The 55,142-nt window shown below is 68.7% G+C and carries 52 protein-coding genes and 1 pseudogene (1 of these 53 running past the window's edge); 27 read left to right on the plus strand and 26 right to left on the minus strand.

Features of this window, described 5'->3' with window-relative positions; genetic code table 11:
- Positions 1–133: 133 nt before the first annotated feature.
- The 3 genes from EJP67_RS23145 to EJP67_RS23155 all read right to left on the minus strand — a co-directional run bounded on the left by EJP67_RS23145 (position 134) and on the right by EJP67_RS23155 (position 3,722).
- On the minus strand, positions 134–517 hold the full coding sequence (locus tag EJP67_RS23145) for a helicase SNF2 (protein WP_126024067.1): 384 nt from the start codon (positions 515–517) through the stop codon (positions 134–136).
- A gap of 195 nt (positions 518–712) precedes the next feature.
- Positions 713–1,312: a cytochrome P460 family protein gene (locus tag EJP67_RS23150; RefSeq protein WP_165909681.1), complete on the minus strand. Its 600-nt coding sequence runs from the start codon at positions 1,310–1,312 to the stop codon at positions 713–715.
- Between the two features lie 265 nt (positions 1,313–1,577).
- Positions 1,578–3,722 (minus strand): glycoside hydrolase family 3 N-terminal domain-containing protein, encoded by a 2,145-nt coding sequence (locus EJP67_RS23155; RefSeq protein WP_126024068.1) that lies wholly within the window; start codon positions 3,720–3,722, stop codon positions 1,578–1,580.
- A 135-nt stretch (positions 3,723–3,857) separates the two neighbouring features.
- Between EJP67_RS23155 and EJP67_RS23160 the strand changes: the two genes are divergently transcribed.
- The 4 genes from EJP67_RS23160 to EJP67_RS23175 are packed head-to-tail and all read left to right on the plus strand — an operon-like array spanning position 3,858 to position 10,601.
- Positions 3,858–5,153, plus strand: coding sequence for a glucoamylase family protein (locus EJP67_RS23160; protein ID WP_240650754.1), 1,296 nt, complete (start codon positions 3,858–3,860; stop codon positions 5,151–5,153).
- Positions 5,150–6,538, plus strand: coding sequence for a glycoside hydrolase family 15 protein (locus EJP67_RS23165; protein WP_126024070.1), 1,389 nt, complete (start codon positions 5,150–5,152; stop codon positions 6,536–6,538). The genes EJP67_RS23160 and EJP67_RS23165 overlap by 4 nt, the downstream gene beginning before the upstream one ends.
- Before the next feature lie 2 nt (positions 6,539–6,540).
- Positions 6,541–8,304 (plus strand): ABC transporter ATP-binding protein/permease, encoded by a 1,764-nt coding sequence (locus EJP67_RS23170; RefSeq protein WP_126024071.1) that lies wholly within the window; start codon positions 6,541–6,543, stop codon positions 8,302–8,304.
- Positions 8,301–10,601: a CocE/NonD family hydrolase gene (locus EJP67_RS23175; protein WP_126024072.1), complete on the plus strand. Its 2,301-nt coding sequence runs from the start codon at positions 8,301–8,303 to the stop codon at positions 10,599–10,601. Before EJP67_RS23170 ends, EJP67_RS23175 begins: the two co-directional genes overlap by 4 nt.
- Before the next feature lie 4 nt (positions 10,602–10,605).
- Here EJP67_RS23175 and EJP67_RS23180 read toward each other — a convergent pair whose 3' ends face one another.
- Entirely contained in the window at positions 10,606–12,225 is a 1,620-nt protein-coding gene (locus EJP67_RS23180; protein WP_126024073.1) for an alpha-amylase family glycosyl hydrolase, read from the minus strand.
- A gap of 433 nt (positions 12,226–12,658) precedes the next feature.
- On the opposite strand from EJP67_RS23180, the gene EJP67_RS23185 reads away from it, so the two are divergent.
- From EJP67_RS23185 to EJP67_RS23195, 4 genes and pseudogenes are all read left to right on the plus strand, one after another.
- Entirely contained in the window at positions 12,659–13,975 is a 1,317-nt protein-coding gene (locus tag EJP67_RS23185; protein WP_126024074.1) for an MFS transporter, read from the plus strand.
- 24 nt (positions 13,976–13,999) lie between these two features.
- The gene (locus tag EJP67_RS23190; protein WP_126024075.1) at positions 14,000–15,427 is read left to right on the plus strand and encodes an FAD-binding oxidoreductase; all 1,428 of its coding nucleotides are present in this window, start codon (positions 14,000–14,002) and stop codon (positions 15,425–15,427) included.
- Positions 15,428–15,495: 68 nt separating this feature from the next.
- Positions 15,496–15,621, plus strand: a pseudogene (locus EJP67_RS33995) (LysR family transcriptional regulator); the annotation flags it as partial.
- Between the two features lie 217 nt (positions 15,622–15,838).
- Positions 15,839–16,486 (plus strand): LysR substrate-binding domain-containing protein, encoded by a 648-nt coding sequence (locus EJP67_RS23195; RefSeq protein WP_240650755.1) that lies wholly within the window; start codon positions 15,839–15,841, stop codon positions 16,484–16,486.
- A gap of 15 nt (positions 16,487–16,501) precedes the next feature.
- On the opposite strand, the gene EJP67_RS23200 is transcribed toward EJP67_RS23195, so the two are convergent.
- A complete protein-coding gene (locus tag EJP67_RS23200; RefSeq protein WP_206169545.1) occupies positions 16,502–17,140 on the minus strand; it encodes a TetR/AcrR family transcriptional regulator in 639 nt (212 codons plus the stop codon).
- Positions 17,141–17,380: 240 nt separating this feature from the next.
- Between EJP67_RS23200 and EJP67_RS23205 the strand changes: the two genes are divergently transcribed.
- From EJP67_RS23205 to EJP67_RS23215, 3 genes are read left to right on the plus strand one after another with little or no spacing between them, the layout of a single operon-like run.
- Entirely contained in the window at positions 17,381–18,184 is an 804-nt protein-coding gene (locus tag EJP67_RS23205) for an SDR family NAD(P)-dependent oxidoreductase (protein WP_126024077.1), read from the plus strand.
- A gap of 35 nt (positions 18,185–18,219) precedes the next feature.
- The gene (locus EJP67_RS23210) at positions 18,220–19,356 is read left to right on the plus strand and encodes a DUF5938 domain-containing protein (protein WP_126024078.1); all 1,137 of its coding nucleotides are present in this window, start codon (positions 18,220–18,222) and stop codon (positions 19,354–19,356) included.
- Positions 19,357–19,361: 5 nt separating this feature from the next.
- Positions 19,362–20,915: an acyl-CoA synthetase gene (locus EJP67_RS23215; RefSeq protein WP_126024079.1), complete on the plus strand. Its 1,554-nt coding sequence runs from the start codon at positions 19,362–19,364 to the stop codon at positions 20,913–20,915.
- Here the strand turns inward: EJP67_RS23215 and EJP67_RS23220 are convergent.
- Positions 20,897–22,510, minus strand: coding sequence for a class I adenylate-forming enzyme family protein (locus EJP67_RS23220; RefSeq protein ID WP_126024080.1), 1,614 nt, complete (start codon positions 22,508–22,510; stop codon positions 20,897–20,899). The genes EJP67_RS23215 and EJP67_RS23220 overlap by 19 nt on opposite strands.
- 114 nt (positions 22,511–22,624) lie before the next feature.
- Positions 22,625–23,389, minus strand: a complete 765-nt coding sequence (locus tag EJP67_RS23225; protein ID WP_240650765.1) for a hypothetical protein — start codon at positions 23,387–23,389, stop codon at positions 22,625–22,627.
- Between the two features lie 326 nt (positions 23,390–23,715).
- Here EJP67_RS23225 and EJP67_RS23230 point away from each other — a divergent pair, with 326 nt between their 5' ends.
- The gene (locus EJP67_RS23230) at positions 23,716–24,387 is read left to right on the plus strand and encodes a DUF1345 domain-containing protein (protein ID WP_126024081.1); all 672 of its coding nucleotides are present in this window, start codon (positions 23,716–23,718) and stop codon (positions 24,385–24,387) included.
- A gap of 18 nt (positions 24,388–24,405) precedes the next feature.
- Here EJP67_RS23230 and EJP67_RS23235 read toward each other — a convergent pair whose 3' ends face one another.
- The 3 genes from EJP67_RS23235 to EJP67_RS23245 are packed head-to-tail and all read right to left on the minus strand — an operon-like array spanning position 24,406 to position 27,511.
- Positions 24,406–25,356, minus strand: a complete 951-nt coding sequence (locus tag EJP67_RS23235) for a DMT family transporter (RefSeq protein ID WP_126024082.1) — start codon at positions 25,354–25,356, stop codon at positions 24,406–24,408.
- 49 nt (positions 25,357–25,405) lie between these two features.
- Positions 25,406–25,903 (minus strand): methylated-DNA--[protein]-cysteine S-methyltransferase, encoded by a 498-nt coding sequence (locus EJP67_RS23240; protein WP_126024083.1) that lies wholly within the window; start codon positions 25,901–25,903, stop codon positions 25,406–25,408.
- 6 nt (positions 25,904–25,909) lie between these two features.
- Complete coding sequence (locus EJP67_RS23245) at positions 25,910–27,511, minus strand: DNA-3-methyladenine glycosylase 2 family protein (protein WP_126024084.1); 1,602 nt, start codon at positions 27,509–27,511, stop codon at positions 25,910–25,912.
- Positions 27,512–27,623: 112 nt separating this feature from the next.
- On the opposite strand from EJP67_RS23245, the gene EJP67_RS23250 reads away from it, so the two are divergent.
- Together EJP67_RS23250 and EJP67_RS23255 are read left to right on the plus strand one after the other, a co-directional pair.
- The gene (locus EJP67_RS23250; RefSeq protein WP_126024085.1) at positions 27,624–29,006 is read left to right on the plus strand and encodes a phosphomannomutase/phosphoglucomutase; all 1,383 of its coding nucleotides are present in this window, start codon (positions 27,624–27,626) and stop codon (positions 29,004–29,006) included.
- Positions 29,007–29,023: 17 nt separating this feature from the next.
- Positions 29,024–30,412 carry a 3-deoxy-D-manno-octulosonic acid transferase gene (locus tag EJP67_RS23255; RefSeq protein WP_126024086.1) on the plus strand — a complete coding sequence of 463 codons (1,389 nt, stop codon included), beginning with the start codon at positions 29,024–29,026 and terminating at the stop codon, positions 30,410–30,412.
- 30 nt (positions 30,413–30,442) lie between these two features.
- Here the strand turns inward: EJP67_RS23255 and EJP67_RS23260 are convergent, their stop codons facing one another.
- Genes EJP67_RS23260 through EJP67_RS23275 form a run of 4 tightly spaced genes read right to left on the minus strand, consistent with a single transcriptional unit; the run spans position 30,443 to position 33,801 of the window.
- On the minus strand, positions 30,443–31,993 hold the full coding sequence (locus tag EJP67_RS23260) for a TolC family outer membrane protein (protein WP_126024087.1): 1,551 nt from the start codon (positions 31,991–31,993) through the stop codon (positions 30,443–30,445).
- Between the two features lie 22 nt (positions 31,994–32,015).
- Positions 32,016–32,360, minus strand: coding sequence for a rhodanese-like domain-containing protein (locus EJP67_RS23265; protein WP_126024088.1), 345 nt, complete (start codon positions 32,358–32,360; stop codon positions 32,016–32,018).
- A gap of 19 nt (positions 32,361–32,379) precedes the next feature.
- Positions 32,380–33,057 carry a protein-L-isoaspartate O-methyltransferase family protein gene (locus tag EJP67_RS23270; RefSeq protein WP_126024089.1) on the minus strand — a complete coding sequence of 226 codons (678 nt, stop codon included), beginning with the start codon at positions 33,055–33,057 and terminating at the stop codon, positions 32,380–32,382.
- A gap of 21 nt (positions 33,058–33,078) precedes the next feature.
- Positions 33,079–33,801 (minus strand): TetR/AcrR family transcriptional regulator, encoded by a 723-nt coding sequence (locus tag EJP67_RS23275; RefSeq protein WP_126024090.1) that lies wholly within the window; start codon positions 33,799–33,801, stop codon positions 33,079–33,081.
- Between the two features lie 102 nt (positions 33,802–33,903).
- Between EJP67_RS23275 and msrA the strand changes: the two genes are divergently transcribed.
- From msrA to EJP67_RS23305, 6 genes are all read left to right on the plus strand, one after another.
- Positions 33,904–34,455: a peptide-methionine (S)-S-oxide reductase MsrA gene (gene msrA / locus EJP67_RS23280; protein ID WP_126024091.1), complete on the plus strand. Its 552-nt coding sequence runs from the start codon at positions 33,904–33,906 to the stop codon at positions 34,453–34,455.
- A gap of 22 nt (positions 34,456–34,477) precedes the next feature.
- Positions 34,478–34,858 (plus strand): hypothetical protein, encoded by a 381-nt coding sequence (locus EJP67_RS23285; protein WP_126024092.1) that lies wholly within the window; start codon positions 34,478–34,480, stop codon positions 34,856–34,858.
- An 83-nt stretch (positions 34,859–34,941) separates the two neighbouring features.
- The gene (locus EJP67_RS23290; protein ID WP_126024093.1) at positions 34,942–37,041 is read left to right on the plus strand and encodes a TonB-dependent receptor; all 2,100 of its coding nucleotides are present in this window, start codon (positions 34,942–34,944) and stop codon (positions 37,039–37,041) included.
- 158 nt (positions 37,042–37,199) lie between these two features.
- Positions 37,200–38,153 carry an AEC family transporter gene (locus tag EJP67_RS23295; RefSeq protein WP_126024094.1) on the plus strand — a complete coding sequence of 318 codons (954 nt, stop codon included), beginning with the start codon at positions 37,200–37,202 and terminating at the stop codon, positions 38,151–38,153.
- 171 nt (positions 38,154–38,324) lie between these two features.
- Positions 38,325–38,705, plus strand: a complete 381-nt coding sequence (locus tag EJP67_RS33680; RefSeq protein ID WP_165909682.1) for a hypothetical protein — start codon at positions 38,325–38,327, stop codon at positions 38,703–38,705.
- Positions 38,699–39,910 carry an OmpA family protein gene (locus EJP67_RS23305; RefSeq protein ID WP_126024096.1) on the plus strand — a complete coding sequence of 404 codons (1,212 nt, stop codon included), beginning with the start codon at positions 38,699–38,701 and terminating at the stop codon, positions 39,908–39,910. Before EJP67_RS33680 ends, EJP67_RS23305 begins: the two co-directional genes overlap by 7 nt.
- 75 nt (positions 39,911–39,985) lie before the next feature.
- On the opposite strand, the gene pdxH is transcribed toward EJP67_RS23305, so the two are convergent.
- On the minus strand, positions 39,986–40,639 hold the full coding sequence (pdxH, locus tag EJP67_RS23310) for a pyridoxamine 5'-phosphate oxidase (RefSeq protein WP_126024097.1): 654 nt from the start codon (positions 40,637–40,639) through the stop codon (positions 39,986–39,988).
- 29 nt (positions 40,640–40,668) lie between these two features.
- Between pdxH and EJP67_RS23315 the strand changes: the two genes are divergently transcribed.
- Positions 40,669–41,238: a nucleotidyltransferase family protein gene (locus tag EJP67_RS23315; protein WP_126024098.1), complete on the plus strand. Its 570-nt coding sequence runs from the start codon at positions 40,669–40,671 to the stop codon at positions 41,236–41,238.
- 16 nt (positions 41,239–41,254) lie between these two features.
- On the opposite strand, the gene EJP67_RS23320 is transcribed toward EJP67_RS23315, so the two are convergent.
- Together EJP67_RS23320 and EJP67_RS23325 are read right to left on the minus strand one after the other, a co-directional pair.
- The gene (locus tag EJP67_RS23320; protein WP_126024099.1) at positions 41,255–41,794 is read right to left on the minus strand and encodes a superoxide dismutase family protein; all 540 of its coding nucleotides are present in this window, start codon (positions 41,792–41,794) and stop codon (positions 41,255–41,257) included.
- A complete protein-coding gene (locus tag EJP67_RS23325) occupies positions 41,791–42,492 on the minus strand; it encodes a gamma-glutamylcyclotransferase (RefSeq protein WP_126024100.1) in 702 nt (233 codons plus the stop codon). The genes EJP67_RS23320 and EJP67_RS23325 overlap by 4 nt, the downstream gene beginning before the upstream one ends.
- A 135-nt stretch (positions 42,493–42,627) precedes the next feature.
- Between EJP67_RS23325 and EJP67_RS23330 the strand changes: the two genes are divergently transcribed.
- The 4 genes from EJP67_RS23330 to EJP67_RS23345 all read left to right on the plus strand — a co-directional run bounded on the left by EJP67_RS23330 (position 42,628) and on the right by EJP67_RS23345 (position 46,671).
- Positions 42,628–43,194 (plus strand): OmpA family protein, encoded by a 567-nt coding sequence (locus EJP67_RS23330; RefSeq protein WP_126024101.1) that lies wholly within the window; start codon positions 42,628–42,630, stop codon positions 43,192–43,194.
- Positions 43,195–43,387: 193 nt separating this feature from the next.
- The gene (gene edd / locus EJP67_RS23335; RefSeq protein WP_126024102.1) at positions 43,388–45,238 is read left to right on the plus strand and encodes a phosphogluconate dehydratase; all 1,851 of its coding nucleotides are present in this window, start codon (positions 43,388–43,390) and stop codon (positions 45,236–45,238) included.
- Between the two features lie 54 nt (positions 45,239–45,292).
- Positions 45,293–45,928 carry a bifunctional 4-hydroxy-2-oxoglutarate aldolase/2-dehydro-3-deoxy-phosphogluconate aldolase gene (gene eda, locus EJP67_RS23340; RefSeq protein ID WP_126024103.1) on the plus strand — a complete coding sequence of 212 codons (636 nt, stop codon included), beginning with the start codon at positions 45,293–45,295 and terminating at the stop codon, positions 45,926–45,928.
- Between the two features lie 11 nt (positions 45,929–45,939).
- Positions 45,940–46,671, plus strand: a complete 732-nt coding sequence (locus EJP67_RS23345; RefSeq protein ID WP_126024104.1) for a haloacid dehalogenase type II — start codon at positions 45,940–45,942, stop codon at positions 46,669–46,671.
- Here EJP67_RS23345 and EJP67_RS23350 read toward each other — a convergent pair whose 3' ends face one another.
- From EJP67_RS23350 to EJP67_RS23390, 9 genes are all read right to left on the minus strand, one after another.
- Positions 46,672–47,238 (minus strand): DUF1697 domain-containing protein, encoded by a 567-nt coding sequence (locus tag EJP67_RS23350; protein WP_126024105.1) that lies wholly within the window; start codon positions 47,236–47,238, stop codon positions 46,672–46,674.
- Between the two features lie 22 nt (positions 47,239–47,260).
- The gene (gene gloA / locus EJP67_RS23355) at positions 47,261–47,674 is read right to left on the minus strand and encodes a lactoylglutathione lyase (protein ID WP_126024106.1); all 414 of its coding nucleotides are present in this window, start codon (positions 47,672–47,674) and stop codon (positions 47,261–47,263) included.
- 66 nt (positions 47,675–47,740) lie between these two features.
- Positions 47,741–48,424: a glutathione S-transferase family protein gene (locus tag EJP67_RS23360; RefSeq protein WP_126024107.1), complete on the minus strand. Its 684-nt coding sequence runs from the start codon at positions 48,422–48,424 to the stop codon at positions 47,741–47,743.
- Positions 48,425–48,528: 104 nt separating this feature from the next.
- A complete protein-coding gene (locus EJP67_RS23365) occupies positions 48,529–49,224 on the minus strand; it encodes an ABC transporter ATP-binding protein (RefSeq protein ID WP_126024108.1) in 696 nt (231 codons plus the stop codon).
- A gap of 1 nt (position 49,225) precedes the next feature.
- Positions 49,226–50,905, minus strand: a complete 1,680-nt coding sequence (locus EJP67_RS23370) for an ABC transporter permease (protein WP_126024109.1) — start codon at positions 50,903–50,905, stop codon at positions 49,226–49,228.
- 40 nt (positions 50,906–50,945) lie between these two features.
- Positions 50,946–52,007, minus strand: coding sequence for a Fe(3+) ABC transporter substrate-binding protein (locus tag EJP67_RS23375; protein ID WP_126024110.1), 1,062 nt, complete (start codon positions 52,005–52,007; stop codon positions 50,946–50,948).
- A 281-nt stretch (positions 52,008–52,288) separates the two neighbouring features.
- Positions 52,289–52,594 (minus strand): hypothetical protein, encoded by a 306-nt coding sequence (locus tag EJP67_RS23380; protein ID WP_126024111.1) that lies wholly within the window; start codon positions 52,592–52,594, stop codon positions 52,289–52,291.
- Positions 52,591–53,136, minus strand: coding sequence for a hypothetical protein (locus EJP67_RS23385; protein WP_126024112.1), 546 nt, complete (start codon positions 53,134–53,136; stop codon positions 52,591–52,593). Before EJP67_RS23385 ends, EJP67_RS23380 begins: the two co-directional genes overlap by 4 nt.
- A 346-nt stretch (positions 53,137–53,482) precedes the next feature.
- Positions 53,483–54,031, minus strand: a complete 549-nt coding sequence (locus EJP67_RS23390; protein ID WP_126024113.1) for a PaaI family thioesterase — start codon at positions 54,029–54,031, stop codon at positions 53,483–53,485.
- Between the two features lie 75 nt (positions 54,032–54,106).
- On the opposite strand from EJP67_RS23390, the gene EJP67_RS23395 reads away from it, so the two are divergent.
- Together EJP67_RS23395 and EJP67_RS23400 are read left to right on the plus strand one after the other, a co-directional pair.
- Positions 54,107–54,562, plus strand: a complete 456-nt coding sequence (locus EJP67_RS23395; protein ID WP_126024114.1) for a MarR family winged helix-turn-helix transcriptional regulator — start codon at positions 54,107–54,109, stop codon at positions 54,560–54,562.
- A 112-nt stretch (positions 54,563–54,674) separates the two neighbouring features.
- Positions 54,675–55,142, plus strand: the 5' portion of a protein-coding gene (locus EJP67_RS23400) for an MFS transporter (RefSeq protein ID WP_126024115.1). It continues 846 nt past the right edge of the window; only the first 468 of its 1,314 coding nucleotides appear in the window; it begins with the start codon at positions 54,675–54,677; its stop codon lies off the right edge, out of view.

Consider the following 55,142-nt stretch of genomic DNA (forward strand, 5'->3'; position numbering starts at 1 on the left):
ACTAGGGCAGGCGCGGCCACGCCGCGCGCTTCCTCGATGGGAAGCGAGCGGCGGGCTGCTGCCGGGAAGCGATCATCGAGATTTCCCGGCGTCGGGAACGATGGAAGCGGATGCGATGCGCATCGGTGGCCGCTTACAGCGTTCCCTCGGTCACGCCGTGGGCCGCCGTTGTGCGGGCCTGCGCGCGCACCGTCGAACGATCGAGCGTGCTGGTGAACGCCTGCGGCACGCCGGCGTCGGCACCGTCCGCATAGAGGTTGCCGGCGCGGGCGGCCGCCACGGCTTCGGCACGCGTGTCCGAGCGCTTGGCCAGGGTGGGCAGCGCGGGAGCGACGTCCGCCGAGGCGCCTTCGCGATAGGGGTCCGCGCTGTGCGAGGCGACGACGGCCTCGGCCCGGACGCCGGCGCGGCTCGCGCTGGAATGGAACTGCAGCACGCCCTGGTATTCCTCGGCGCTCGCGCTCAAGGCGAACAACGAAGAGACGGCTGCGGCGGCGAGGAGGACGGAAGCTTTCATGATGAATCCTTTCGGTTGGGTGATGACTGTTGGCAAGAAGGTTTGCAGGAGGGTTTGTCAGCCGGATCGCTGTGCTTTTCCGAACTGATGGAGAGATTGTTCGGCTCCGAAGGCACCTCGCGACCGGTTTGCGTATGCCTCTGTATCCCGGCCGTGTTCGCCAACACTAAATTTCAAAATGACCGCTGCGGGCCCTCAGGGAGCGAGCCGCGTGAACACGTAGTCGTGGTTCTTCACCAGCGACTGGTGGCAGGCGAAGCAGGTCTGGTGCTGTGCCAGGTCCGCGGGCTTGCCATCGATGAAGCGGCCGAAGCCCCAGCCGCCGGTGGCGGCGTATTTCTTCGAGTCCTTCACCATCACCTGCACGGTGGTGGCCGCGCCAGGAACGGAGGCGGGCGCGAACTCGGGCGACTGCACGTGTTTCCATGCCAGCTTGACGAGCACGGTCCCGTCGGGAAAGGGCAGCGTGCCCTGGTCGTAGGCCTTGATCGCCTTGGTGTTGCCGAGCACGACGCGCAGTTCGTTCAGCGGCTCGGCCTCGATGGCGGGCGCGATCAGCTGCCACTGCCGGTAGCCCTTGGGCAGGGTGACGCCGTAGATCGGCGATGCCTGCGGGTCCGGCGCGGCAGCGCGGGTCTCCTTCGCCGCAATGGGAGCGACCGCGAAGGTGGCCAGGGCGGCTGCGAGCGCGAGAACGCCTGCGCCGGCGAACTTCGCCGTAGCGCCTTTGAGGGAAAGGGGAAATGCCTTCGCCGCATTCGTGCTGGAAGGCTGGTGCGTGTGGAGGTTGTTCATGGGGGGACTGTGCAGTTGGACAAGAAAATGCCCACGACACGCGGGACCGCGCCCCGGGGCGCGCCGATGGTCCGCCGCCTTCTTCCCTGTCTCCGCACACTGCGTATGCGCGTGTATCGCGCTTCGCCGGCCCACACACTACGTTACCGGGGCGTACTGTCGCGCTCGTGGGCCCGCACCCCCGCGGCGGCCTGCCGTGCGCCGTCGAGCACGCGCGGTGAAGTCCTGCACGAAGGCGCAGGCGTGAAGGCGGACCGGGCCCGGGTCAGTACAGCTCGATGGTCTGGCGCAGCAGCCCCGATGCATCGGCGCTCGGCCCGACGAGGATATCGACCTCGCCAGCCTCGAACAGGGGCTGCAGGTCCGGACCGGGATAGCGCAGTTCGGCCGCCGGCAACTCCAGTTTCACGGAGCCGGTTTCGCCGGGCGCCAGCCGCAGCTTCGCGTAGCCCTTGAGCTCCAGCAGCGGCCGGGTGACCCGGCTCACCTTGCGGCGGGCGAACAGGAAGACCGTCTCCTCGGCCTCGCGCGCGCCGGTGTTGCGCAGCCCGATGCTGATTTTCAGCGTGTCCTGCTCGCTCACGCGCTTCTGTTCGACCTGCAATTCCTCATAGCCGAACTTGCCGTAGCTCAGGCCGTGGCCGAAGGCATAGAGCGGCGAGTTGTCGACGTCCTGGTACTTGCTCGTGAAGTAGTCGGCGGGGTTCATCGGCCGGCCGGAAGGGCGCTGGCCGAAGAAGACCGGCACCTGCCCGACGGCGCGCGGCCAGCTCATCGGCGTGCGGCCGCCGGGGCTTGCCTGGCCCGTGACCACGTCGGCGATCGCATTGCCGGCTTCGACGCCGAGGAACCATGCGGCCAGCAGTGCATCGGCGTGCCCGGCCAGCCAGGGAACGACGAGCGGACGGCCCGAGAACAGGATCGCGATGACGGGGATGCCCAGCTTCTTCGCGCGGGCCATCACCGCTTCGGCCAGGGCCTGCTGCCGGCCGGCGAGAGCGGGCGTGGCGCGGCTGGCCGCTTCGCCGCTCATCGTGGCGCGTTCGCCCAGGCACAGCAGCACGGCCTCGGCGCCGTCGCACAGCGCGACGGCGGCGTCGATGCCGCTGTCGTCGTCGCTCTCGATGGCGACGCCCGGCGCGTGGCGTATCTCGGTCTGCGGCAGCGCGGCGCGAAGGCCGCCCAGCACGGTGACCGCCGGCTCGTGTTCGCCGGCGCCCCACCACGGGCCTTTCATCTCGGTGTTCGCGTCGGCAAGAGGGCCGATGACGCACAGCGTCTTCGCCGAAGCAGCCAAGGGCAGGGTGTCGCGCTCGTTCCTGAGCATGACGATGGCCTTGCGCGCTGCGTCGCGCGCTATCGCTCGCCGTTCGGCGACAGCCTGCGCGGACTCCGGTGTCGCTCCACGGCGGTAGGGGTCGTCGAACAGGCCGAGCTGTTCCTTCAGCCGCAGCACGCGTCGCACGCTCGCGTCGATCTCCTCGATGGTCACGCGCCCCTGTTCGAGCGCTACCGGCAGGCCCTTGCGGTACGCGTCGGCCATCATGTCGATGTCGACACCGGCCTTCAGCGCCAGCACCGCGGCATCGACCAGATCGGCGGCGACGCCGTGCTTGATGAGTTCGGCGATCGCGTTGTAGTCGCTGACGATCACGCCCTCGAAGCCCATCTCGCCGCGCAGCCAGTCGCGCAGCAGGGGGACGTGCGCCGTCATCGGCACGCCGTTGAGATCGGTGAAGGCCGGCATCAGCGTCGCGACGCCGGCGCGCACGGCGGCCGCGAAGCCCGGCAGGTGCACTTCGTGCAGGGTGCGCTCGGATATGTCGACGGCGGCGTATTCCCGCCCCGCGTTGACGCCGCCGTATGCGACGAAATGCTTCGCGCAGGCGGCCAGTGTTTCGGCCGACGACAGGTCGGTGCCCTGGAAACCGCGAACCTTTGCCTGCGCGATGCGCGCGTTGAGCCAGGGGTCTTCGCCCGGGCCTTCGGCGGTGCGGCCCCAGCGCGGATCGCGCGACACGTCGAGCATCGGCGCGAAGGTCATCGCCAGGCCGTCGGCGGCGCCTTCGCGCGCGGCCTCGCGCGCCGTGCGCTCCCAGAGTTCGTCGTCGAAGGCGCCCGCCTCCGCGAGCGGAATCGGGAAGAGCGTGCGGTGGCCATGGATGATGTCCAGGCCGATCAGCAGTGGAATGCCCAGCCGCGACTTCTCGACGGCCAGCCGCTGCATCTCGTGCGTGGGGCCGGCCCCGACCATGTTCAGCAGGTTGCCGACGGTGCCGTCGATGATCGACTGCGTGGAGTCTCCCGCGAGCACCGGTCCGGTGACCGTGTAGCTGGAGGCGGTCATCGTGAGCTGGCCGAGCTTTTCGGCAAGCGTCATCCGGGCCATGAGGGAATCGATGCGGCTCATCAGGGATTTCGAATAGAACCCAGGGGCCTCAATGATGGCATGCTGCGGGGCAGGGCCATCGGCCATGTGGTGTGGTCGATGATTCGGTGAAACCAAACGTCACACCGAAGACGACAACGACGAAAGGATCCGTTCGTGTTGAAGGATGAGAGAACCCCGAAGGAACTGGCTGCGCTGCCCGACGAGGCCTTGATCGAGGCCGTGCAGCGGCAGACCTTCCGCTATTTCTGGGACGGCGCCGACGCCGCCAGCGGCCTTGCGCTCGACCGCCGCACGCTGGTCGCGGCCACGGGCGAGGACCTGGCCGACGAGCGCGTCGCGATCGGCGGCACGGGCTTCGGCATCATGGGGCTGATCGTCGCGGTGGAGCGCGGCTGGGTCTCGCGCGACGCGGCGCTGGAGCGCCTGGGCCGCATGCGAGACGCGCTCCTGCGCGCCAGGCGCTATCACGGCAGCTTCCCGCACTTCATGGACGGGGCGAGCGGCGAGACGATCCCGATGAGCCCGAAGGACGACGCGGGCGACCTGGTCGAGACCTCGTTCCTCTGCATGGGCCTGCTCTGCGCGCGCCAGTATTTCAACGACGACACGGCCATGGCGCGCCGTCTTCGCGCCGACTTCGACATGCTCTGGCACGAGGTCGAGTGGGACTGGTTCACCCAGGGCGGACGGGACGTGCTGTACTGGCACTGGAGCCCGAACCACGGCTGGGCGATGAACCACGAGGTGCACGGCTGGAACGAGTGTCTCATCACCTATTTCATGGCCGCGGCGGCGCCGCGCCACGCGATCGATCCGCGGGTCTACCACCGCGGCTTCGCTTCGGGGCCCGACTTCCTCAACGGCCACTCGTACCACGGCATCGAGCTGCCGCTGGGCCCGCCGAACGGCGGCCCGCTGTTCTTCGCGCACTACTCGTTCTGCGGTCTGGATCCACATGGCCTGAAGGACCGCTACGCCGACTACTGGAGCCTCAACACCCGCCACGTGCAGGTCAACCGCGCGCACTGCATCGCCAACCCCCGGGGCTTCGTGGGCTACGGCGAGTCGTGCTGGGGCCTGACCGCCAGCGACGACCCCGACGGCTACCTCGCGCATGACCCGAACAACGACAACGGCACCATCTCGCCGACGGCGGCGCTGGCCAGCCTGCCATATGCACCGGTCGAGGTGATGCGGGTGCTGCGGCACTTCCTCGACGTGCACGGCACGCGCGTTTGGCGGGACTACGGCTTCATCGATGCGTTCTGCGAGTCGCGTGGCTGGTTCGCCGACACCTTCCTGGCCATCGACCAGGGCCCCATCGTCGTGATGATGGAGAACCATCGCACGGGCCTGCTGTGGAAGCTGTTCATGAGCGCGCCGGAGGTGCAGGCCGGGCTGCGGCGGCTGGACTTCAGCAGTCCGCATCTGGGGGCGTCCGCGTCGTGAGTCCTGGCGCGGCGAATCGACAAGACCCGGGCTTCGAGTCCTGGCTCGAAGGGCAGCTGCGCCATTCGGCGGGCGCGATGCTGTCGAGCATCTCGCCGGTGTCGATCGTCAAGCATCGCCCGGGCTTCGGGCAGACCGTGCGGCCGGTCGCCGGCGCCATCGTCGCCTCGCCCGTGCTCGGCGACTACAACCCCGACCCGGACTACTTCTTCCATTGGTTCCGCGATTCGGCCGTCGTCATCGACGCGTTGCGGCTGCTTTACATCGGCGGACACATCGGCGCCGAGGCACTGCGGCATCTGCGCGACTTCGCCCGCTTCAGCCTTGCCCTGAACGGACTCGACGGCCGGGCGATTGCCGCCGTGCCGGACCGCAGGGCGCGCGTGGCCCCCGAGCTGCTGCAGTACCTGCGCGAGGACCATGACCTGGCAAGCGTCCACGGCGACGCGGTCGTCGCCGAGACGCGAGTGAACCCCGACGGCACGCTGGACATCCTGCGCTGGGCGCGACCCCAGCACGACGGACCGCCGCTGCGCGCGCTGGCGCTGCTGCGCTGGGTGGCCGGCGGGCATCTCGAGGATGCGGACCTGCTGGCCGAGGTCGCGTCGCTGATCCGCTTCGACCTCGAGTTCACGCTGCGCCACTGGCGCGAGCCGTCGTTCGACATCTGGGAGGAAGAAAGCGGGCATCACTACTACACGTTGCGTGTCTCGGCAGCGGCACTGGCCGAAGGCGCGGCATGGCTGGACGGCCTGGGGGAGACGGCTCAGGCATTGCACTGCAGTGAAGAATCGCGGGCCGTGCTGCGGCTGCTCGACGGCTATCGGGTCGATGACCGCGACGCGACGCATGGCTACTACCGTTCGCGCGTGCTGGCGGACGGCGGGCCCGGCCCGAAGGCGCTGGACATCGCGGTGATCCTCTCGGCGATCCACTGCGCCGGCACCGGGGCCATGCATGGCCCGGCCGATCCGTGCATGCAGGCCACGCTGGCGCGGCTCGACGCGCTGTTCGACGCGGCCTATCCGATCAACCATGGCCGCTCCTCGGACCGTGGCGCCGCGATGGGCAGGTATGCCGGCGATGTGTACTGTTCAGGTGGCGCGTATTACTTCTCGACGCTCGGCGCCGCCGAGTTCTGCTTCCGCGCCGCGGCGGCGCATGGCGGCGACGAGCACCGGCGCGACCAGTGGATCGGGCGCGGCGACGCCTATCTCGCCACCGTGCGCGCCTACACGCCGGCCAGCGGCGATCTGTCCGAGCAGTTCGACCAGCGCAGCGGCGAGCAGACTTCGGCGAAGCAGCTGGCCTGGAGCCACGCCGCGTTCATCTCGTGCGTGTCGGCGCGCCGCGCCGCGCTCGCCGCTTCCGGGGAGCCGCGCTGACGATGAGCGAGAGGGCAGAGACCCCCCGCGCCGAGCCCGTCGCAAGGGTCGGCGTCTTCCGCCAGGTCGGCGAGCTGATCGGCGCCCTGCGGGGCTCTCCGGTCTCGAAGAAGCTGGTCGGGCTGATCGGCGCGATCGTCGTGGTCGTGGGGCTCACGGCCTACGGGCAGATCGAGCTCAACAGCTGGAACAAGCCTTTCTACGACGCCATTTCGCGCCGCGACCTGAACGAGTTCATCGTGCAGGTCGGCGTGTTCGCCGTGATCGCGGGCGCGCTGCTGGTCCTGAACGTTGCGCAGCGGTGGCTGGGCGAGACTCTGCAGCTGAGGCTGCGCGAGGCCGTGGTCAATGACCTCGTGGGGCTGTGGCTGCAGCCGCGCCGCGCGTTCTGGCTGCAGGCCAGCGGCCCGATGGGCGCCCATCCGGACCAGCGCATGCACGAGGACACGCTGAAGCTGTGCGACCTGTCGGTCAACCTCGGCGTGGGCCTGCTGCAGGCCACCATGCTGTTCGGCAGCTTCGCGAGCGTGCTGTGGGTGCTCTCCAAGGACTTCAGCATCTTCTTCAACGGCCAGGACCACGTGCTGCCGGGCTTCATGCTGTGGGCAGCGATCGCGTACGCGGTGGCCGGCTCGCTGGTGACCTACTGGGTCGGCAACGGCCTGATCTCGCGCAACGCCGAGCGCTATGCGCGCGAGGGCGAGCTGCGCTTCTCGCTCACGCGCATCAACGAGCATCTCGACGGCATCTCCCTGGCCGGCGGCGAGGCCGACGAGAAGCGCCGCGTCGCCGTGCATTTCGGCGACGTGCTGCGCGCCACCTCGCGCGTGGTGCTCGGGCTGACCAACCTGACCTGGGCCACGGCGGGTTTCGGCTGGATCACCGTCATCGCGCCGACGCTGGTGGCAGCGCCGCTGTACTTCTCGGGCAAGGTGTCCTTCGGCGGCCTGATGATGGCCGCCGCCGCCTTCACGCAGGCGCAGTCGTCGCTGCGCTGGTTCGTCGACAACTTCAGCATCATTGCCGACTGGCGCGCCACGCTGCTGCGCGTGACCGACCTGCGCCGGATGCTGGCGTCCGACCTGGAGGCGCAGGCGGGCGGCAGCCGCATCGCCTACGAGGAGGGCGAAGCCGGGACGCTCGCGATGGAGGCGCTCGATGTCCGCTCCTGGAACGGCCACGACCGGCTGGACGTGCCGGCGCTCGTCGTGCGCCGCGGCCAGTGCGCGCTGATCCTCGGCACGCCGGGTACCGAGAAGACGCTTCTGTTCCGGGCGCTCGCGGGCCTGTGGCCCTGGGGCTCGGGCACGGTGCGCCGGCCGGACGGCGAGACCATCCACTACATGCCGCGCGGCACGCCCTACATTCCGCGCGGCACGCTGGCCGAGGTGCTGTCGTATGCGATGGAGCCGACGACCTATCCGAGGGAAGCGATGGTGGCCGCCCTGGAGAGCGTGGGCCTGCAGCGCCTCGAACCGCTGCTGGACAGGATGGGCCGCTGGGAGAGCGACCTCAGCATGGACGAGCAGCTGCGGCTGGGCTTCGCCCGCGTGGTGCTGCAGGCACCGCCCTGGCTGGTGATGGACGAGGCCTTCAGCGCGTTCGACGACGACACGCTCGAACTCATCATCGGTGCCTTGGGCAAACTCACGCGCACGGGCATCATTCACATCGGCTCGGCCGGCGGGGCGCACGACCGGCTGTTCACGCAAGTGGTTCATCTGGTCAAGGCGCCGCACGACGTGCCCGAGGAGCCGCGACCATGAGACGCAAAGAGTCGACCGTCAGCCGCGTGCGCCGCGCCCTCATGCGGCTGGGCGTCGCGCTGCCTGCCTTGCCCTCATGGGCCTGGGCGGCGGATTTCGGCTTCCGGCCGCCGCGCGATCCGGAGGATGCCGCGGCCGAGGGCCTGATGCGGGACCTGGCCGAGCGCATCCTGCCGGTGTATCAGGACGTGGACAAGGACGCCTTCCTGGCCAACGTGACGGCCCTGCAGATCGTCAGCGGCGCCTATCGTGCGGCCCAGGACAGCAGCCGCTCCCTGCGCGAGCGCCGCAAGGGCAAGCCCTTCGACGTGCTGGCCGAGCGCGCGACTCTCGACGGCATCTATGCGGGCGCGCGCATGCTCGAGGCGCAGGGGCGCGTCGGCTTCGCCGAAGCCTACGCGCGCTCTTTCGACGAGCTGGTATCGCCGCTGGACAACGCGCAGGCCCAGGCCGTCATGGCGCGGCTGGAGATTCCGGCGGCGGCGTTCAGGGAGCCGCTGCGCCAGGCCTTCGATCTCTGGCGCGCCAAGGGCAGCCTGCCGGAGGCCGAGGCCCTGGCGCTCGTGCGGACCTGGCTGTCGTACCAGTCGCGCCGCAGCTTCAGCGGGCTGCTGCCCGAGCTGTTCGCGGCGCAGAACGGCAGCCGCTACGTGGCGCAGGCCGACGTCAGGATTCCCGTGCGCGGGGGTGTCGTCCATGCCAGCGTGGTCCGGCCCGGCCGCGCGGAAGGACCGCTGCCGGCGCTGCTGCGCTTCACGCTGGACCCCGCCGAGGACGACGCGCGGCGCAGCGCGGCCAGGGGCTATGTCGGCATCACGGCGTACGTGCGCGGCCGCACGCCCGACGGCAAGGGTGCCGTGTGGCCCTTCGTCCGCGACAGCGAGGACGCCGCCGCCGTCATCGACTGGATCGCCCGGCAGGCGTGGAGCGACGGACGCGTGGTCATGCTCGGCGAGGGCTATTCCGGCTACGCCGCCTGGGCGGCAGCCCGCAGGAGGCCGGCGGCGCTCAAGGCCATCGCCACCATCGCGCCGATGGCGCCGGGCATCGACTTTCCGATGGCCGGACAGATCTTCCGCAACGCCATGGTCCGATGGGCGCAGGAACATGCGCTGGCCGAGCCGCTGCACGCGAGCACCAACGGCGATGCCGACGCCGGCCCGGATGCCGTCTGGCAGGCGCTCGATGCTCGCTGGTATCGCGGCAATCGTCCCTATTGGGACATCGACCGCGTCCTGCTGGGCAAGCGCAGCAGGCTGATCCGCACGTGGCTGACGCACCCGAGCCACGACCGCTACTGGCAGAAGTTCCTGCCATCGGCGGATCAGTTCGCGCGCATCGACATCCCGGTGCTCAGCTTCGCGGGCTACTTCGGCGCCGACGCCGGCGCGCTCCACTTCCACCGCGAGCATCTGCGCAACCGGCCGCAGGCCGACACGACGCTGCTGCTCGGCCCTTACGACGCGAGCTCGATCCGGCGCGGCATGGCGACGACGCTGCGCGGCTATACGCCGGACCCCGTTGCGCATGTCGACCTGCCTGAGCTGCGCTACCAGTGGATCGACCACATCCTCAAGGGCGCGAACAAGCCTGCGCTGCTGGCGGATCGCGTCAACTACCAGGTGATGGGGGCGGACCAGTGGCGCCATGCTCCGCTGCTGGAGGCGCCGGAGCGCGCGCCGCTGCGCCTCTATCTCGACACCAGCGCGCGCGGCGAACCGCATCGGCTGCTGCCTGCGCCGGCCGAGGGGGGCGGCAACGCGCGGCTGTCGGTCGACCTGGCCGACAGGCGCGACGTGCGCACCCCCTGGCCCGACGCGCTGCGGATGAAGCAGCTGCCGGCGCGCAACAGCATCAGCTTCGTCGGCGACCCGCTGCCCGAGGGCACCGAGATCATCGGCAGCCTGCGCGGCGTGTTCGACATCACGCCCTCGCGGCAGGACGTGGACTTCAGCGTCTCGCTGTACGAGCAGACGGCAAGCGGCGAATGCCAGTTGCTTTTCGATCCCTATGACTTCCGCGCGAGCTATGCGGGCCATCGCGTGCGTCGCCGGCTTCTGCGGGCGGGCGAGCGCCAGCTGCTTGCCTTCACCGTCGAGCGCGTCACCGCCTGCAGGCTGGCGGCGGGCAGCCGCCTCGTGCTGGTGGTCGGCATCAACAAGCGGCCCGACCGGCAGATCGACTACGGCAGCGGCAAGGACGTGAACTCGGAGACCGTCACCGACGCGAAATGGCCTCTGCGCGTGCGCTGGCATGCGCGCAGCTACGTCGAGATCCAGACCGGCAAATCGTCCTGATTCACTAAGCTTGCCCGGTGCCGATCACGACGCCTTCGCAGGGCGCCAGCACCAGCGGCTCTTCGATCGATCCGGCGCGCGCGGGATCGGTCGATGCCAGCACGACCGGCTGTCGCGGCAGCAGCGACGGCTGCACAGGCGCCGGAGTGCCGCCGAAGTTCAGAACAACCACCAGCCGCCGCCCGTCGCTCTCGCGCGCATAGGCGAGCACCTCGCTCCCGGCTTCGAGCGCTTCGTAGCTGCCCCGGTGCAGCGCGGGCTGCGCGCGGCGCAGCGCGATCAGACGCCGGTAGAGCGCCAGCATGGACCCGGCGTCGCGCGACTGCGCCTCGACGTTGCACGTGCGCCAGTCGGATGCGAGGCGCAGCCAGGGGCTGCCCGTCGTGAAGCCGGCGTGCGGGGCTGCGCTCCACTGCATCGGCGTTCTCTCCGGGTCGCGGCCCAGGCCCATGCCGGGCTTGTTCTTCTCGAACGGGTCCTGGACTTCGTCGGCGGGAATGGGAACGTCCGTCATGCCGATCTCGTCGCCGTAATAGAGCGTGGGCGTACCGCGCAGCGTGAGCAGCAGCATGGCCGCGAGCCGCGCCATCCGCGGGCCGACGCGGCTGGCGATGCGCGACCTGTCGTGGTTGCCCAGCACCCAGTTCGGCGTGGCGCCGGGGGGCAGGGCGGCTTCGTAGTCGCGCACCAGCCGGTCGATGAGCGCGGCCTGCCATTCGGTCGCGATCAGCTGGAAGTTGAAGGGCAGCTGCACGCCCTCGAGCACGCCCCGGGCGTTGAGGCCGTAGTAGGCGACCAGGCGCGCGAGCGGCAGGTAGAGCTCGCCGATCAGCAGGCGCGACGAGCGCGCGTCGCTGAACTCGTCGACCACGCGGCGCATCTCGGCCACGATGGGCTGCACCTCCGGCAGGTCGGTGTTGTAGAGCATCGTCAGGCGCAGGAAGGGGTCCTGGCCCTCGACGAAATCGGGGTTCGGCGGGTTGTCGCGGAACTGCGCGTCCTTGACGATCTGCGAGAGCACGTCGACGCGGAATCCGTCGACGCCTCGCCGCAGCCAGAAGCGCAGCACCTCGTACATCGCGGCGCGCACCTCGGGGTTGCGCCAGTTGAGATCGGGCTGCTCCTTCAGGAACGAATGGGCGTAATACTGGCCGGTGGCCTCGTCGAAGCTCCACGCCGGGCCGCCGAAATTGCCGAGCCAGTTGTTGGGCGGCCCGCCGTCGGGCGCCGGATCGCGCCAGATGTACCAGTCGCGCCGCGCATCGGTGCGCGCCCTGCGGCTGTGCACGAACCATGGATGACGGTCCGAGGTGTGGTTGGGCACGAAGTCCAGGATGAGCCTGAGGCCCTTCGCATGAGCCTCCCGCACCAGCGCATCGAAGTCGTCCAGCGTGCCGAAGCGCGGATCGATGTCGCAGAAGTCGGAGATGTCGTAGCCGAAGTCGGCCATCGGCGAGGGATAGATCGGCGATATCCAGACGGCGTCGACGCCGAGTGCGACCAGATGGTCGAGCCGGGCGCGGATGCCGTCGATATCTCCGATGCCGTCGCCGTTGCTGTCCTGGAACGAACGCGAGTAGACCTGATAGACGATTCCGTACTTCCACCAGTCGTCAGCTGACATCGTGATTCCCTTGCCCAGGCGTCGATCGGGCCATTTTCTCCAGAAAGCGCGCCGGGCATTCCCGGGAGCGCCGGAATCTCCAGATATCCAAGTCGCCGCGTCTTTGCCGAGCCTGTCGGCGGAAAAAGTCAAGAGGCGGTTGCCTCGAATACAGGCACTCTGGCGACGGCCCGCACGGATGCTGGCAACGCCGATGTTGTCCCTGCGTTATCCACAAAGATTTCCACAGACTGGTGGAACAACTTTCTGCTGGAACACTGTCCCGGCGCGGCGCGCACCGTCTTCGTGAACGCACCTGCATTGCGCATCTCGACGCGAGATACGCCGATCTTCAATCCATATGAATCTTGCGTGGAAACCCGCAACGGCGAGGCGGGGTGTGGACGCGACCATCGCCTGCAGCCGAACCAGGCGAAGGAAAGCGACGCACCCCATGAGCACCAGCACCATCGCGCAGCCCTGCGAGGGCCGCTTCGACAGCACCTCCGATGCCGTCTACCGCAAGGTCGGATGGCGGCTGATTCCGCTGCTGTTCCTCTGCTACATCGTGGCGTACCTCGACCGCGTGAACGTCGGATTCGCCAAGCTGCAGATGCAGGGCGACCTGCGGTTCAGCGACGCGGTCTACGGGCTGGGCGCGGGCATCTTCTTCATCGGCTACTTCCTGTTCGAGGTGCCGAGCAACGTGGTGCTGCACCGCGTGGGTGCGCGCCGCTGGATCGCGCGCATCATGATCACCTGGGGTCTGCTCTCGGCGGGCACCATGTTCGTGGGTTCGCCGTTGTCGTTCTACGTGATCCGCTTCCTGCTCGGAGCGGCCGAGGCGGGCTTCTTCCCCGGCATCATTCTTTACCTCACCTACTGGTATCCGGCCGCGCGGCGCGGCAAGGCGACCTCGCTGTTCCTCGCGGCGATCCCGTTCGCGGGCATTCTCGGCGGGCCGTTCTCGGGCTGGATCCTGCAGGGCATGGGCGGCGTGAACGGATGGGCGGGCTGGCAGTGGCTGTTCCTGCTGCAGGGGCTGCCGACGGTGGCGCTTGGCTTGATCGTGTGGCGCTACCTCGACGACCGCGTGAAGGACGCGCGCTGGCTCACGCCGGCCGAGCGCGAACTCATCGCCCGCGACATCGCCGCCGAGGCCGCGGGCAAGTCTGAGCCGCGCATCGCCGGCGTGCTGGGCAACGGCCGCGTGTGGCTGCTGGCGCTGGTGTACTTCGCCTACACCTCTGGGCTGTACGGCATCTCGTTCTGGCTGCCCAGCATCATCAAGGCGGCGGGTGTCAAAGGGGCGCTCGACATCGGCCTGCTCAGCGCCATTCCATGGACATTCGGCGTGGTCGCCATGTATTTCATGGCCCGCAGTGCGGACCGCCGGCTCGAGTACCGCTGGCACAGTGCGACCGGCGCGGTGGTCGGCGCGATCGGGCTGGTGCTGAGCGTGGCCTCCCACGGCGACGTGACGCTCGCGATGGCCGGGCTCACGCTGGCGACGATGGGCATCATGTCGACCTTCCCGGTCTTCTGGGGCATGCCCACGGCCTTCCTCGGCGGTGCGGCGGCGGCCGCGGGCATCGCGCTCATCAACTCCTTCGGCAATCTCTCGGGCTTCAGCGCGCCGTACCTGATCGGGCTCATCAAGGATGCGACGCAGAGCACCGACGCGGGGCTGCACATGCTCGCGGCGCTGCTGGTGATCGGCGCCGTGCTGGTGCTGTTCGTCGGGCGGGGCGCCACCTCGCCGAAGCGCTGATCGATACCTGGCCAGGAGACATCCATGGACTCCATCGTGAACATTCCCGTGCGCTCGAACACACGGCGTTCGCCATCGCCCGAGCTGCTCGCCCTGCTGGAGAGCAGGTTCGCCGAGCGCTTCTCCACCAGCAAGAGCGTGCTGCTGCAGCATGGTACGGACGAGTCGATCTATCCGCCCCGGCCGCCCGATGCGGTGGTGTATGTGCGCAGCACGGAAGAAGCGGCTTTCGTGGTGCGAGCCTGCGCGAGGGAGCGGGTGCCGGTCATAGGCTTCGGTGTGGGCTCGTCGGTCGAAGGGCATCTGCTGGCCGTGGCGGGCGGCGTGTGCGTCGACTTCTCCCAGATGAACAAGGTGCTTGCGATCAGGCCCGGCGACCTCACGGCCACGGTGGAGGCGGGCGTCACGCGGGGGCAGTTGAACGCGGCGCTGCAGGGCACGGGTTTCTTCTTCTCGGTCGATCCCGGCGCCGATGCGTCCATCGGCGGCATGGTCGCGACGGCGGCTTCGGGCACCAACACCGTCCGCTACGGCACCATGCGAGACAACCTCGTGAGCCTCACGGTGGTCACGGCCGACGCAGAGGTCGTGCGCACCGCCTCGCGGGCTCGCAAGAGTTCGGCGGGCTACAACCTCACGCAGCTGTATTGCGGATCCGAGGGCACGCTGGGGCTGATCACCGAAGTCACCGTGCGGCTGCATCCGCATCCCGAGACGTACGCTGCCGCTGTGGTGCACTTTCCATCGGTGCGAGCGGTGGTCGACTGCGTGATCGAGGCGATCCAGATGGGTGTGCCGCTGGCGCGCGCCGAACTGCTGGACGCACTGACCATCCGCGCCGTGAACGCGCACAGCCGCACCACGCTCGACGAGCATCCGACACTGTTCCTGGAGTTCGGCGGCAGCCAGGCGCAGATCGACGAGCAGGCGGGCATCGTGCGCGAGATCGCGAGCGGTCATGGCGGCGGCGCTTTCCAGTGGGCGAAGCGGCCCGAGGAACGCTCGCGCCTGTGGACGCCGCGCCATCACGCCTACTTCGCATGCCTGCAGCTGAAGGCAGGCTGCCGCAGCCTGAGCACGGATGCCTGCGTGCCGCTTTCCGCGCTCGCGCAATGCATCGAGGAGACGCAGGCCGACGTCGCTGAACACGGGCTGCTGGTGCCGGTGCTGGGCCATGTCGGCGACGGCAACTTCCATTGCCTGGTGCTGGTGGACCCGGGAAATGCGGCGCAGAACGATGCCGCCGAGGCCTTCAGCCATCGGCTGGTGCAGCGCGCACTGCGCCACGGCGGGACTTCGACCGGAGAGCATGGCGTGGGGCTGCACAAGATGAGGTACCTGGTCGAGGAGCATGGCGAGCACACTGTGGCGCTGATGCGTGCAGTGAAGAAAGCGCTGGACCCGCATGACATCTTCAACCCCGGGAAGGTCGTCGCCCTGTCCCAGGGCTGAGCGCGGGTGTGCGATCTAGAATTTCCGGCCTTGCCCGCACCTCGCGGCGAGCGGCCGGAGGCCCCCTGATGGAGTTGCGCCAGTTCAAGTACTTCGTTGCCATCGTGGATTGCGGCAGCCTCTCGCGCGCCGCGCAGCAACTCTTCATCGCGCAGTCGGCCCTGAGCAAGCAGATGGCCGAGCTCGAATCCGAACTCGGCACGCAACTGCTTCTGCGCAGCCGCAACGGCGTTGCGATGACCGAGGCCGGCAAGGTCTTCTACGAATACGCGCAGGGCATCACCAAGCAGGTGCGCGACGCGAAGGCCGCGGTGCACGTCGCGGCCGAGTCCGTGGCGGGATCGGTGGTGGCGGCGCTGCCGCAGAGCGTGTCGCCGATGATCGCGCTGCCGCTGATGCGCGCTGCCGCTGATGCGCGCTGCTGCGCGGCGCTATCCCGACGTGGTGCTGCATCTGAACGAGGAACTCACCGGCAACATGGCCGACCAGTTGCTGCGCGGCCGGGTCGACGTGGCGATGTTCTCGCCCACCATGCCCGAGGAGGACATCCGCTTCTTTCCGCTGGTGGAGGAAGACTTCGTTTTCCTCGACTCGCCCCAGAGCCCGCATGCGCTGCCGCCTGGTGACGTGAGCATCGCGCAGGCCACCGCGCGGCCGCTGGTGTGGCCGGCCCATGCCCACGGGCACTGCACGCGATGGCTCGTCGACACGGTGCTGGAGCAGGCGGGCCATCCGGCTGCGCGGGTGGCGGCGGAGATCAACTCCGTCTATACGCTGAAGGCGGCGGTGGAGGCAGGGCTGGGGCCGACGATCATGCCGTTCGGACTTGCGCAGCGCGAGGTGCAGGAGGGGCGCCTCGTGGCGCACCGCATCGATTCGCCTTCGATGCATCGCACGCTGGGGCTGTGCGTTTCGGTGCACCTGCCGACCACGAACGCCAAGCGCGCGGTGTGCACGCTGATCGGCGACGTGGTGCGCGACCTGTGCGAGAGCGGGCAGTGGGCCGGCGCGCGTGCGCTCGCGCCGGTGAAGAGCGCCGCGAAGAGCGCCGAGAAGTAGGGCCGGCCCTTCGCTTCAGGCGCGGCGCTTGCGGGCCGCGGGCGCGGCCTTTGCCGCAGGGGTGAAGAGGCGCATGATGGCCTGGCGCACATCGGCCTGCATGTTCTCGACGGCCTTCGTGTCGCCGGACATGTGCTTCAGCAATGCCTGCTGGAAGAGCCCGTCGAACAGCGCATAGGTGGCTGATGGCGACATGCCGGGCTGCTCGCCGGAAAGCTCGGCGAAGCGGCTCATGATGCGCCAGATCATGTCTTCCAGGCTCTTGTCGATCTGCACGACGTCGGTGCGGAAGGCTTCCTCGAAAAGGGCCTGCGAGCGCAGGTCGTACCAGAGGCGGTGCACGTGGCCTTCGTCGCAGAGCGTGTCGCCCAGGCTCTTGAGGAAGCCGGCCATCAGTTCGTCGTAGGTGGTGGCGCTTTCCACCGCATGGTCGTAGCGCGTGACGCAGCGGGCCTTGTACTGCTTCACGCTGCAGATGATCAGGTCGACCTTGTCGCTGAAGTAGTAGTGCAGAACGCCGTGCGAGAACTCGGAGTTCTGCGCGATCTCGCGCAGGCTCGTACGCGCATAGCCCAGTGCCGCCAGTGTGGTCAGCGCGGCTTCGCCCAGCTCGGCTCGGCGCTCGGAGAACTTGTCGACCCGCGCCTTGGGCACTCGTTCAGCGTGTTTCTTTACCCGTTGATGTGTCGTCATTGAAAGCCGGGCCGCGTAGATGCCGACCCTGTGTTCCTCGTGATTGCAGAACATAGCACGCAAGCGGGAGAACCCGCATCCGGCGTGCCACGGATGCCATTCTAGAAAAACTTGACGAGTGACTAGAAAAATCTTGACAGTCGTAAAGTCGATTTCTAGGATGGCCGCTCCATCTCACAACATATCCACAGGAGACAAGTGATGGCCAAGTTCGACTTGAAAGGGCGCCGTGCGCTCGTGACGGGTGGTGCGCGCGGCATCGGCGCGAGCATCGCCGAGACGCTGGCCACCGCCGGCGCGTCCGTGATGATCGGCGACGTGCTCGCCGACCTGGGGCGGGAAACCGCCTCCAGGCTCGCTTCCTCCGGGGCCAAGGTAGGCTTCGTCCCGCTCGACGTCACGAAGGACGGCGACTGGGCCTCGGCCGCCGAGACCACGGTGAAGGAGCTCGGCGGCTTCGACATCCTCGTCAACAACGCAGGCATCGAGATCACCTCGCTGGTGGTCGACGTCGACGGCGACGACCTGCGCCGCATGCTCGACGTGAACGTGGCCGGCACCCTGCTCGGCATGAAGCACGCGTTCCGCGCGATGCGTCCCGGCGGCAGCGCGGGCAAGGGCGGGGCGGTGGTCAACATCGGGTCGGTCGCCGCCACCATCGCATTCCCCGCCATCTCCGGCTACTCCGCCACCAAGTCTGCCGTCGACCGCGCGACGCGCGTCGCGGCCATGGAGTCCGGCAAGCTGGGCTACGGCGTGCGCGTGAATTGCATCTACCCGGGGCTCGTGCCCACCGAGATGGGCATGAAACTCGCCCATGACATCGTGGCCGCCGGCCTTGCGCCCAGCGTCGAGGCGGCCGTGGGCGACGTGGTCGGCCAGACGCCGCTGGGCCGTCTCGGCGAAGTCGGCGACATGGCCGACGTGGTGGTCTTCCTCTGCTCCGACGCGGCCCGGTTCATCACCGGTGCCGGCATCGCGGTGGATGGCGGCATGGGCATGTAAGTCACGCAGGCAAGCGATCAGGAAAGAGACACAACATGAGCAACAGCAAGAAGAAACCCGTCGTCGTCTACGGCGCTTCCGGCTACACCGGCCGGCTGGTATGCGAATACCTGCGCGAGTACAACATCCCCTTCATCGCCGCGGGCCGCAGCGCGCAGAAGGTGGAGGCGGCGATGAAGGCCAACGTGCCTGGCATCGAGACCGCGAGCTACGAGGTGGTGGAAGTGGCGCACTCGGTCGAGGCGCTCACCGAGCTCTTCACCGGCGCCTCGGTCGTGCTCAACACGGTCGGCCCCTTCGCCCGTTTCGGCCCTGAGGTCGTCGATGCCTGCCTCGCCGCCGGCTGCCACTACACCGACACCACCGGCGAGCAGGACTGGCTCATCACGCTCGACCAGAAATACGGCGCGCGCTTTGCCGCCGCGGGGCTGCTGCTCTCGCCGGGCCTCGCCCACATGTACACCACCGGCGAGATCGCGGCGCAGATCTGCCTGGAGACGCCCGGCCTCGACACCCTCGACATCGCCGTGTTCTGGGGAGGCAGCCCGACCATCGCATCCACCCAGACCATCCTGGTGAACGCCGCCACCTCCAAGGCCTTCTACCTGGAGCAGAACGAGTACGTCGAGTGGCAGCCCGACGCGGGCCTCTACCACCTGTCCATTCCCGGCCAGCACGAGGCGGCGCTCGCGCTGCCCTGGGGAGGCACCTCGCATCCGGTGTGGTTCAGGCGCGATCCGCGCGTGGCCAACGTGAAGGTGCTCGGCGGGGTCTTCAACAAGGCGCTGATGCAGGGCGTGCCGCAGATCGTGGCCGCCGCGCTCAAGGCCACCGAGGGCATGAACGACGACGACCGCTATGCCGCGCTGGCCCAGACCGCTTCGGGCGTGATGAACACCATGCCCCCGCGCGAGAACCCGCGCATCAACAAGTCCGTCGACTCGGTGCATGCCTCCGGGCCGCTGGGTCGCGTGCACTGCGTGATCTTCGGCAACTGCAACTACAAGCAGACCGGCCTGCTGCAGGCCTATGCGGCGGCCTCGCTGCTGCAGCAGCCGCCGCGGCGCGCAGGCTTCGCATCGGGTTGCCAGGCCTTCGGGCACCGCGAGCTGCTGGGGGCGTTGCGCGGCTTCGGACTGGTGCAGGAGCCCGTGCTCACCCGGATGGGCTGACTTCCATGCGCCTCGTCGACTATCTCGACAAGGGCGCCCAGCTGGGCGCCCACGCGCCGTGCCTCACCATGGCCGGCAAGGACCTCGGCTACGGCGAAGTGCAGCGCATCAGCTGGCGCGTGGCGCGCGGCCTGCAGCGCGCCGGCATCGAGCCCGGAGACAAGGTGGCCGTGCTCTCGAGCAACGACGCCACCGCATTCGCCACGGTGTTCGGCATCTCGCGCGCGGGCTGCGTGTGGTGCCCGATCAATCCGCGAAACGAGGCGAGCGAGAACGCCTTCGTGCTCGACGCCTTCGACTGCGCCTGCCTGGTCTTCCACGGCAACTACGCGCCCATGGTCGAGCAGATGCGTTCGCAGCTGCCCAAGCTGCGCGCGCTCGTGTGCCTCGACCAGCGGCTGCCTTTCGCGCCTTCCATGGACGACTGGCTCGAAGGCCTGGACGATTCGCCGCTCGACATCGCGCCGCCCGATGACGTCGCGATGATCGCCGGCACCGGCGGCACTACCGGCCAGCCCAAGGGCGTGATGCTCTCGGGGCGCAACCTGGAAGCGATGTCCGCGCTGACGCTGATGGGCTATCCCTTCGAGGGCCGGCCCGTCTACCTCGCGCTCGCGCCACTCACGCACGCGGCCGGCGTGCTTTGCCTGCCGATCATGGCCCTGGGTGGGCAAGTGGTCATCATGCCCAGGCCCGATCTGGCCGAGTTCCTCGGCCTCGTCGAGGCGCATGGCGTCACCCACACCTTCCTGCCGCCCACGCTGATCTACATGCTGCTGCAGCATCCTCGGCTCGAGCAGACCCGGCTCGATTCGCTGCAGTGCTTCTGGTACGGCGCGGCGCCCATGTCTTCCGCACGGCTCGAAGAGGCGCTGCAGAAGATCGGCCCCGTCATGGCCCAGCTCTTCGGCCAGACCGAGGCGCCGATGATGATCTCGATGATGTCGCCGCGCGAGCATTTCAACGCCGACGGCACCGTCGCGCGCCAACGCCTCGCGTCGGCCGGCCGGCCGGGGCCGCTGGTGCAGGTCGCCGTAATGAACGGCGAAGGCAAGTTGCTGCCCACCGGCGAAAGCGGCGAGATCGTGGTGCGCGGCTCGCTGGTGATGCTCGGCTACTACAAGAATCCGGGCGCCACCGAAGAGGCTTCGCGCCACGGCTGGCACCACACGGGCGACATCGGCTACCTCGATGCAGACGGCTTTCTCTACATCGTCGACCGCGCCAAGGACATGATCATCTCCGGCGGTTTCAACGTCTATTCGGCGGAGGTCGAGCAGGCTCTGCTGCAGCACCCCGACGTGCAGGACAGCGCGGTGGTCGGCCTGCCCGACGAGAAGTGGGGCGAGCGCGTGGTGGCCGTGCTGCAGCTGCACGACGGCAGGCAGGTGGATGTCGAGGACGTCAAGGCCTTCGTCAAGTCGCGCATCGGCAGCGTGAAGGCGCCCAAGCAGATCGAGGTGTGGCTCGACCTGCCGCGTTCCAGGGTGGGCAAGGTGCTGAAGAAGGAAGTGCGCGCGACGCTGCTGCAGCGCGCGGATCAGCCGCCGCGCTCGTAGTGGTCGTGGTGCGCCCGGCGCAGCTCGAACTTCTGGATCTTGCCGGTCGATGTCATCGGCAGCGCCGGCAGGAAGACGATCTTCTTCGGCACCTCGAAGCCGCCCAGGTGCTCCTTGCAGTGCGCGGTGAGCACGTCCTCGTCGAAGTCCGCCGGCGCATCGGGCCTGCGCGTGACGAAGGCGGTGATGGCCTCGCCCCAGCGCTCGTGCGGCAGGCCCACCACCGCCGCGTTGAGCACGGCGGGGTGCCGCAGCAGCACCTCCTCGACCTTGATCGAGGGCACGTTCTCGCCGCCCGACTTGACCATGTCCTTGAGCCGGTCGAGAAAGATCAGCTGCCCATCGGCGTCGAGCTTGCCCAGGTCGCCCGAGTGGTGCCAGCCGAAGCGCTGCGCGTTCGCCGTGGCCTCGGGGTCGTTGTAGTAGCCGAGCATCACGTTGGGGCCGCGAAAGACGATCTCGCCGACCTGCCCGGGCCCCAGCAGCTCGCCGTCGTCGCCCATCACCGCGACCTCGTTCACCAGCGTGCCCACGCCCCAGTAGGAGCCGAAGCGCCTGCGCTGCTCGTGCGCCTCGAAGATGGTGGCGCCTGGGTACATCTCGGTCTGGCCCGAGACGAGGGCGAAGTCGGTACAGAACTCGTCGAGCAGGCGCAGCAGCAGCGTGCGCGACATCGGTGCCATCGCGTACACGCAAAGCCGCAGGCTCGAGATGTCCCGCGCGGTGCGCTGCGGGTGCGCGAGCAGCGCGCCGTACATCATCGGCAGGCCGACCATCACCGTGATGCGATGCCGTTCGATGGCCGCGAGCACCGCGCCAGGGTCGAAGCCGCGCAGCACCACCAGCGAGCCGCCCACCGCCAGCGCCGACATCAGCACCGTGTGCTGGCCGCAGTGGAAGAGCGGCAGCACGCTGCTCCAAACATCGGCGCGCTCGGGGCTGCTGCCCCATTCGACCATGTTGCTCAGCAGCACCGAATGCACCGAGGCGTGTGAATGCATCACGCCCTTCTGCCGGCCGGTGGTGCCGCTGGTGTACATGATGAGCGCAAGCTGCGTGCTGTCGATGGGCACCTCGGGCAGCGCCGCCGGGCCTTGTGCAATGGTCTGCGGCACCGTGGGCACGCCGGCGGACGGCGCGTCGCCGTCGAGCACGCAGAGGATGGGCGCCACGCCTTTCTCGGCCAGCAGCTCGCGCAATTCGGGCCGCGCGTGCAGCGCCGTGTCGATCACCATGTGGCGCACTCCGGCATGGCCGAGGATGTAGCCGATGGCATCCACCGCCAGCGCGGTGTTGATCGGCACCCACACGAGGCCCGCCTTCTGGATGCCCAGCATGGCGACCACCATCTGGATCGAGTTGTTGCACAGCATGCCCACGCGGTCGCCGCCCGCGAGGCCCAGCCCCAGCAGGTGGTGCGCGAAGCGGTTCGATGCGGCGTCGAGTTCGCTGTAGGTGATGCGGTGCTCGCCTTCGATCAGCGCGGTGCGCGCGCCGAAGCGGCGTGCGCTGCGATGGACCACGTCGCCCAGTGCGATGCGCGAGATGCGTGAATGGAACTGCGACGGCACAGGGCCGGGGGCGGCTGTGGGCATGCTCTTCGTCTCCGTTCTTCGATGATGCGTCGGGAATGCGCGCAGCCTAAGGCCGCATCCCGCGCCGCGTCTTGCGAAGACTGGCTACCGCCCCGCAGGCGGCCGCAGAGGCTGCTAGAAGCGCGCCTTGAGGAAGGCCGATGGCCCTTGCAGCTTGACCTTCAGGCGCGACTCCGCGAAGTCGTTCTCGCGCGTCAGGTCGATGTTCGTCACGCCATAGGCCAGCACCACGCCGATGTTCTTCACGGGGAACCATTCCACGCCCGCCGAGGCGTTGTAGATGTTGCCGTGGAAGCGTCCGCTGCTCTTCCACACGCCGGAGGCGTCGGCGAAGAGCCGCAGGTCGGGCGTGATGGCGTGGCGCACGCCGATCTCGAGCAGCGGCGCCACGGTGCTGCCGCTGGAGCTTTCGCTGAGCGTGCCGATCTGGCCGTTCACCGAAGCCAGCGCGGTGGTGCCCAGCGTCGCCCGGTAGTAGGCCGCGCCGGCACCGAGGCCGAACACGGTGTTGCCCGAGCCGATCCACCACTTGTACGAGAGCTTGGCGAAGTCGAGCTTGGTGCTGATGTTGGCGTTGCCGAAGGTGTTGAGCGTGCCGAAGGGGCCCAGTGAGGTGGTGCTGTCGATGCCGCCCGAATAGTCGCGCTTGTAGCGGTAGTAGTCGAAGGAGATGCCCTGGCTGTCGCCCAGCAGCAGGTCGGCCGAGATGCGCGGCATGGTGACGCGGCCGGGCTTGACGTCGCCCGTCTGCAGGGCGCCGTAGGCCGTGCCGAAGGAGGCGTTGAGCTTCGGATCGGCGCTGAAGCCGCCGACCGAGAGGCTGAAGCGGTCCAGCGCGGGCGAGGGGTCGGCGAAGGCCGGCACGGCGGCCAGCAGCATGCCGGCACCGAGCAGCGCGGGCTGGTGGATGAGGCTGGAGAGCAGGAAACGATCGCGGGAACGAGTGCGGCGATGCAGCGGCGTGAAGAGCGGCATGAAGCGGATCCTTGATGGCCCCGGAGGACCGGAAATGAATGAATGCCGCGGGCGCGCTGTCGTGACTTCAGGTGACGCTGGCGTGCTCCGGGCGGGGCTCCCTTGGACGGCAGCGACGACAGTAGTGGCGCGCGCCCGTCCCGCGGATGCGCGGAATGCCGCAGTGGTTGTAGGAATTCCTCTACGCCGCGACGGCCGTTGCGCGCCTTGGCGGGCGCTACAGTGCCGTCATGCGCAGACACCTTTCCACCACCACCGGCCCCCAGCGTCTTCTCTACGGTGCGGCCGCGGGCTGCGCCGTCGTCGCCGCGCTGATGCCGGTGGCGATGAGCGGCATGGCGCGCGGGCTGGCCGGCTGGTGCGCGGCCGTGGGCGTGTACCAGGTGCTGTCCTGGTGGCTGGCCAGCACCTTCGACGCGAGGCGCACGCGCGAGCGGGCGCAGTCGCTGGACCAGCCCAACGTGGTGATCCTGGTGTCGATGCTGGTGGTCGTGGCGATGAGCGTGGTAGCCATCGCCATGCTGCTGCAGCAGGTGAAGGGGCTGAGCGGCCTGGAGCGGGCGGCGCACATCGCGCTGGGCCTGGTGGCGCTGGCGGGCTCGTGGCTGACGATGCACACGATCTACGCCTTCCACTACGCGCACCGCTACTACATCGACCAGCGCGACGGCACGCCCGACGGCGGCCTCGACTTTCCGGGCAAGGGCGATGCGCCCGACGCGCCGGACTACTTCGACTTTCTCTATTTCTCGTACGTGATCGGCATGACCTCGCAGGTGTCCGACGTGCAGGCGACCTCCAAGGAGATGCGGCGCATCACGCTGCTGCACAGCGTGCTGGCCTTCGCCTTCAACATGCTGGTGCTGGCGCTCTCGGTGAACGTGGTCGCGGGCGCCGTTTAGGCGCCTCGCGATGCCCGTTCAGGCCGCGGCCTTGCGTGGCCAGCCGGGCTTGACGATGCCGGTCGAAAGCGCCACGCCGCAGACGATCACCACCGCGCAGATCAGCATCCACTGCGTGATGCTCTCGCCCAGGAAGACCGCGCCGTAGAACAGCGCGAACACCGGCACCAGGAAGGTCACCGTCAGCGCGCGGGCCGGGCCGGCGCGCTCGATCAGTCGGAAGAACAGGATGTAGGCCACACCGGTACAGGCGATGCCCAGTGCCAGCAGCGCGAGCCACGCGCGCAGGCTGGGCATCTGCGCGGGCCAGAGCCAGATGGCGGGCAGGGCGAGGAATGCGGTGGCGCCGATCTGGCTGCCGGTGGCCGTGGTCAGCGCGGGCACGCCGCCCAGGTAGGCCCGCGTGGCGCTGGCCGAGATGCCGTAGCACAGGCACGCGCCCAGGCAGGCCAGCACCGCGAAGAGCGCGGCGTTGCCACTGGCGCCGGAATGCAGGCCGGCGTTGCGGCTGGCGAGCATTGCCACGCCGGCGAAGCCGATCACCAGTCCGACCAGCCGCCAGTTCGCCGGCCGCTCGCGGAACCAGGCCCAGGCCACGAGCGCGCCGAACATCGGCGTTGTGGCATTGAGCACCGCCGCAAGGCCGGTGTTGATGGTCAACAGCGCGAAGCAGAAGAGCGCGAACGGCATGCCCGAATTGAAGACGCCGACCAGCAGGCTGGCCTTCCAGTGCTTCGCCAGCGACGGCCCCTGCCCGCGCAGCAGCGCGATGGGCAGCAGGAACAGCGCGGCGATCGCCACCCGCACCGCGGCCGTCGGCAGAGCGCCGAACTCGGCGGCGCCGATGCGCATGAAGAGAAAGGAGGCGCCCCACAGCGCGCCCAGCAGCACCAGGTCGATGAGCCAGGCGGTGGGTGCGAGGGGCTTGGCGGGAGTGGCAGCGGCGATGTTGTTCTTCGTTGTGGTCATGCGTCCTCTGATCGATCTCTTTCTTTCTCTTGCTATGCGCCCGGATTGCTCAGATCGCCTTTTCGAGCTGCAGCAATGCCGTCTTGCGTTCGAGCCCGCCAGCGTAACCGGTCAGCGAGCCGTCCGAGCCGAGCACGCGGTGGCAGGGCACGATCACGCTGATCGGGTTGCGCCCAACGGCCGCGCCCACCGCGCGCACCGCGGCCGGGTTGCCCACGTTGACGCTCAGCGCGCCGTAGCTCGTGGTTGCACCGGCCGGAATGGCCAGCAGCTGCTGCCACACGCTCTGCTGGAAGGCGGTGCCGTGCGAGAGGTCGAGCTTCATGTCGAAGCTCTCGCGCTTGCCCGCGAAGTAGTCGCGCAGCTGCGCGGCCGCCTCGACCAGCGCGGGGTGGTCTTCCTTCGCGACCCAGCCGCTGGTGTCGGGCCAGTGGCGCTGCTGGTCGAACCAGACGCCGGCCAGGCCCTTGTCGGTGGCGGCCATCGTGATGCCGCCCAGCGGCGTGTCGATGTGCGAGGTGTAGATGACTTTGCTCTTGAACTTCATGACGCTTCAGGCTGCGACGCCTGCCGTTGCAACAAGGGGAGAACCGGCGTCGTTCGCCGGAACAGGAGAAGGGGCCGCACCGGGCGCATGCCAGGCTCGCAGCACCGCATAGCTGCGCCACGGCCGCCACGCCTGCGAGGCTTCGCTGGCGGCGCGCGCGGTGGTCACGCCCAGCGCCTTCTGCAGCGCGACGTCGCCGGCCGGAAAGGCGTCGGGCCAGCGCAGTGCGCGCATCGCGATGTACTGCGCTGTCCAGGCGCCGATGCCGGGCAACTCCTGCAGCGCAGCGATGGTGGAAGGCACGTCGGCCCCCGCGTGCAGCGCCAGCTTGCCGGCAGCCACTTCGCGGGCGATGGCGTGCAGCGCCGTCTGCCGCTGCCGCACGATGCCGAGGCGGCCCAGCTCGTCGCCGCTCGAGGCAGCAATGGCGGCCGGGGTTGGAAAGAGCCGGTTCAGCCCTTCGACGGGTGTGGCCAGCGGCTCGCCGAAGGCCTCGACCAGCCGCGAGCCCAGCGTGCGTGCCGCGGCCACAGTGATCTGCTGGCCCAGCACCGCGCGCACCGCGAGTTCGAAGCCATCGACCGCGCCGGGCACGCGCAGTCCGTCGCCATGCGGAAAGGCCGCGTGCAGTGCCGCGTTGATCGCCATCGGTTCCGCGTCGAGGTCGAACAGGGCACGGGCACGGCTGATGACGATGGGCAGCACGGCGGCCAGCGAGTCGCTGACCGACAGCAGCATCTGCTCGCGTTCCAGGTCGAAGCGCAGCTGCAGCCATCCGGCGTGGGCCTGACCGCCCTGCTGGATGCGAAGGGTGCGGATCAGCTTCACGTACTCGGGCGTGCTGCCCTTGGCGGGCTCCTTGCCGCCGGCCGTGGAGACGACCTCCACGCCGCGCAGCGCGCGCCGCGCGAAGAAGCCCAGCATGGCGTTGGCGTCGTAGGGCGGGCGGAAGCCCAGCCGGACCTCGATGGCCTTGCCCTGGCTGCTGCCGCCGCCATCTGCGTCGCCACCAGCGCGTCGCAGCGCGCTCGGATTCAGGCCGTAGTGCTCCAGGAAGGCCGCGTTGAAGCGCCGCACGCTGGCGAAGCCGCTGGCCAATGCCACCTGCGTCATCGGCAGGCGCGTGTCGGCGATGAGCTGCTTGGCGGCCAGCAGGCGGCGCGTCTGCAGGTATTGAAGGGGCGAGACGCCGAACTGCGACTCGAAGATGCGCCGCAGGTGGCGGTCGCTCACGCCCAGGCGTGCCGCGATCTGCGCGGCGCCGGGGCCGTCTTCCGACCAGGCGTCTGGCTCGTCGATCAGCCGCGCCGCCTGCAGCGCGAGGATGCGCGAGGCGTCTTCGGTCGACCAGCTGGCCGCGCGCGGTGCCAATTCGGGCCGGCAGCGCAGGCAGGGACGGAAGCCCGCGGCCTCGGCCTGTGCCGCATGGCGGAAGAACCGGCAGTTCTCGCGCCGCGGCAGTTTCACGCGGCAGACCGGGCGGCAATAGATGCCGGTGGATGTCACCGCGGTGAAGAACGACCCGTCGAAGCGCGCGTCATGCGTCTTCATCGCCAGGTAGCAGGCGTCGCTCTCGAGCGCTTCGGTGGAATGGTGGTTGGCAGGCATGGAGAAATGATACGGTTTCGACTCGTTTCAACTGGCCGTTTCCGGACATGTGGCCAGCCGGGCCCTTGCCTACAATGCCCGGTTTGCAAAACCATCAGGGAAACGCCTCTCCATGCAGCTCAGCGCGTCGATCTTCAAGGCCTATGACATCCGCGGCGTCGTGCCGGTCACTCTCGATGCGGAGGTAGCGCAAGCGCTCGGCAGGGCCTTCGGCAGTGCGGCCCGCGCGGCGGGAGAGAAGTCGGTGGCCGTTGGACGCGATGGCCGCCTGTCCGGCCCGGCGCTGGCCGAGGCGCTGATCAAGGGTCTGGTGGCCACCGGCATCGAAGTCATCGACGTGGGCGCGGTCACCACCCCGATGCTGTACTTCGCGGCCCACACGCTGTGCACCAGCGGCATCCAGGTCACCGGCAGCCACAACCCCAAGGACTACAACGGCTTCAAGATGGTGCTGGCCGGCCGCGCGATCTACGGCGACGAGATCCAGGCCCTGCGCAGGACCATGGAAGCCGGCTCTGCCCAGCTCGCCCCGGGTGGCAGCGTGCGCAAGGTCGACGTGACCGATGCATACATCAAGCGCATTGCGGGCGACATCAAGCTGGCGCGCCCGATGAAGATCGTGGTCGATTCCGGCAACGGCATCGCCGGCGCCTCGGCCCCGGCCATCTTCCGCGCCCTGGGCTGCGAGGTGACCGAGCTCTTCAGCGAGGTCGACGGCAACTTCCCCAACCACCACCCCGACCCGAGCAAGCCCGAGAACCTGAAGGACCTGATCGCGGCGCTGGCCACCGGCGACGCAGAACTGGGCCTGGCCTTCGACGGCGACGGCGACCGCCTGGGCATCGTCACCAAGGACGGCCAGAACATCTTCCCCGACCGCCAGATGCAACTGTTTGCACAGGACGTGCTCTCGCGCGTGCCCGGCGGCACCATCGTCTACGACGTGAAGTGCTCGCAGCGCCTGGCGCCGGCCATCGAGGCCGCGGGTGGCAAGCCGATGATCTTCAAGACCGGCCACTCGCTCATCAAGGCGAAGATGAAGGAAATCGACTCGCCCCTGGGCGGCGAGATGAGCGGCCACATCTTCTTCAAGGAGCGCTGGTTCGGCTTCGACGACGGTACCTATGCGGGCTGCCGCCTGCTGGAGATCCTGAGCAAGAGCCCGGACGCCAATGCCGTGCTCAACGCGCTGCCCACGAGCTTCTCCACGCCCGAACTGAACGTGGCCTGCGCCGAAGGCGAGCCGCACTCGGTGGTCGACAAGCTCGTGAAGAGCGCGAATTTCGCCGCTCCCGCCAAGGTCTCGACCATCGACGGCCTGCGTGTCGACTGGCCCGATGGCTTCGGGCTGATCCGCGCTTCGAACACCACGCCCGTGCTGGTGCTGCGCTTCGAAGGCCAGACCGATGCGGCGCTCAAGCGCATCGAGGCCGAAATGCTGGCCCTTCTGAAAACCGCCAAGCCCGACGCCAAGGTCGGCGAAGCGGCGCACTGAACACAACCGACGAGCCTGTGCGTTCCCTGCTGCTGCGCCTCTACGGCGTCTTCACCACCGTCGTGCAACCGCTCGTGCGCCGCAAGCTGCGGCGTCGCGCGCAGGCCGAGCCCGGCTACGGCGTGGCCGTGGAGGAGCGTTTCGGCTACTACGACGAAGCCACCACCGGCCAGGCCCAGTGCTGGGTGCACGCGGTCTCGCTGGGCGAGACGCGCGCGGCCGCCATCCTCATCGCCGAGCTGCGCCGGCAGTACCCGGGCGTGCCTATCCTGCTCACGCACGGCACCGCCACCGGCCGGGAGGAGGGCGCCAAGCTGCTCGAGCCGGGCGACACGCAGGTCTGGCAGCCCTGGGATACGCCGGGCGCGGTCGGGCGCTTCCTGGACCGCTTCCAGCCACGCATCGGCGTGCTGATGGAAACCGAGGTCTGGCCCGAGATGACGGCCGCCTGCGCCGAGCGCCGCATTCCGCTGGTGCTGGCCAATGCGCGCCTCAACGAGAAATCGCTGGCCGCCGCCGAGCGCCTTGCCTGGCTGGCGCGGCCCGCGTACTCGGCCCTCACGGCCGTCTGGGCGCAGACCGAGGCCGATGCCCACCGGCTGGTGTCGCTCGGCGCCAAGGTCGCCGGCATCTACGGGAACCTGAAGTTCGATGCCACGCCCGATGCGCGCCAGCTCACAGCGGCCGCTTCGCTGCGCGAGCGCCTGCCCAAACCGATGGTGGTGCTGGCGAGTTCGCGCGACGGCGAGGAGCGCATGCTGCTCGAAGTGCTCAAGCGCTTCGGCGCGACTTCGCCCGTGCCGCCCGAGCAGGGCGCGATCCGCTCGATTTCCAAGCGCGTGCACGACGTGCAATGGATGATCGTGCCGCGCCATCCGCAGCGCTTCGACGAAGTGGCGGCGCTGATCGAGGCCGAGGGCTTCGCGGTGGCGCGCCGCAGCGCGGCGGGCCAGCCGTCCGAGGCCGAGATCTGGCTCGGCGATTCGCTGGGCGAGATGGCGCTTTATTACGGGCTTGCCGACGTGGCGCTGCTCGGCGGCAGCTTCGAGCCGCTGGGCGGGCAGAACCTGATCGAGCCGGCGGCCTGCGGCTGTCCGGTGGTCATGGGGCCGTCGACTTTCAATTTCGCCGAGGCGGCGCAGCTTTCGCTGGCTGCCGGCGCATCGCTGCGCGTCGAGGGCATGGAGCAGGCCGTGACGGCCGCCTTGAAGCTGGTCGAGAACCCCGAGCGCCGCGCCACCATGGCCCAGGCCGCGCTGGCGTTCTCCTCGTCGAACCGTGGGGCGGCCGAGCGCACGGCTGCCGCGGTGCTGGCCATTGCGCAAGCTGCGCAGCCGGTGACGGCGAAGGGCGAGCCGGTGGAAGAGGGCGGCGAACCGGCGCGGGCCGAGCCCACGCTCGATTGATCGAAAAGAGCTGAAGCCGCGCCCGGCGGCTCAGCGCACAGGTGGATTCACGATCACCGGCGGCACGGGTGCCGTCGGCATCGTCGGCGCGGGCGGATTGAACTGCGGCGTCTGCACCGGCGGAACCACCGGAATGCTCGGCGGCGTCACGGGCACCGCGGGCGTCGTCGTACCGCGGTCGGGCCCGATGGCCGGCGGCACGGCCGGCACGCTGCCGCTGCTGGCCAGCGTCGCGTTGATCGCGTTCATGTCGTCCACCGTCAGCGTGCCGTTGGCCTGGCGCAGCTTGAGGTTGCCCAGCAGCACGTTGTAGCGCGCCTGCGCAAGGTCGCGCTTTGTCTGGTAGAGCTGGCTCTGCGAGTTCAGCACGTCGATGTTGATGCGCACGCCCACCTGGTAGCCGAGCCGGTTGGCGTCGAGCGCGCTCTGGCTCGACGCCTCGGCGGCTTCCAGCGCCTTCACCTGGCCGGCACCCGAGACGAGCCCTAGGTAGGCGGCGCGCGTGGCCTGCGCCACGCTGCGGCGCGTGCCTTCGAGCACGCTGCGCGACTGGTCTTCGAGCGCCAGGGTTTCCTTGATGCGGTTCTCGGTGGCGAAGCCGGCGAACAGCGGCAGGTTGAAGGTGACGCCCACCGTGGCCGCGTTGACGCGCGTGCCCACGGTGCTCGTGCTGGTGCCGGTCGGGTTGCGCGTGACGTTGTAGCCCAGGTTGGCGTCCAGCGTGGGCTTGTGGCCGGCCTTGGCCTTGTCCACTTCGAGCCCGGCCACGTCGAGGCCCAGGCGGGCCTGCCGGATGGCGGGATGCGCCTCGTCGGCCTGCGAGACCCAGGCGTTGATGTCGGCGGGCGTCGCCGTCGGCAGCACCACCGGGACGGCGAGCGGCACCGGCACGCTGCCTGGACGGCCGACCAGCTGGTCGAGCACCACCTTCTTCACCTGCAGGTCGTTCTCGGCGGCGATTTCCTGCGCGATCACCAGGTCGTAGCGGGCCTGGGCCTCGCGCGAGTCGGTGATGGTGGAGGTGCCGACCTCGAAGTTGCGCTTGGCCGAAGCCAGCTGCTCGGCCACGGCCACTTTCTGTGCGCGCACGAGCGCCAGGCTGTCCTGGCTCGCGAGCACGTCGAAATAGGCCTGGCTCACGCGCACGATCAGGTCCTGCTCGGCGATCGTGAGCACCGCCTGCGCGATCTCGGCTTGGCGCTTGCCCTGCTCGTAGGTGGCCCAGTTGGCGGGCCGGTACAGCGGCTGCGTGGCGTTGATGCCGACGTTCTGCGTGTTGAAGTCGCGCGAGGCGGAGGTGCCCCGGCCGGCGCCCGTGAGGGTGTCGATGTCGAGGTCGCTGCGCGTCACGCCGGCCGTGAGCCCCACGCTGGGCAGGATGCCGGCCTTGGCCTGCGCGGCGCGCGCGATGTTCGCGTCGTACTGTGCCCGCGCGCCCTGGTAGGTGGCGTCGAAGCCGCGGGCGGATTCGTAGAGTTCGTTCAGTGTCTGGGCCTGGGTCAGGGCCGGCGATGCGAGCAGGGCTGCGAAGGTGGTAGCGAGCGCTGCGGAAAGAGGCGAAAGCCGGGGCCTGGGGGGCATTGAACGTCCTTGGGGGAAAGAATCAGTAGCGCGGGACCTTGGGGTCGTGCGAGGACCAGGCGTCGATGCCGCCCGCCACGTTGGCGAGCTGGTCAAAGCCGTTCTGGTGCAGGAAGGCGGCCACGCGCTGGCTGCGCGCGCCGTGGTGGCACAGGCAGGCGATCCGGAGTCCGGGTTGGCCGTCATTCAGCTCGGCCAGCCGCCCGGGGATCTCGTTCATCGGAATCGCCACCAGGGTGAAGCCCTGGGGGACGACACTCGCCGTCTGCAGCTCCCAGGGCTCGCGCACGTCGAGCAGCACGGGGGCGGCGTCGGCGTTCTGCGCGAACCAGGCGGCGAGGTCGGCGGGGCGGACTTGGTCGATCATGCTTCGGTCAACCGTCTGCTCAGAACGCGAAGCGCGAGGGCTCGGGGAAGTTCAGCAGGCGCGGCGCCATCGTGTCCCAGGGCTGGATGGTGTCCCACTTGCTCTCGCTGGTGCGGGTCACGAAGTGGGCGCGCATCATCGGCTCGTCACCCACGATGGCCGAGAGGCGGCCGCCGACCTTCAGCGAACCCAGGAGGTTCTGCGGAATGCGTGCGACGGAGCCGCTGAGCACGATCACGTCGAAGCTGGGGCCGCTGGGCAGGGGCACGGAGCCGTCGGCATGGCGCACCTCGACGTTGGTCACGCCGTTGCGGCGCAGCGTCTCGGCGGCGCGGGCGGCCAGCACGGGGTTGATTTCGAGCGATAGCACCTGCGCGGCGCGGGCGCCCAGCAGGGCGGCCATGAAGCCGGAGCCGGTGCCGATCTCGAGCACGGTCTCGTGCTTTTTGATGTGCAGGTCCTGCAGCGTGCGGGCCTCGACCTTGGGCGACAGCATGATTTCGCCGGGCACGGAGCCGTCGAGCAGCGGCAGTTCCATGTCGAAGAACGAGAGGGTGCGGTGCGCGTCGGGGACGTAGTCCTCGCGGTGGATCCGGGCCAGCAGCTCGAGGATGTCGTTGTCGAGCACGTCCCAGGGACGGATCTGCTGCTCGATCATGTTGAAGCGCAAGCGCTCGAGGGTGGGGGTGGGGTTCATGGCGTGGCTTTCCTTACGGGCTCAGGACAAACCTTCAATTTTAGGTGCCGCCGATGACACCCCCGGTTCGGTCGGCCTTCCGGGACGCACGCTGAGGCCGTTGATCACCACTTCGGCCTGGGTCGCCACGTATTTTTCGGGGTCGAGCGCCGCCGTTGCGTCGACGCAGACCATGGCCGAATGCTTCCAGAGCATGAGAAAGACCATGGGCGCGACCACCGAGTAGATCGCGTGGTCGATGTCCATGGGCGCGAATTCGCCGCTGTCGATGCCCCGCTGGAAGATGCGCCGAAGCAGCTCGTGGCCGGGCCGGACCACCTGCTCGCGGTAGAACTCCGCGAGTGCCGGAAAATTGGCGCCCTCGCTCATCATGAGCTTGGTCAGGCCCGAGGCCTGGGTCTTGCCGACGCGCTCCCACCACACGTTCATGCAGTAGCGCAGCATGTCGGCGGTGGTGCCCTCGAAGGCCTCGAACTCGGCATTCCACTCGGTGAAACGACCGCCGAGGTTCTCCATGACCACGGCCTTGAAGAGCTCTTCCTTGCTCGGGAAGTAGAGAAAGAGGGTGCCCTTGGAAACGCCGGCGCGGGCCGCCACTTCCTCGGAGCGTGTCGCCGCAAAGCCTTTCTCGACGAACAGATCGAGTGCGGCCGCCAGCAGTTCGCCGGGGCGCGCCTCTTTCCGGCGCTCGCGCTTGGCGCGCACCGGGCAGATCTTGTCGACGAAGGAGCGGGGCGTGGACATACTCTTAATGACTCGTGGGTTAGTAATGTAGTGACGGGCATCCGTCACGTCAAGCCGCGACAATATCGGGTTCGCCTTTTCAACCTCCGCCGGAGCAGCACCATGTCCACTTCATCGTCGGCCACCGAAACCATCGTCCTGGGTGGAGGCTGCTTCTGGTGCACCGAGGCGGTCTTCGACCGCGTGCAGGGCGTGCTCGACGTCGAATCGGGCTACAGCAATGGCCAGGCCGTCAACCCGACCTACGAGCGGGTCTGCACCGGCCGCACCGGCCATGCCGAGGTGGTGAAGCTCGAATTCGACCCGGCGCAGATCAGCCTGCGCGAGATCCTCGAAATCTTCTTCGTCGTGCACGACCCGACCACGCTCAACCGCCAGGGCAACGACGTCGGCACCCAGTACCGCAGCGGCATCTACTACACGGACGATGCCCAGAAGCAGGTGGCGCAGGACGTCATCCGCGAGATCGAGGCGAGCAAGACCTACCACTCGCCCGTCGTGACCGAGGTGGCGCCGCTGGCCAACTATTCGACGGCCGAGGCCTATCACCAGGACTACTTCCTGAACAACCCGAACCAGGGCTACTGCGCGTTCGTCGTGGGCCCGAAGGTCGAGAAGTTCCAGAAGACCTTCGCGTCCCGCCTCAAGGCCTGAGCGGCCCGGAATCAGTTTCCCCGTGCACCTCGCCATCCGACAGTCCCGCCCCCGCTCGACCCGCGCGCTCGCGGCCGTGCTCGCGGTCGCGCTGTGGTTCGCGGGCACGCTGGGGCTGATGCACCGATCGCTGCACGTGCCGGGCCTGCCGGCCGCCGCGGCGCAGGCTGCGCAGATCGTCCACAAGCACACGGCTCATCACCTGGCCAGCCTGTTCGGCGATCACACCGACGCCGAATGCCGGCTGTACGACCAGCTCGCCCATGGCTCGGCCGCGCCCGGCGTGCCGCTGGTGGTGCTGCCGGTTTTGCTGCCGTCGGCCACCTTCGCTTTCCTGCAGGGCGAGGCTCTCGCCCGCTGGGTTGCGCTCTTCGACGCGCGCGGCCCGCCTTCCTCTCGCTGAATCCTCCTGTGTGCCGGCTGCTGCTGCACCCGCCTTGCGCGCGGTGGCGGCTGGTCGTCCCTTGATTCACCGAGTTTCCATTCATGACCCCCAATTTCCGTCGCAACGCCATCGGCGTTGCCGTTCTTTCGCTTGCCTCCTTCGCAAGCATGGCCCAGACGCAGGCATCCGATGCTGCCCCGGCCCAGCCCGCCGACGCCGCGAGCCTGCGCGAGATCACCGTCACCGGCAACCCGCTGGGCGCCACCGACCTGATCGCGCCCACCACCGCACTGTCCGGCGACAAGCTGCTGCTGCGCTCCCAATCGACTCTCGGCGAGACGCTGGACAACGTGCCGGGCGTGAGCAGCAGCTACTTCGGCCCCAACGCCAGCCGACCGATCATCCGCGGCCAGGACGGCGACCGCATCCGCATCCTGCAGAACGGAGGCGCCGCGCCGGATGCCTCGGCGCTCAGCTACGACCATGCCGTGCCCGTCGATGCGCTGGTCACCGAGCGCATCGAGGTGCTGCGCGGCCCTTCGGCGCTGCAGTACGGCGGCAGCGCCGTGGGCGGCGTGGTCAACGTGATCGACAACCGCATTCCCTCGGAGCCCATCAACGGCTTCGGCGGCCGCGCCGACCTGGGCTATTCCACCGGCAACAAGGAGAAGAACGGCGGCGTGGTGCTCGAAGGCGGCAACGACCGCTTCGCCCTGCACGTCGACGCCTTCAACCGCGACTCGAAGGACGTCTCGGTGCCGATCACCCTCGAGTGCAGCAAGCCCGGCTCGCCCTGGACGGCGCGCAAGATCTGCAACTCGGCCAACGAGGCGAACGGCGGCGCGCTCGGCGGCACGCTGTTCTTCGACCAGGGCTACATCGGCGCCTCGGTCAGCAGCTACCGCAGCAAGTACGGCACCGTGGCCGAGGACGACGTGACCATCAACATGAAGTCCGACCGCTACGCGCTCGAAGGCGAATGGCGCCCGGGCGGCTTCATCAGCAGCATCCACGCCAAGCTCAGCCACACCGACTATCGCCACACCGAGTTCGAGGGCGGCACGCCCGGCACCACCTTCTCGAACATGAGCAACGACCTGCGCATCGAGGCGCGCCACCGGAAGATCGGCAACTTCGAGGGCCTGGTCGGCTTCAGCAGCGAGACCAACCGCTTCGCCGCCGACGGCGAGGAAGCCTTCGCGCCGCACAGCCGCACGCGCTCCAACGCGTTCTTCCTGCACGAGGAGTACGGCACTTCGTGGGGCCGCCTGAGCTTCGGCGCGCGCACCGAGCAGGTCCGCATCCGCTCGCTGGGCTATCCGGACGATCCGACAGTCACGCGCTTCGCCATCGGCGAGCGCACCTTCAACCCGCACAGCGCTGCATTCGGTGCGCTGGTCAACCTCGCGCCGCAGTGGCAGCTGACCTCGAACCTCGCCTACACCGAGCGCGCGCCCAAGGACTACGAGCTGCTGGCCAACGGCCCGCACGTGGCCACGGGCGCCTGGGAAGTGGGCGATCCGAACCTGAAAAAGGAAAAGTCGACCGGCTTCGACCTGGGCGCGCAATGGAAGTCGGGCCCCCACACGGCCCGCGTGAACGCCTACGTCACGCGCTTTCGCAACTACATCGGCCTGACCGCGACGGGGCGCAGCCTCGACGAGGAGGGCAACGTGGCCGAACCCGGCGCCGCCGACACGCTGGCCGAGTACGTCTACGGCGGCGTGCGCGCGCGCTTCACCGGTATCGAGGCCAACGGCAACCTGCGCGTGCTGGGCTCCGACGGCTTCGCACGCATGGACGACGCCGGCACGCTCGACCTGGAATGGCGCGGCGACATCGTGCGCGCCAGGAACCTCGACACCGGCGAGCCGCTGCCGCGCATCGCGCCACTGCGCCTGGGCGCCACGCTGGCCTACAACAACGGCCCGTGGGGCGCGCGCTTGGGCTTCGACTACAACGCCGCCCAGCGCCGCGTTCCCTCGGTAGGCGCACGCGAGACCGATGCCTACACGCTGTGGAACGCCGCCATCACCTACCGCATGAAGGTGCAGCGCGCCAACCTCATCTGGTACGCGCGCATGGACAACATCACGAACAAGCTGGCCTACAGCGCGACCTCGATCCTGACGAGCACGGTGTATCCGAACGCGCCGCTGCCGGGCCGCACGCTGAAGGTCGGCCTGCGCGTGACGTTCTGATGCTGCCTTGCTCCCTCCCCCTTTGGGGGAGGGCAGGGGTGGGGGCAAGCGGCCTTTGACAGAACCATGGCTTTTGCAAGTGCCGTCTGCCCCCATCCCAACCTTCCCCCAGCGGGGGAAGGAGCAAGGCGACCGCCCCCCTCGGCTATCCTCTCCGGGTGAACTCCATCGTCGTCTCCTCGCTCGTGCCCGTGGTCGTGCTCATCGCCGCGGGCTACCTGGCCGGCAAGCGGCGCTGGATCGGCGGCGGCGCGGTGAAGGATCTTTCTCACCTCATCTTCCTGCTGCTGGCGCCCGCGCTGTTGTTCCGCGCGATGAGCACGGTGCACGTCGAGCAGCTCAGCCTGAAGCCGGTGGCTGCCTACTTCATCGCCTCGGGCCTGCTGTTCGCGGGCACGCTGGCCTTGCGCGGCTTCAACCGCACGGCGGCGGTGATCGCGCTGGCCAACACCTACAGCAACACCGTGATGATCGGCATCGCGCTGATCGGCCTGGCTTATGGTGAGGAGGGCATGGTGGTGCTGCTCACGCTGATCTCGCTGCATTCGCTGGTGCTGCTGACCAGCGCCACGGTGGTGCTGGAGCTGGCCGTGGCGCGCGAGCAGGCCGGCGCCTCCGGCAACGAGAACCGCCCCTCGATGGCGCGCACCGTGGTGCGTGCGCTGCGCAACGCGATCATCCACCCGGTGCCGCTGCCGATCATCGCGGGCCTGCTGTTCGCGCAGACCGGGCTGGCGATGCCCGAGGCGATCGACAAGCCGATCCAGCTGCTCGGCCAGGCCTTCGGCCCGATCGCGCTGGTGATGGTGGGCATCACGCTCGCGCTCACGCCCATCGGCCGGCACTGGCGCAGCGCGCTGACACAGGCGCTGGTGAAGAACCTGCTGCATCCGCTGCTGGTGGCCCTCATCGGATGGCTGCTGGGTGTGCGCGGCATTCCGCTCACGGTGATGGTGGTGGCCGCCGCGCTGCCCATCGGCGCCAACGTGTTCCTCTTCTCGCAGCGCTACCGCACCGCCGAGGACCTGGTGACCGCCAGCGTCGTGGTGTCGACGGTGCTCGCGCTGGCCACGCTCACGCTCGTGATGATGTGCGCGCAGTGGCTGCCCTGAGTCCTTCGGACTTCTTCAGGTAATTTCTCGCGCACTTTCGCCTTAGCGCTGCCGCCGGGCGCGCCTATGCCGTTCGGCAGGGTGGCCGTTTGGCGAGATGGCGCGCGGCCTTCGCGCACCTACATTTGCCGGCTGATGATTTACCCGGCGCGCTCTTCGCCCCTTCTTGCTATGGCGGTGGTCGCGACGGTGATCGCGCTGCATGGCCGACCCGCACAGGCAGCCGAGACTGCCGCCGAGGCCCCCAAGCCGTGCCGCACGCCGTGCCTTTCGGCGGGCGTGCCGCGCGAGCCGGCGGAGGCGAAGGCGGAGAAAGCGGAGAAAGCGGAGAAAGCGGACAGGGCCGAGGAGGGGCCGTCGAAACCGAAGCCGGTGGCCAGGGCTCGCCCGCAGCCGGTCGCGCCGCCGCCGTCGCAACCACCCGTGCAACGCGAAGCAGCCGCCGCGCCGCGCCCCGCGCCGTCGAAGCGCTGCACCGAGATCAACATGCGCGCCGCCGTCGGCGAGCCGCTGTCGGACCAGGACATGAAGACATTGAGGAACCAATGCTGATGACGACCACCACCCAACGTGCCCGCCTGGCGCTGCGCGCGTTCGCGCTGTGCGCTGCCGCCGTGCTCGCCGCCGCCTGCGCGCACCGTCCCGTGCCCGGCAACGCCATGCCCTTCGACCAGGCCGTGAACCAGGCGGTGGACGACCTGATGGTGCAGACGCAGAAGCTGCCGGCCTTCCTGGCCAAGGTGGAGTCGACGCTTACGCAGCGCCGCATCGTGATCGATCCGTTGCTCGAAGGCGCCAGCGGCCAGCAGACCGAGGTGACGCGCGTGGCCGAGCAGCGCATCGTCCAGCGCATGCAGGCGCAGTTCAAGCAGTTCACCGTCTCGCCCTTCAACGCCACCGAGATCGGCAATGCGCAGTACGTGCTCAACGGCACGCTGGTGCGCGACAAGGACGCCTCGGGCGGGCCCTACCGGCTGAACCTGGCGCTCACCGAGATCAAGAGCGGCGTGGTGATCGCGCAGTCGGTAACGCGCATCAGCGACACCTCGCTCGACACCCGCCCCACCGCCTTCTTCCGCGACAGCCCGGTGAACGGCAAGGACCGCGGCGTCGAGGGCTACATCCGCACCGCCGAGACCCAGCCTGGCCAGGCCGCCGATGCGCTCTACCTGGAGCGCCTGCCGACCGCCACCGTGCTGCAGGAAGCCACCGCCGCCTACGAGGCCGGCCGCATGAGCGAGGCGCTGAGCCGCTACGAGGCCGCATCGAAGCGGCCCGACGGGCAGCAGCTACGGATCTACAGCGGCCTGTACCTCACGCAATCGCAGCTCGGCCGCACAGCCGATGCCGAGAAGACCTTCGGCACCATCGCCAGGCTCGGGCTCGAAACCAACAACCTGAGCGTGAAGTTCCTGTTCAAGCCGGGCTCGACCGACTTCCTGTCCGACCCGAAGATCAGTGCCGCCTATCCGATGTGGCTGCGCCAGATCGCGCGGCAGGCGGCGCAGATCGATTCGTGCGTGGTGGTCACGGGCCACACCAGCCGCACGGGTTCGGAGGCGGTGAACGAGCGGCTGTCGCTGCAGCGCGCGACGAGCGTGAAGGCGAAGTTGGTGGGAGAGGCTCCGCCGCTGTCGAAGAAGCTGCGCGAATCGGGCATGGGATTCCGCGAGAACATCGTCGGTACGGGCGCCGACGATGCGAGCGACGCGCTGGACCGGCGCGTCGAGTTCAAGGTTGTCGGTTGCGAGGCTTGATTCGGTCTCAGCTTCCGGGGCAACACCTGCAGCCCGGCAAAGCCGGTTCTGCGATGTTCCTTCAAGGAGTAGGGGTCAGGGGGCGAGGCGTTCGCGAATCCAGTCGCTGCCCTCGAGCCGGTAGCGCAGCCGGTCGTGCAGGCGGCTCTTGCGGCCCTGCCAGAACTCCCAGCGGTCGGGCACCAGGCGGTAGCCGCCCCAGTGCGGTGGGCGCGGCGGCGAGAGCAGGTGCTTGGCGGCGTAGAGGGCTGCGTTCTTCACCAGCACGTCGCGGCCGCTGATCACTTCGCTCTGCGGGCTGGCCCAGGCGCCGATGCGCGAGTCGAGCGGGCGGCTCGCGTAGTAGGCGTCGCTCTCATCGGCGCCGGCTTTCTCCACCCGGCCCTCGATGCGCACCACGCGCTCCAGCTCGACCCAGTGGAACTGCAGCGACGCATAGGGGTTGCCCGAGAGCTCGCGGCCCTTGCGGCTCTCGTAGTTGGTGTACCAGACGATGCCGCGCGCGTCGTAGCCCTTGATGAGCACGATGCGGCTCGATGGCCGCAGGTCGCTGCCCACGGTGCACAGCGTCATCGCGTTGGGCTCGGGCACCTGTGCCTCGACGGCCTCGGTGAGCCAGCGCTCGAACTGCTTGAGCGGATCGTCGGCGCTGCGGGTCTCGTCGAGCTCGGCCCGCTCGTAGCTCTTGCGCAGCGCGGCCAGCGCGTCTTTGGAAAGAGGGGAAGTCATGCCGGGATTGTTGCGCACATACTCGGCCCATGACGACGCAGAAGGCGAATTCCCCGGTGGTGATCGTGCTGGCCTCGGGCCGTGGCGAGCGCTTCATCGCGGCCGGCGGCACCGGCTCCAAGCTCAGGGCGCTGCTGGCCGGCAGGCCGGTGCTGGAGCGAACGCTCGACGCGGTGCGCGCCAGCGGGCTGCCCTGGCATGCGGAAGACGCGGGGCATCCCGGCATGGGCGATTCGATTGCCGCGGCCGTGCGCGCCACTTCCGGGGCTGCCGGCTGGCTGATCCTGCCGGGCGATCTGCCGCTGGTGCAGCCGCGCACGCTGCAGGCCGTGGCGGCCGCTCTGAACGGTGCGGTGAATGCCGTGCAGCCGCAGTACCAGGGGGAGCGCGGCCACCCGGTGGGCTTCGCCGCCGTATGCGGCGCGCAACTGGCGGCGCTGGAAGGGGCTGCCGGCGCGGCGTCCGTCCTGCGGGCGATGCGCGCCATCGATTCGGTCGTCGATCTAGCGGTGGACGACGTGGGCGTCGTCACCGACATCGACACGCCCGAGGCCCTGGCGAGGGCCGAGGCGCTGTGGCTGGCGCGCGAGGGCGCCTAGCTCTTTCTCTCGACGATCAGGGCTTCGCGATCACCGCGCAGGCGATGCGCGGGCCGGAGTTGCCCGCGGGCTGCGTCGTGAAGTCGTCTGGGTCGCGGTGCACCACCAGTGCGCGGCCGACGACGCTGTTGGCTGCGCCCGGCGTGAGCGAGATCGAGTGGTCTTCCACGCTGAAGCGGGCCACGCCCTTGGCGTCGGCCACCAGGCTCGGCAGTTCGCCTGCATGGCTGCCCGGCGCGCCGAACTTGCCGTGCGTGCCGCCGGTCGGGTTGAAGTGGCCGCCCGAGGCATTGCCGTTGTCGCCGCAGTCGCCCTTTTCGTGGATGTGGAAGCCGTGCTCGCTGCCCGGCACCAGGCCGCGCACCTCGCCCGCCACGCGCACGCCATGGTCGAGGGCGGTGAAGGTCACCGTGCCGCGCGTCGGGTTGGGCGTGATCGCGGCGGTCGGCACCAGCTCGACGGCGGAGCTCGGCTTGCCGCCCATGCTGCCGCAGGCGGCCAGCAGGGCCGACGCGAGGAGGGTGGCGCCGATGGCGGTGAGACGACTTTGGTTCATGTGTTTTCCTTGTTGGGTCCGGATGGTTGGGAGGAAGACTTCTTGTCTGCTGACCCCGGAACATATACCGGAGCCTGCGGCACATCGCAATCAGCGGCGTTCTCCGACAGCAGCTGCTCCTTCACCTCGGCCAGCGCCACCAGCCGGGCCAGCGCGGCGTCGTGGATCGAATGGCGCCGCAGCTCCAGCAGCGTCTGCTGGGCGTAGTCGAGCGAGCTGCCGTAGCGGCCCACGGCATTGGCGAAGATGTGGCGGTAGCGCTCGTCGCTGAGTTCGCCCGTGAAGTTGGGGCTGCGCCGCGAGAGCGTGAAAGCCAGCGCGCGCACGTCGCCCTCGGCCGTGCCGCAGCGCAGCCACCTGGGGTCGTACACGCCGGTGGGCATCTCGCGCAGCCAGAGCCGCCGCAGGGTTTCGAGCCCCTCGGCCTTCGGCACGCGGAACACCATGCCGCGGCAGCTGCCGCCGGAGAGCAGCCCGAACACCAGGCCCGGCGTCTGCACGCTGCCCCGGTTCACGCGGCTCCACATCTTCAGCGCCCGGTGCCAGCCACGCACCCAGGCCTGGCGCCGCTCGACGAAGTCGAACTCGGGCCGCCAGATCAGCGAGCCGTAGCCGAAGAGCCAGAGGTCCTCGTGCCCGCCCCAGTCGGCGATGGCGCGCTCGAGCATCGGCTGCGGGTCGCGCAGGGGCGCTGGCATGGGGTCGAGTCCCGGCGGACCGGGGTTCGGCGCCGGCTCCGACACGGAAGTGCCGGAACCGCCACCTACAATTTCCTGATCATGGTTCACCGCACCATTATTTACCGGCCCCTTCCTTACGGAGCAAGACCCCCGATGAGCGACGACGACAGCCAGCAGAACTTCATCCTCGGATTCGTCATGGCGTTGATCGCCCTGGTGATCTTCTTCGTGGTGGGCATCGCCATCTGGCACAAGGGCCATGGCAACACCGCCGCTGCCAAGCCGCCGGCGGTGACCGCAATGGTGACGACCATGCCAGCTCCGCCCCCGGCCCAGCCGGCGCCCAAGGTGGCCGAAGTCACCGAGACGGTGACCGTGGTCATCCCCGACGGCGCGAGCATCCGCGTGGTCGACGGCGTGGTGAACTTCTATTTCGCGACCGGCAGCGCCGACCTCGCGCCGGGCGCCGCGGAGGCCCTGGCCGCGGTCATCAAGGGCGTGGAGAGTGGCCGCAAGGCGGTGGTCTCGGGCTTCCACGACACCACCGGCGACGCCGCCATCAACGAGCAGCTCGCGAAGAAGCGGGCTGAGACGGTGCGCGACGTGCTCGTGGGCCTGGGCGTTCCGGCCGCCAAGGTCGACCTGCAGAAGCCCGCCGTGACGGCCGGCTCGGGCAACAACGCCGAGGCGCGCCGTGTCGAGGTCAAGCTGGTCGACTGACAGCCGCCTCGCCGCAAGAACAACAAGCCCGGCCATGCCGGGCTTTTTTGTGCGCGGCCTCTTTCAGCGCGCAACTGGGTAAATTCGTATTGCCCCGCGCTCGGATTTCATCGGGCTGCCGCACCCGGCTTGTTACCATGGGCCTCCAGGCCCAGAGTCGCCCGGGCGACAGCAGCAAGAGCCATAGACCCCCATGAGCAGCAGCACCAACCCCACCGTACGCGATGTCACCGATCGCATCCGCGAGCGCAGCCAGGGGCTGCGCAGCGCCTACCTCACCCGCCTTGCAGAACTCCGCAGCCGCGACCGCGGCTCCGACCGCATGGGCTGCGCCAACGTGGCGCATGCCGTGGCCGGCATTCCGGCCAACGACAAGTTCCGCGTGGTGGCCGAGCGCGCGCCCAACATCGGCATCGTCACCGCCTACAACGACATGCTCTCGGCCCACGCGCCGTACCAGGGCTACCCCGACATCATCAAGAACGAGGCCCGCGGCCTCGGCGCCACCGCCCAGGTGGCCGGTGGCGTGCCCGCCATGTGCGACGGCGTGACGCAGGGCACGCCCGGCATGGAGCTGAGCCTGTTCAGCCGCGACCTCATCGCCATGAGCACCGCCGTCGCGCTCACCCACGACATGTTCGATGCCGCGCTGATGCTCGGCGTGTGCGACAAGATCGTGCCCGGCCTGCTCATCGGCGCGCTGCACTTCGGTCACCTGCCCACCGTGTTCGTGCCGGCCGGGCCGATGCCCTCGGGCCTGTCGAACGGGGCCAAGTCGAAGGTGCGCGAGCAGGCCGCGCAAGGCCTGGTCGGCCGCCAGGGCCTGCTCGACGCCGAGATGGCGGCCTATCACACGCTCGGTACATGCACCTTCTACGGCACCGCCAACAGCAACCAGATGCTGCTGGAGGCCATGGGCCTGCACGTGCCCGGCACGGCCTTCATCCAGCCGGGCGACGCGATGCGCGAGACGCTCACGCGCGAGGCCGTGCGCACGGTGCTGGGCAAGGCGGGCGACGTTCCCTTCGACTGCCCGCCCATCGGTGAGATGGTCGACGAGCGCTGCATCGTCAACGCCATGGTCGCGCTGCTTGCCACGGGCGGTTCCACCAACCACCTGATCCACTGGGTGGCCGTGGCGCGCGCCGCCGGCATCCTGATCGACTGGGACGACTTCTCGAAGCTCTCCGACGTGGTGCCGCTGCTGAGCCGCGTGTACCCCAACGGCAGCGCCGACGTGAACGAGTTCCAGGCCTCGGGCGGCCCCGGCTTCGTGATCGGCGAACTGGTCGATGCCGGCCTCATGCATGCCGACGTGCTGACGGTGCGCTCGGGCGGCATCCGCGAATTCGCGAACATTCCGTCGCTGGCGGAGGAAGCCGGCGAGCAGGGCCAGAAGCGCCTGCAATGGACTCCCGCCGCGCCGTTGAAGAACGAAGCGGTCACGCGCACCGTGGAAAGCCCGTTCAGCGCCACCGGCGGCCTCAAACTGCTGAGCGGCAACCTGGGCCGCAGCGTGATCAAGGTTTCCTCGGTGCCCGACGACCGTCACGTCATCGAGGCGCCCGCGCGCGTCTTCGATTCGCAGGCCGCGCTGCAGAAGGCGTTCACCGCCGGCGAATTGGAGCGCGACGTGGTCTGCGTGGTGCGCTGGCAGGGTCCGCAGGCCAACGGCATGCCCGAGCTGCACAAGCTCACGCCACCGCTGTCGGTGCTGCAGGGCAAGGGATTCCGCGTGGCGCTGGTCACCGACGGGCGCATGAGCGGCGCGTCGGGCAAGATCCCGGCCGCCATCCACGTTTCGCCCGAGGCCGCCGCCGGCGGGCCGCTCGCCAAGGTGCGCGACGGTGACCTGATCCGCCTCGATGCCGTCGCGGGTACGCTCGCCGTGCTGCTGCCCGAGGACGAATGGGCCGCGCGCGAGGTCGCGACGATGTCCGAGGCGCAGCGCGTCGCCGATGGCCATGGCCTGGGCCGCGAACTGTTCGCCGGCATGCGCCGCAATGCAATGGCCGCCGAGGAAGGCGCCTGCACCTGGCTATGACCAGGGCAGCCTCTTCTCTGAGACGATGCGCACGTAATGAATTGGAGCCAGGAAATGACTGAAAGACTCACCCCCCTCGACGTGATGCGCGATGCACCGGTCATTCCGGTGATCGTGCTCAACGATGTGAAAGACGCCATCCCGCTCGCGCGCGCCCTGGTGGCCGGCGGCATCCGCATGCTCGAAGTGACGCTGCGCACACCGCAGGCGCTGCAGTGCATCGAAGCCATCGCCAAGGACGTGCCCGAGGCCGTGGCCGGCGCCGGCACCATCCGCAGCGCCGCCGACGCGCAGGCCGCGGCGCTGGCCGGTGCGAAATTCGGCGTGAGCCCGGGCTACACGCGCTCGGTTGGCAAGGCATGCCACGACATCGGCCTGCCGCTCTTGCCCGGCGTGGCGACCGGCAGCGAGATCATGACGGCGCAGGAAGACGGCTACACGCAGCTGAAGTTCTTCCCCGCGCTGCAGGCCGGCGGCCTGCCGATGCTCAAGGCATGGCAGGGCCCCTTCGGCGATGTCACCTTCTGCCCGACCGGCGGCATCCACGCCGGCAACGCGGCCGAGTTCCTCGCGCTGTCGAACGTGGCCTGCGTGGGCGGCTCGTGGATCGTGCCGACCGACGCGATCCGCGACGGCGACTGGACACGCATCGAGCAGCTGGCACGCGCCGCGAGCCAACTGCAGCGCTGAGCGCCGCCGCCATGAGCAGCGCTGATTTCGACGCGAGCGATCTCAAGGTCATCGCGTTCGACGTCTTCGGCACCGTGGTCGACTGGCACAGCGGCATCGCCGCCGAGGTCGAGCGCGTGTTCCCTGGCGTGGACGGCGCGGCCTTCGCGCTGGCGTGGCGCGCCGGCTACCAGCCGGCCATGAAGGCGGTGATGGAGCGCATCGCCGCGGGCGAGGGCGGCTTCACGCTGCTCGACGAGCTGCACCTGAGCATGCTCGATCAGGTGCTGCACGACTTCAGCCTGGCCGACAGCATCGAGGCCGGCGCCAAGCGCGACCTGAGCCGTGCCTGGCACCGCCTGCCCGCCTGGCCCGATTCGGTCGAAGGACTCTCGCGGCTGAAGAAGAAGTTCACCGTCTGCACGCTGTCGAACGGCAACATCGGCCTGCTCACCGAGATGGCCAAGCGTGCCGGCCTGCCCTGGGACTGCGTGCTCTCGGCCGAGGTGTTCAAAGCCTACAAGCCCGATCCGCGCACGTATCTCGGCGTGGCGGGCGTGTTCGACGCGACGCCGGGTCAGGTGATGCTGGCCGCCGCGCATCACGACGATCTGGCCGCCGCGCGCGCATGCGGCCTGAAGACGGCCTACATCGAGCGGCCCCACGAGTTCGGCCTCGCGCGGCCGAAGGATGTCTCGCCGAAGCCGGACAACCACCTGCACGCACGCGACATCAACCAGCTGGCCGACCTGCTGGGCTGCTGATCAGTCGCCCAGCAGCTTCTCCACCGTGCGCAGATTGCGCGTCGTGGTGCTCGACTTGTAGCGGGCCTTGCCGAGCAGCTTGGCCACCGGCGTGTCCAGGCTCTCGCCGCGCGGGCATTGCCAGTACAGCACGCCCTTGCCGCGTTCGAGCCGCTCGGTATCGGTATTGGCATCGACCGTGCCGGCCTTTTCCATGATCTCGTCGAGCATCGCCTTGTCGGAGCCGAACACGATGTACGGATGGCGCTCTTCGTCGATGCGCTCGAAGGGGTAGGCGGCGGCGATCTCGGCCACGGTCTTCTGCGTGAGCAGCACGATCCAGGCGTCGTAGCCGAAGCGCTTGCGCAGCGCCTGCTCGATGCGGGTGCGAAGTGCTGCCGCGTCGCTCTCGGTGGTGTCGAACAGCACGTTGCCGCTGGCGAGCACCGTGCGCACCGCGCCGAAGCCCAGTTCGACGAATAGCGCCTTCAGGTCCGCGCTCTTGATCGTGATGCCGTTGACGTTCACGCCGCGCAGCAGCGCGACATGGCGCGTTGCCGTGGCGGCTTGCTTCTTCGCGGTTGCCATGGCGTATCCGGCGCCGGGGCCTTCAGCGCAGGCCGCCGCCGGCGGCGTTCTCATCGCGCTGGATCAGTTCCACCTTGTAGCCGTCGGGGTCCGTGACGAAGGCGATCACGGTGGTGCCGCCCTTGACCGGGCCGGCCTCGCGCGTCACGTTGCCCCCAGCGGCCTTGATCTTCTCGCAGGCCGCGTAGGCGTCGGGCACGCCGAGGGCGATGTGGCCGTAGGCGGTGCCCAGTTCGTAGCTCTCGGTGCCCCAGTTGTAGGTGAGTTCGATCTCGGCCTGGTCGGGGTTGCCGTTGCCATAGCCGATGAATGCGAGGCTGTACTTGTACTCGGGGTTCTCCGAGGTGCGCAGCAGGTTCATGCCGAGCACCTTGGTGTAGAAGTCGATGGAGCGCTGCAGGTTGCCGACGCGCAGCATGGTGTGGAGGAGTCGCATCTCGTTGTGCCTTGTTCGTAGTCGTGGAGAGGGAAGCCCGCTATTGTGGGCCTCCCGGCGCGGCGATCAAGCGGCCAGTGTCAGCAGGTGGGCCTGGTGGCGCTTGAGGAATTCCATCAGGTGCTGCGGGTACTCGGGCGCCACCGCGTTGCGCACGCTGGGGCGTTCGGCCAGCGCCTTGCGCCATGCATCGACCTTGGGCAGGGCGTCGAAGATGTGCGAGTCGCTGATCGCATCGAACACCTCGAAGTAGCGGAACACCGGCGCGAAGACCGCGTCGACGAGGCTGAAGCTGCCGCCCGCGAAGTAGGGGCCCTGGCCCAGCGCCGCTTCCACGCGCTGGAACTTGGCGAGCAGCGCCTGGCGCTTCTGTTCGAACACCGCCGCGTCCTGCGTGGTCTCGTAGCCCCAGAGGTCGCCGAGGATGGCCGAGCCGAACTCCATCCATGCGCGGTGTTCGGCGCGGGCGAGCGGGTCCTCGGGGTGCAGGCGAGCGCCGGGCTGGGTTTCTTCCAGGTACTCGCAGATCACGTTGCTCTCGAACAGCACGGCCTCGCCTCCGTCGGGCCTGCGCACCTTCAGCAGCGGCACCTTGCCGAGCGGCGAGATGTCGAGAAACCACTGCGGCTTGTTGGTAAGGTCGATCACGACGCGCTCGAAGGGCACGTTCTTCTCGCGCAGCGCGATCGCGGCACGCTGTACGTACGGGCAAAGCAGGTGGCTGACGAGGGTGAGGGATTGCTGGGGCATGGGGCTCTCCGTTTTCTGGATCGGTTGTGTCTGGATCGCGGCGATTCTTGCGGTCCTGAACAACCTTTTCCCGGAAAGCCCATTAGGGAAACGGGCGCCTTGTGCTAGATGGGATCGACGGCCGTCGTATCTATCCAGTGCGTGATGCGCCCGCCGTGCATCACGCCGATGCGGTCCGCCATCGCGTGCGCCTCGGCCTCGTTGTGTGTCACGAGAATGGCCGTCTGCCCCGCCTGCTTCAGGATGTCGCGCACTTCCACGGTCAGCCGTTCGCGCGTGCCGCCGTCGAGGTTGGAGAAGGGCTCGTCGAGCAGCAGCAGGGCGGGCGAAGGTGCGAGCGCGCGGGCCAGCGCGATGCGCTGCTGCTGGCCGCCGGAAAGCTCGTGCGGATAGCGCTCGCCCACATCTGCGAGACCGACCAGCGCGAGCATTTCGACGACGCGCGACTGTTGTTCGGCGCGGCCCAGCCGGCGCAGGCCGAAGGCCACGTTCTTCGCCGCCGAAAGGTGCGGGAACAGTGCGTACTCCTGGAACATCATGCCCACGCGCCGCTGCTCGGGCGGCAGGTGCTTCTGCGCGGACGACAGAAGCACCTCGCCGAGGCGGATCGTGCCGGCGCGCACCGGCTCGAAGCCCGCGATGGCGCGCAGCACCGTCGTCTTGCCGCAGCCGGAAGGGCCGAACAGGCAGGCGATGTCGCCCGCATCCAGCGCCAGCGAGAAGCCGTCGACGACGGTGTGCAGGCCGCGCGGCGTGTCGTAGGCGAGGCTGATCGCGTCGAGGTGCAGTGGGGAGCTCATGTCATGTCTTCTCGGGAGCCAGTGTGGCCGAAGGTGCGCCCAGCTGGTTGCGCGCCAGCAGCACCACGGGCAGCAGGCCGGCCAGCACGATGGCGAGCGCGGCGATGGCGCCTTCCTCGTAGGTGCCGCGCGCGGCCTCGGCGTACAGCCAGGTGGCCAGGGTGTCGAAGTTGGCGGGCCGCAGCAGCAGCGTGGCGGGCAGCTCCTTCATCGCGTCGACGAACACCAGCAGCGCGGCGGCTGCCATCGCGGGCCGAAGCAGCGGCAGATGCACGCGGCGCAGCGTGCCGGCGGTGGTTTCGCCGAGCAGGCGCGAGGCCTGCTCGATGGCGGGCGGAATGCGCGAGAGGCCGGCCTCGATGCCGCCGACCGGCATGGCAAGAAAGCGGATCGCACAGGCCACGACCAGCACCACGCCGCAGCTCATGAGAGGCAGGCCCTGCAGGCCGAAGGCCGTGGCCAGCGCCGAATCGAAGGCCAGAGCCGGCGTGAGCAGCCCGATGGCCAGCACCGTGCCCGGCACCGCGTAGCCCAGCGTCGCCGCGCGCGCCTGCCAGCGAGTACGGCTGGGGCCTGAACCCTGGCTGCGTGCGGCCCACGCGACGACCAGCCCGGCTGCCACCGCGACGGCTGTGACGCCCGTGGCCAGTGTCAGCGTATTGCCCAGGCTCGCGACCAGCCCCTGCGAGATGCCGCCGCCCTGGCGCAGCCGCTTGGCGCTCTCCCAGACCAGGTAGAGGGCAGGCGCCACGAAGCCGATCAGCACCGGCAGCGAGGCGGCCGCCATCGCGGCCCAGCCCGCGGCTCCGTGCAGCCTGCGTGGCTGCACGGCACGCATTCGCTGCGCCGAGCCGAAGCGCTGGTGACGCCGGCCGTTGCGCTCCAGCCAGACCAGCGCGATCACCACGAACAGCATCGCGCAGGCGATCTGTGCGGCGCCCGCGAGGTCTGAGCGCGTGATCCAGGTGGTGTAGACCGCCACCGTCAGCGTGTTCACGCCCAGGAACTCGGAAGCGCCGATATCGTTGAGCGTTTCGAGCAGCGCAAGGCTCAGCCCCACGGCCAGTGCAGGACGTGCCAGCGGCAGTGCCACGCGAAAGAAGGCTCCGCGCCGGCTCTCGCCGAGCATGCGCGCCGCTTCCATCAGATGCGCCGGCTGCGTCATGAACATCGCGCGCGCCGTCATGTAGACGTATGGATAGAGCACGAAGCCCAGCACGAAGATCGCGCCGGGCATCGAGCGCAGGTCGGGCAGGCGGAACTGGCGCGGACTGTCGAAGCCGAGCATCCAGCGGATCGCACCCTGCACCGGGCCGATGGGGTGCAGCAGGTCGAGGTAGGCGAAGGCGACGATGTAGGTCGGCATCGCCAGCGGCAGCAGCAGGGCCCAGTGCAGGGTACCGCGACCGGGGAAGTCGTGCGCCGTCACCAGCCAGGCGCAGCCGGTGCCGATCACCAGCACCAGCGCGCCCACGCCGGCAAGCAGCACGGCCGTGTTGAGCGCCGCCTGCGGCAGCACGTGCGCGAAGAGCGGCCCCCAGTGGCCGAGGCCCGAGCCGAAGGCCAGCCACGCCAGCGTGAGCACCGGCGCGAGTACGCCGATGGCGATCAGGAACGACGCGCAGCGCCAGGCCGGGCCGGCGGCTTGCAGGCCCGGCGGCTGGCGCCGCAGGAGACTCATTCAGTCAGTCGCCGGCAGGCATGCCCGGCGCTCGTCGATGTCACTGGTCGAAGCCAACCTTGTCCACAAGCGCGCTCGCCTGCTTGCGGTATTTCGCGATCTCGGTCAGCGGCAGCGGGTCGACCTTCAGCTCGCCGATGGACTGGCCGATGATCGGGTCGAGCGCCACGCCCTTGCGCACCGGGTACTCGTAGTTGGCCTGAGCGTAGAGGGCCTGGGCCGGTTCCGACACCAGGAACTCAAGCAGCTTGACCGCGTTGGCGCGCTGCGGCGCGTTCTTCGCGACCGCCGCGCCGCTGATGTTGACGTGCGTGCCGCCGCTCTTGGCGTTGGCGAAGGTCGGGCGCACCACCTTGATGGCATCGCCCCACTTGCGCGCGTCGGTGCCTTCCTTGGCGCTCTTCATCTGGCCGACGTAGTACGAGTTGGCCAGGCCCACGTCGCAGATGCCGCCGAGGATGTCGCGCGCCACGTCGCGGTCGCCGCCGGTGGCCTTGCGCGCCAGGTTGGCCTTGACGCCGCGCAGCCACTGCTCGGCCTTGGCTTCGCCGTCGTGCGCGATCAGCGAGGCCACGAGTGCGGTGTTGTAGGGATGCTGGCCGGCGCGGATGCAGACCTTGCCCTTGTACTTGGGGTTGGCCAGGTCTTCATAGCGGAAGCTGGTGAGCGGCAGGCTCTTGTCGGCGTAGAGCACGCGTGCGCGCATCGAGAGCGAGAACCACTGGCCGTCGGCGCCGCGCAGGTTGGCCGGAATGGCCGACTCGAGCGCGGCCGACTTCACGGGCTGCGTCACGCCGCCGTCGACGAGGTCCATCAGGTTGCCGATGTCCACCGTCATCAGCACGTCGGCGGGGGATCGGGCGCCTTCGGCCTTGACGCGCTCCAGCAGGCCGTCCTTCACGAAGACGGTGTTGACCTTGATGTTGCTCTGGGCGCTGAAGGCCGAGATGAGAGGCTGGATCAGCGCCGGCTCGCGCGTCGTGTAGAGCGTGAGTTCTTCCGCGGCCTGCGCGGGCAGGGCGGTGGCGGCCAGCCACGCGGCGCCTGCGCCAAGCAGTGCGCGTGCGGCGCGGCCTTGGACGCGCGGGCGTTGTTCGGTCATGAGGATCCTCCAGGAGCGGGTGTTCTAGAAAGCTCCGGCGCCGGCGGCGGATGATGTCGCCGCCGGTGTCGCGTATTGCGGCCGCCGGATGAGAATAATTATCACTGGCCGCCCTGGATCGCGACGCCTTTGGACTTACAGGTTGAAGGCTTACTTGAAGCGCTTCGGGTTTTTTGGCTTACCAGGGACAGGCGCGTTTCGTCAGCGATACCGATGCGCGCTGCAAGAGTCGACACGAAGAATGTCTCGAAACGTCCCCGCGGGCCGTTTTGCCCCAGCGATCAAGCACCGAAGAGAAATGTGACGGCGAAAAAGGCAACCGCCAGCGCAAAGGAGCCGACGATGGCCATGGCGATGACGAACATGATCGCGTAGCCAATGCGGCGCATCGGGCTCTCGGTGCTCGGGACGACATACCAGTAAATAAGCGCGGCCCACGCAATGATGAGCGCATTCAGCACGAAGAACTTTTCGTCTGCGTCCCAACGAAAAGCAGTCCGCCCAAGGTACGCAATTGCTATCGAGAGTACGGGAACCGCCAGGGCCCAAGCCATGACGTTGATCACTAAAGGCCAGGGGCGCTTCATCGCAGCGCCTCACCCTTGAAGAAATGCAGAGGCATTGGGTTTTCCCAGCCTGGGGCTTGATAGCCTGCAACTTTGACATCAGGCACGTAGCCCATCACGCTTTTCAGTAGTGCCGCAAGGTAGGAACTGCTGTTGTATTCGCCCGGCCTCATACGAGAACCGAACACTTTGGCAGGGACGCTATACGGCGAAACGTAGCTCGCGAAGTTCTGCGCACGCTTGACCAATTCCAGCGCGAAGGTCTGTCGGCTCATGTCACTCGGTGGATCCAAAGGAATCTTGACGATCACATCAGTGGGCAGGCTATTTGCATAGATATTGGTCCTGATCCGCAGAGCATTGCGTAAGCCAAGATTGCCGTAAGTAGGCTGACCATCGATCACTGTGATGCCGTTGTAAGCGTCATCGATCACCAGCGAAAAGTGCAGGCTGGTTTTTGGCACGGTGAATTTGCCGAGAAAGTCTGCTGCGATTCGTCCATAGAGCGTAAAGATCGGCTCCGAGTGCTGTGCGCGCCCGACTGAATTCGTGTCTATTGACATTGTTCTCCCTGGATTGGCCAGATGCTCTGGCACGCCGGGCGCATGATATCGGCTCGCGCATCTGCCGCCATTTGGCTAGAAAAAACGTTTTCACAGCAGTCTTGAAGTTGGTGATAGGAGCCTGCCGCCGACGGCTTGATTTCCGTTGGAACTGGACGAGTTCCGTCTAACCTCCAGCTTGGAGAGGGGTGTCTTCAAACGGGAGATCGTGGTCAGGCACTTGCTCCCGGGCAACCGCAGCGAATGGATGCTCACTGACCGGGCATGCGCGACGCGGCGTGGACTTCTGCACTCTGCCCATCGACCATATGCTGGATGCGCGCATCGAATCCTTCGCGTACCTGCTTCAACGCGCCGGCGGCACCTCGAAGACCAGGCAGGTGGTCGTCGCGTGCGCGTACAGCGTGCCGTCGGGGCCGTAGAGGCGGGCTTCGGCGGTGGCGAGCTGTTTGCCGCAGTGGATCACCTTGCCTTCCGCGCGCACGCGCTGCACCTTGGGCGTGAGGCCCTTCACGTAGTTCACGCCGAGCTCGGCGGTGGTGTAGGCGCGGCCGGGCGGCATCATCGTGTGGACCGAGCAGCCCAGGGCCGAATCGAGCATCGTCGCGACCCAGCCGCCGTGGATGGTGCCCAGCGGGTTCAGGTGCTGCGGCAGCGGCGTGCCCTGGAAGATGGCCACGCCCAGGTGTGCCTCGATGATCGTGAAGTCCAGCGTCTTGGCGATGGCGGCGTAGGGAATGTCGCCGTTGAGCATCGCCTGCATGATCTCCAGGCCGGTCTTGCCGGCGATCTGGTCGGGGCGGGCGAGGCCGGGGCCCGGGCCGGCCTCGAGGCGGCCGGTGATCTTCTGTTCCTCGGCGATCCATGCGTCGAGCTGGCTGGTGGCTTGTGTCATGCCTGTGTTCCTTCTGGGGGCTTTGTGCCGGGGTGTTGATTGCATATGCAATAGTTGCACATACAATAATAGCCTATGGACACTCCCGCCAAGCCACGCGGCTGCACCAGCTTCAAGGTGCGACAGCTTTCGCGACGCCTCTCGCAGCACTACGACGCCGAGGTTTCGCAAAGCGGCCTCAAGACCACGCAGTACTCGCTGCTGTCGCACCTCGCGCGGCTCGGTCCCTCGCGTCCCGTCGACCTGGCGGCCGAGCTCAAGATGACTGCCTCCACCCTGAGCCGCAACCTGCAGCCGCTGATCGTCGCGGGCTGGATCGCGCAGGGTGCCGGTGCCGATGCGCGCAGCCGGCTGGTGCAGCTCACCGAGGAAGGCGAGGTCAAGCGGCGCGAAGCGCTGGCGCACTGGAAGACCGCGCAGCAGAAGCTGAATGCGTTGCTGGGCGTGGAGCGCGTGCTCGCGCTGCACCTGCTGATCGACGAGGCCATGGAACTGCTGGGCGGCGAGGAAGAGCACGCCAGCGACGACTGACCCCCCAACTTTTCTTCACCCACACCCCATTCGCTCAATCGTGCGCACAGGCGCGCGAGGGCCCCGTTTCGCCCTTTTTTTCCTCCCATTCAATTCCAACAGCAGAGGCCCCATGTTCGCCAACTCCGTTTCCGCATGGCTGCAGCGCCGCGGCATCCACTACGGCTGGATCGTCGCCGCCATCACCTTCCTCACCATGCTGACCATGTCGGCCGCGCTGGGCCTGCCCGGCGCCATGCTGCAGCCGCTGGGCAAGGAATTCGGCTGGAGCACCGAGCAGATCTCCTCGTCGCTGGCACTGCGCTTCGCGCTCTTCGGGCTCATGGGGCCGTTCGCTGCCGTGCTGATGGAGCGCTATGGCCTGCGCGCGGTGGTCTGCACCGGCCTCGCGCTCGTCGGGCTGGGCATGGCGCTGGTCACCATGGCCTCGCAGCTCTGGCAGCTCTTCGTGCTCTGGAGCCTGATGCTGGGCCTGGGTACCGGCATGACGGCGCTGGTGCTCGGCGCAGTGGTGGCCAACCGCTGGTTCGTCGCGCGGCGCGGGCTGGTGGTGGGCATGCTCACTGCGAGTTCGGCGACG

Source organism: Variovorax guangxiensis (assembly GCF_003952165.1).
In the GTDB taxonomy this organism is placed as follows: Bacteria; Pseudomonadota; Gammaproteobacteria; order Burkholderiales; family Burkholderiaceae_C; genus Variovorax; species Variovorax guangxiensis.

What these genes read in the sequence shown, in the direction of transcription:
- edd (WP_126024102.1), top strand. Translation starts at nt 43,388, where the DNA reads ATGAGCAGCAGCACCAACCCCACCGTACGCGATGTCACCGATCGCATC.
- EJP67_RS23220 (WP_126024080.1), bottom strand. Translation starts at nt 22,510, where the DNA reads ATGCCCACAGCCGCCCCCGGCCCTGTGCCGTCGCAGTTCCATTCACGC.
- EJP67_RS23150 (WP_165909681.1), bottom strand. Translation starts at nt 1,312, where the DNA reads ATGAACAACCTCCACACGCACCAGCCTTCCAGCACGAATGCGGCGAAG.
- EJP67_RS23365 (WP_126024108.1), bottom strand. Translation starts at nt 49,224, where the DNA reads ATGAGCTCCCCACTGCACCTCGACGCGATCAGCCTCGCCTACGACACG.
- gloA (WP_126024106.1), bottom strand. Translation starts at nt 47,674, where the DNA reads ATGCGACTCCTCCACACCATGCTGCGCGTCGGCAACCTGCAGCGCTCC.
- EJP67_RS23325 (WP_126024100.1), bottom strand. Translation starts at nt 42,492, where the DNA reads ATGCCAGCGCCCCTGCGCGACCCGCAGCCGATGCTCGAGCGCGCCATC.
- EJP67_RS23225 (WP_240650765.1), bottom strand. Translation starts at nt 23,389, where the DNA reads ATGCTGCTGGCCGCCGTGCCGGCCTTCGCCGACCCCTCGCCCGCGCTG.
- EJP67_RS23320 (WP_126024099.1), bottom strand. Translation starts at nt 41,794, where the DNA reads ATGAACCAAAGTCGTCTCACCGCCATCGGCGCCACCCTCCTCGCGTCG.
- EJP67_RS23185 (WP_126024074.1), top strand. Translation starts at nt 12,659, where the DNA reads ATGAGCACCAGCACCATCGCGCAGCCCTGCGAGGGCCGCTTCGACAGC.
- EJP67_RS23315 (WP_126024098.1), top strand. Translation starts at nt 40,669, where the DNA reads ATGACGACGCAGAAGGCGAATTCCCCGGTGGTGATCGTGCTGGCCTCG.
- EJP67_RS23290 (WP_126024093.1), top strand. Translation starts at nt 34,942, where the DNA reads ATGACCCCCAATTTCCGTCGCAACGCCATCGGCGTTGCCGTTCTTTCG.
- EJP67_RS23215 (WP_126024079.1), top strand. Translation starts at nt 19,362, where the DNA reads ATGCGCCTCGTCGACTATCTCGACAAGGGCGCCCAGCTGGGCGCCCAC.
- EJP67_RS23170 (WP_126024071.1), top strand. Translation starts at nt 6,541, where the DNA reads ATGAGCGAGAGGGCAGAGACCCCCCGCGCCGAGCCCGTCGCAAGGGTC.
- EJP67_RS23370 (WP_126024109.1), bottom strand. Translation starts at nt 50,905, where the DNA reads ATGAGTCTCCTGCGGCGCCAGCCGCCGGGCCTGCAAGCCGCCGGCCCG.
- EJP67_RS23375 (WP_126024110.1), bottom strand. Translation starts at nt 52,007, where the DNA reads ATGACCGAACAACGCCCGCGCGTCCAAGGCCGCGCCGCACGCGCACTG.
- EJP67_RS23390 (WP_126024113.1), bottom strand. Translation starts at nt 54,031, where the DNA reads ATGACACAAGCCACCAGCCAGCTCGACGCATGGATCGCCGAGGAACAG.
- EJP67_RS23305 (WP_126024096.1), top strand. Translation starts at nt 38,699, where the DNA reads ATGCTGATGACGACCACCACCCAACGTGCCCGCCTGGCGCTGCGCGCG.
- EJP67_RS23195 (WP_240650755.1), top strand. Translation starts at nt 15,839, where the DNA reads ATGCGCGCTGCTGCGCGGCGCTATCCCGACGTGGTGCTGCATCTGAAC.
- EJP67_RS23180 (WP_126024073.1), bottom strand. Translation starts at nt 12,225, where the DNA reads ATGTCAGCTGACGACTGGTGGAAGTACGGAATCGTCTATCAGGTCTAC.
- EJP67_RS23270 (WP_126024089.1), bottom strand. Translation starts at nt 33,057, where the DNA reads ATGAACCCCACCCCCACCCTCGAGCGCTTGCGCTTCAACATGATCGAG.
- EJP67_RS23265 (WP_126024088.1), bottom strand. Translation starts at nt 32,360, where the DNA reads ATGATCGACCAAGTCCGCCCCGCCGACCTCGCCGCCTGGTTCGCGCAG.
- EJP67_RS23240 (WP_126024083.1), bottom strand. Translation starts at nt 25,903, where the DNA reads ATGAAGTTCAAGAGCAAAGTCATCTACACCTCGCACATCGACACGCCG.
- EJP67_RS23235 (WP_126024082.1), bottom strand. Translation starts at nt 25,356, where the DNA reads ATGACCACAACGAAGAACAACATCGCCGCTGCCACTCCCGCCAAGCCC.
- EJP67_RS23175 (WP_126024072.1), top strand. Translation starts at nt 8,301, where the DNA reads ATGAGACGCAAAGAGTCGACCGTCAGCCGCGTGCGCCGCGCCCTCATG.
- EJP67_RS23245 (WP_126024084.1), bottom strand. Translation starts at nt 27,511, where the DNA reads ATGCCTGCCAACCACCATTCCACCGAAGCGCTCGAGAGCGACGCCTGC.
- eda (WP_126024103.1), top strand. Translation starts at nt 45,293, where the DNA reads ATGACTGAAAGACTCACCCCCCTCGACGTGATGCGCGATGCACCGGTC.
- EJP67_RS23205 (WP_126024077.1), top strand. Translation starts at nt 17,381, where the DNA reads ATGGCCAAGTTCGACTTGAAAGGGCGCCGTGCGCTCGTGACGGGTGGT.
- EJP67_RS23330 (WP_126024101.1), top strand. Translation starts at nt 42,628, where the DNA reads ATGAGCGACGACGACAGCCAGCAGAACTTCATCCTCGGATTCGTCATG.
- EJP67_RS23350 (WP_126024105.1), bottom strand. Translation starts at nt 47,238, where the DNA reads ATGGCAACCGCGAAGAAGCAAGCCGCCACGGCAACGCGCCATGTCGCG.
- EJP67_RS23230 (WP_126024081.1), top strand. Translation starts at nt 23,716, where the DNA reads ATGCGCAGACACCTTTCCACCACCACCGGCCCCCAGCGTCTTCTCTAC.
- EJP67_RS33680 (WP_165909682.1), top strand. Translation starts at nt 38,325, where the DNA reads ATGGCGGTGGTCGCGACGGTGATCGCGCTGCATGGCCGACCCGCACAG.
- EJP67_RS23380 (WP_126024111.1), bottom strand. Translation starts at nt 52,594, where the DNA reads ATGAAGCGCCCCTGGCCTTTAGTGATCAACGTCATGGCTTGGGCCCTG.
- EJP67_RS23360 (WP_126024107.1), bottom strand. Translation starts at nt 48,424, where the DNA reads ATGCCCCAGCAATCCCTCACCCTCGTCAGCCACCTGCTTTGCCCGTAC.
- EJP67_RS23260 (WP_126024087.1), bottom strand. Translation starts at nt 31,993, where the DNA reads ATGCCCCCCAGGCCCCGGCTTTCGCCTCTTTCCGCAGCGCTCGCTACC.
- EJP67_RS23345 (WP_126024104.1), top strand. Translation starts at nt 45,940, where the DNA reads ATGAGCAGCGCTGATTTCGACGCGAGCGATCTCAAGGTCATCGCGTTC.
- msrA (WP_126024091.1), top strand. Translation starts at nt 33,904, where the DNA reads ATGTCCACTTCATCGTCGGCCACCGAAACCATCGTCCTGGGTGGAGGC.
- EJP67_RS23155 (WP_126024068.1), bottom strand. Translation starts at nt 3,722, where the DNA reads ATGAGCCGCATCGATTCCCTCATGGCCCGGATGACGCTTGCCGAAAAG.
- EJP67_RS23190 (WP_126024075.1), top strand. Translation starts at nt 14,000, where the DNA reads ATGGACTCCATCGTGAACATTCCCGTGCGCTCGAACACACGGCGTTCG.
- EJP67_RS23145 (WP_126024067.1), bottom strand. Translation starts at nt 517, where the DNA reads ATGAAAGCTTCCGTCCTCCTCGCCGCCGCAGCCGTCTCTTCGTTGTTC.
- EJP67_RS23275 (WP_126024090.1), bottom strand. Translation starts at nt 33,801, where the DNA reads ATGTCCACGCCCCGCTCCTTCGTCGACAAGATCTGCCCGGTGCGCGCC.
- EJP67_RS23395 (WP_126024114.1), top strand. Translation starts at nt 54,107, where the DNA reads ATGGACACTCCCGCCAAGCCACGCGGCTGCACCAGCTTCAAGGTGCGA.
- EJP67_RS23385 (WP_126024112.1), bottom strand. Translation starts at nt 53,136, where the DNA reads ATGTCAATAGACACGAATTCAGTCGGGCGCGCACAGCACTCGGAGCCG.
- EJP67_RS23250 (WP_126024085.1), top strand. Translation starts at nt 27,624, where the DNA reads ATGCAGCTCAGCGCGTCGATCTTCAAGGCCTATGACATCCGCGGCGTC.
- pdxH (WP_126024097.1), bottom strand. Translation starts at nt 40,639, where the DNA reads ATGACTTCCCCTCTTTCCAAAGACGCGCTGGCCGCGCTGCGCAAGAGC.
- EJP67_RS23210 (WP_126024078.1), top strand. Translation starts at nt 18,220, where the DNA reads ATGAGCAACAGCAAGAAGAAACCCGTCGTCGTCTACGGCGCTTCCGGC.